Annotated in this window: 48 protein-coding genes, 1 tRNA gene and 1 rRNA gene (1 of these 50 running past the window's edge); 21 read left to right on the top strand and 29 right to left on the bottom strand. The window is 64.7% G+C overall.

Annotation, left to right across the window (positions count from 1 at the left end):
• From F464_RS0115700 to tssJ, 5 genes are all read right to left on the bottom strand, one after another.
• Positions 1 to 1,216: the 5' portion of a hypothetical protein gene (locus F464_RS0115700; protein WP_020614789.1), read on the bottom strand. Its footprint begins 452 nt before the window's first position; 1,216 of the gene's 1,668 nt are visible here — the first part of the coding sequence; its start codon is at positions 1,214 to 1,216; its stop codon lies beyond the left edge, outside the window.
• A 71-nt stretch (positions 1,217 to 1,287) separates the two neighbouring features.
• Positions 1,288 to 4,071, bottom strand: a complete 2,784-nt coding sequence (locus F464_RS28785; protein ID WP_040395318.1) for a type VI secretion system Vgr family protein — start codon at positions 4,069 to 4,071, stop codon at positions 1,288 to 1,290.
• A 5-nt stretch (positions 4,072 to 4,076) separates the two neighbouring features.
• Entirely contained in the window at positions 4,077 to 4,847 is a 771-nt protein-coding gene (icmH, locus tag F464_RS0115690) for a type IVB secretion system protein IcmH/DotU (protein WP_026296048.1), read from the bottom strand.
• On the bottom strand, positions 4,844 to 6,187 hold the full coding sequence (gene tssK, locus F464_RS0115685) for a type VI secretion system baseplate subunit TssK (RefSeq protein WP_018990788.1): 1,344 nt from the start codon (positions 6,185 to 6,187) through the stop codon (positions 4,844 to 4,846). The genes icmH and tssK overlap by 4 nt, the downstream gene beginning before the upstream one ends.
• A gap of 20 nt (positions 6,188 to 6,207) precedes the next feature.
• Positions 6,208 to 6,816: a type VI secretion system lipoprotein TssJ gene (gene tssJ, locus F464_RS28780; RefSeq protein ID WP_018990787.1), complete on the bottom strand. Its 609-nt coding sequence runs from the start codon at positions 6,814 to 6,816 to the stop codon at positions 6,208 to 6,210.
• A 151-nt stretch (positions 6,817 to 6,967) separates the two neighbouring features.
• On the opposite strand from tssJ, the gene F464_RS0115675 reads away from it, so the two are divergent.
• Genes F464_RS0115675 through tssH form a run of 8 tightly spaced genes read left to right on the top strand, consistent with a single transcriptional unit; the run spans position 6,968 to position 16,315 of the window.
• Positions 6,968 to 7,618 carry a tetratricopeptide repeat protein gene (locus F464_RS0115675; RefSeq protein WP_051092308.1) on the top strand — a complete coding sequence of 217 codons (651 nt, stop codon included), beginning with the start codon at positions 6,968 to 6,970 and terminating at the stop codon, positions 7,616 to 7,618.
• A 53-nt stretch (positions 7,619 to 7,671) separates the two neighbouring features.
• On the top strand, positions 7,672 to 8,193 hold the full coding sequence (gene tssB / locus F464_RS0115670) for a type VI secretion system contractile sheath small subunit (protein ID WP_018990785.1): 522 nt from the start codon (positions 7,672 to 7,674) through the stop codon (positions 8,191 to 8,193).
• Entirely contained in the window at positions 8,190 to 9,677 is a 1,488-nt protein-coding gene (gene tssC, locus F464_RS0115665) for a type VI secretion system contractile sheath large subunit (RefSeq protein ID WP_018990784.1), read from the top strand. The genes tssB and tssC overlap by 4 nt, the downstream gene beginning before the upstream one ends.
• Before the next feature lie 30 nt (positions 9,678 to 9,707).
• The gene (locus F464_RS0115660) at positions 9,708 to 10,244 is read left to right on the top strand and encodes an Hcp family type VI secretion system effector (RefSeq protein WP_018990783.1); all 537 of its coding nucleotides are present in this window, start codon (positions 9,708 to 9,710) and stop codon (positions 10,242 to 10,244) included.
• Positions 10,245 to 10,295: 51 nt separating this feature from the next.
• Positions 10,296 to 10,775, top strand: a complete 480-nt coding sequence (gene tssE / locus F464_RS0115655) for a type VI secretion system baseplate subunit TssE (RefSeq protein ID WP_018990782.1) — start codon at positions 10,296 to 10,298, stop codon at positions 10,773 to 10,775.
• 1 nt (position 10,776) lies between these two features.
• The gene (gene tssF, locus F464_RS0115650) at positions 10,777 to 12,603 is read left to right on the top strand and encodes a type VI secretion system baseplate subunit TssF (protein WP_018990781.1); all 1,827 of its coding nucleotides are present in this window, start codon (positions 10,777 to 10,779) and stop codon (positions 12,601 to 12,603) included.
• Positions 12,567 to 13,637, top strand: coding sequence for a type VI secretion system baseplate subunit TssG (gene tssG / locus F464_RS0115645; RefSeq protein ID WP_018990780.1), 1,071 nt, complete (start codon positions 12,567 to 12,569; stop codon positions 13,635 to 13,637). The genes tssF and tssG overlap by 37 nt, the downstream gene beginning before the upstream one ends.
• A gap of 32 nt (positions 13,638 to 13,669) precedes the next feature.
• Entirely contained in the window at positions 13,670 to 16,315 is a 2,646-nt protein-coding gene (tssH, locus tag F464_RS0115640; protein ID WP_018990779.1) for a type VI secretion system ATPase TssH, read from the top strand.
• 95 nt (positions 16,316 to 16,410) lie between these two features.
• Here tssH and F464_RS0115635 read toward each other — a convergent pair.
• The 5 genes from F464_RS0115635 to rpsU all read right to left on the bottom strand — a co-directional run bounded on the left by F464_RS0115635 (position 16,411) and on the right by rpsU (position 21,203).
• Positions 16,411 to 16,489, bottom strand: a tRNA-Ile gene (locus F464_RS0115635).
• 54 nt (positions 16,490 to 16,543) lie between these two features.
• Positions 16,544 to 18,538 carry an RNA polymerase sigma factor RpoD gene (gene rpoD / locus F464_RS0115630; RefSeq protein ID WP_018990778.1) on the bottom strand — a complete coding sequence of 665 codons (1,995 nt, stop codon included), beginning with the start codon at positions 18,536 to 18,538 and terminating at the stop codon, positions 16,544 to 16,546.
• 49 nt (positions 18,539 to 18,587) lie between these two features.
• On the bottom strand, positions 18,588 to 20,414 hold the full coding sequence (gene dnaG / locus F464_RS0115625; RefSeq protein WP_018990777.1) for a DNA primase: 1,827 nt from the start codon (positions 20,412 to 20,414) through the stop codon (positions 18,588 to 18,590).
• A 33-nt stretch (positions 20,415 to 20,447) separates the two neighbouring features.
• Positions 20,448 to 20,894 (bottom strand): GatB/YqeY domain-containing protein, encoded by a 447-nt coding sequence (locus F464_RS0115620; RefSeq protein WP_018990776.1) that lies wholly within the window; start codon positions 20,892 to 20,894, stop codon positions 20,448 to 20,450.
• Between the two features lie 96 nt (positions 20,895 to 20,990).
• Positions 20,991 to 21,203, bottom strand: a complete 213-nt coding sequence (rpsU, locus tag F464_RS0115615; RefSeq protein WP_011238288.1) for a 30S ribosomal protein S21 — start codon at positions 21,201 to 21,203, stop codon at positions 20,991 to 20,993.
• A 145-nt stretch (positions 21,204 to 21,348) separates the two neighbouring features.
• Between rpsU and tsaD the strand changes: the two genes are divergently transcribed.
• Positions 21,349 to 22,377, top strand: coding sequence for a tRNA (adenosine(37)-N6)-threonylcarbamoyltransferase complex transferase subunit TsaD (gene tsaD / locus F464_RS0115610; protein WP_026296045.1), 1,029 nt, complete (start codon positions 21,349 to 21,351; stop codon positions 22,375 to 22,377).
• 17 nt (positions 22,378 to 22,394) lie between these two features.
• Here the strand turns inward: tsaD and plsY are convergent, their stop codons facing one another.
• Positions 22,395 to 22,988: a glycerol-3-phosphate 1-O-acyltransferase PlsY gene (gene plsY / locus F464_RS0115605; RefSeq protein ID WP_018990774.1), complete on the bottom strand. Its 594-nt coding sequence runs from the start codon at positions 22,986 to 22,988 to the stop codon at positions 22,395 to 22,397.
• A gap of 41 nt (positions 22,989 to 23,029) precedes the next feature.
• Between plsY and F464_RS0115600 the strand changes: the two genes are divergently transcribed.
• On the top strand, positions 23,030 to 23,407 hold the full coding sequence (locus F464_RS0115600) for a dihydroneopterin aldolase (RefSeq protein WP_018990773.1): 378 nt from the start codon (positions 23,030 to 23,032) through the stop codon (positions 23,405 to 23,407).
• Positions 23,408 to 23,448: 41 nt separating this feature from the next.
• Here F464_RS0115600 and F464_RS0115595 read toward each other — a convergent pair whose 3' ends face one another.
• From F464_RS0115595 to F464_RS0115550, 10 genes are all read right to left on the bottom strand, one after another.
• A complete protein-coding gene (locus tag F464_RS0115595) occupies positions 23,449 to 23,814 on the bottom strand; it encodes an H-NS histone family protein (protein WP_018990772.1) in 366 nt (121 codons plus the stop codon).
• Positions 23,815 to 23,988: 174 nt separating this feature from the next.
• Positions 23,989 to 24,477 (bottom strand): Cys-tRNA(Pro) deacylase, encoded by a 489-nt coding sequence (gene ybaK, locus F464_RS0115590; protein ID WP_018990771.1) that lies wholly within the window; start codon positions 24,475 to 24,477, stop codon positions 23,989 to 23,991.
• A 52-nt stretch (positions 24,478 to 24,529) separates the two neighbouring features.
• Complete coding sequence (xerD, locus tag F464_RS0115585; RefSeq protein WP_018990770.1) at positions 24,530 to 25,444, bottom strand: site-specific tyrosine recombinase XerD; 915 nt, start codon at positions 25,442 to 25,444, stop codon at positions 24,530 to 24,532.
• Positions 25,441 to 25,938 (bottom strand): methylated-DNA--[protein]-cysteine S-methyltransferase, encoded by a 498-nt coding sequence (locus tag F464_RS0115580; RefSeq protein ID WP_018990769.1) that lies wholly within the window; start codon positions 25,936 to 25,938, stop codon positions 25,441 to 25,443. Before F464_RS0115580 ends, xerD begins: the two co-directional genes overlap by 4 nt.
• A 58-nt stretch (positions 25,939 to 25,996) precedes the next feature.
• On the bottom strand, positions 25,997 to 26,590 hold the full coding sequence (locus tag F464_RS0115575; protein ID WP_018990768.1) for a chalcone isomerase family protein: 594 nt from the start codon (positions 26,588 to 26,590) through the stop codon (positions 25,997 to 25,999).
• 125 nt (positions 26,591 to 26,715) lie between these two features.
• The gene (locus F464_RS0115570) at positions 26,716 to 27,993 is read right to left on the bottom strand and encodes a glutamate-5-semialdehyde dehydrogenase (RefSeq protein WP_018990767.1); all 1,278 of its coding nucleotides are present in this window, start codon (positions 27,991 to 27,993) and stop codon (positions 26,716 to 26,718) included.
• An 86-nt stretch (positions 27,994 to 28,079) separates the two neighbouring features.
• Positions 28,080 to 29,087, bottom strand: a complete 1,008-nt coding sequence (gene holA, locus F464_RS0115565) for a DNA polymerase III subunit delta (RefSeq protein WP_018990766.1) — start codon at positions 29,085 to 29,087, stop codon at positions 28,080 to 28,082.
• Positions 29,084 to 29,590, bottom strand: coding sequence for an LPS-assembly lipoprotein LptE (locus tag F464_RS0115560; RefSeq protein ID WP_018990765.1), 507 nt, complete (start codon positions 29,588 to 29,590; stop codon positions 29,084 to 29,086). The genes holA and F464_RS0115560 overlap by 4 nt, the downstream gene beginning before the upstream one ends.
• Positions 29,591 to 29,602: 12 nt before the next feature.
• Positions 29,603 to 32,224 carry a leucine--tRNA ligase gene (gene leuS, locus F464_RS0115555; RefSeq protein WP_018990764.1) on the bottom strand — a complete coding sequence of 874 codons (2,622 nt, stop codon included), beginning with the start codon at positions 32,222 to 32,224 and terminating at the stop codon, positions 29,603 to 29,605.
• 200 nt (positions 32,225 to 32,424) lie between these two features.
• Positions 32,425 to 32,751 (bottom strand): hypothetical protein, encoded by a 327-nt coding sequence (locus F464_RS0115550; protein WP_026296042.1) that lies wholly within the window; start codon positions 32,749 to 32,751, stop codon positions 32,425 to 32,427.
• A 348-nt stretch (positions 32,752 to 33,099) separates the two neighbouring features.
• On the opposite strand from F464_RS0115550, the gene F464_RS0115545 reads away from it, so the two are divergent.
• Positions 33,100 to 35,319: a UvrD-helicase domain-containing protein gene (locus F464_RS0115545; RefSeq protein WP_018990762.1), complete on the top strand. Its 2,220-nt coding sequence runs from the start codon at positions 33,100 to 33,102 to the stop codon at positions 35,317 to 35,319.
• Between the two features lie 45 nt (positions 35,320 to 35,364).
• On the opposite strand, the gene F464_RS0115540 is transcribed toward F464_RS0115545, so the two are convergent.
• The gene (locus F464_RS0115540) at positions 35,365 to 36,144 is read right to left on the bottom strand and encodes a ParA family protein (protein WP_018990761.1); all 780 of its coding nucleotides are present in this window, start codon (positions 36,142 to 36,144) and stop codon (positions 35,365 to 35,367) included.
• Between the two features lie 385 nt (positions 36,145 to 36,529).
• Here F464_RS0115540 and F464_RS0115535 point away from each other — a divergent pair, with 385 nt between their 5' ends.
• From F464_RS0115535 to dnaE, 5 genes are all read left to right on the top strand, one after another.
• On the top strand, positions 36,530 to 38,833 hold the full coding sequence (locus tag F464_RS0115535) for an NADP-dependent malic enzyme (RefSeq protein WP_018990760.1): 2,304 nt from the start codon (positions 36,530 to 36,532) through the stop codon (positions 38,831 to 38,833).
• Between the two features lie 17 nt (positions 38,834 to 38,850).
• A complete protein-coding gene (locus F464_RS0115530; RefSeq protein WP_332309976.1) occupies positions 38,851 to 39,102 on the top strand; it encodes a DUF2905 domain-containing protein in 252 nt (83 codons plus the stop codon).
• A 45-nt stretch (positions 39,103 to 39,147) separates the two neighbouring features.
• Positions 39,148 to 40,122, top strand: a complete 975-nt coding sequence (locus tag F464_RS0115525) for a quinone oxidoreductase family protein (RefSeq protein ID WP_018990758.1) — start codon at positions 39,148 to 39,150, stop codon at positions 40,120 to 40,122.
• A 14-nt stretch (positions 40,123 to 40,136) separates the two neighbouring features.
• A complete protein-coding gene (locus tag F464_RS0115520; RefSeq protein WP_051092307.1) occupies positions 40,137 to 40,520 on the top strand; it encodes a hypothetical protein in 384 nt (127 codons plus the stop codon).
• A gap of 84 nt (positions 40,521 to 40,604) precedes the next feature.
• On the top strand, positions 40,605 to 44,099 hold the full coding sequence (gene dnaE, locus F464_RS0115515) for a DNA polymerase III subunit alpha (RefSeq protein WP_018990756.1): 3,495 nt from the start codon (positions 40,605 to 40,607) through the stop codon (positions 44,097 to 44,099).
• A 66-nt stretch (positions 44,100 to 44,165) separates the two neighbouring features.
• Here dnaE and F464_RS0115510 read toward each other — a convergent pair whose 3' ends face one another.
• The 5 genes from F464_RS0115510 to F464_RS0115490 all read right to left on the bottom strand — a co-directional run bounded on the left by F464_RS0115510 (position 44,166) and on the right by F464_RS0115490 (position 49,827).
• The gene (locus F464_RS0115510) at positions 44,166 to 44,765 is read right to left on the bottom strand and encodes a peroxiredoxin (RefSeq protein WP_018990755.1); all 600 of its coding nucleotides are present in this window, start codon (positions 44,763 to 44,765) and stop codon (positions 44,166 to 44,168) included.
• 154 nt (positions 44,766 to 44,919) lie between these two features.
• Positions 44,920 to 45,189, bottom strand: a complete 270-nt coding sequence (locus F464_RS0115505) for an acylphosphatase (RefSeq protein WP_332309975.1) — start codon at positions 45,187 to 45,189, stop codon at positions 44,920 to 44,922.
• Between the two features lie 13 nt (positions 45,190 to 45,202).
• Entirely contained in the window at positions 45,203 to 46,894 is a 1,692-nt protein-coding gene (locus tag F464_RS0115500) for a SulP family inorganic anion transporter (protein WP_026296040.1), read from the bottom strand.
• Positions 46,895 to 47,025: 131 nt separating this feature from the next.
• On the bottom strand, positions 47,026 to 49,176 hold the full coding sequence (gene metG, locus F464_RS0115495; RefSeq protein WP_018990752.1) for a methionine--tRNA ligase: 2,151 nt from the start codon (positions 49,174 to 49,176) through the stop codon (positions 47,026 to 47,028).
• A 78-nt stretch (positions 49,177 to 49,254) separates the two neighbouring features.
• Entirely contained in the window at positions 49,255 to 49,827 is a 573-nt protein-coding gene (locus F464_RS0115490; protein ID WP_026296039.1) for an OmpA family protein, read from the bottom strand.
• 167 nt (positions 49,828 to 49,994) lie between these two features.
• Here F464_RS0115490 and apbC point away from each other — a divergent pair, with 167 nt between their 5' ends.
• The 3 genes from apbC to F464_RS0115475 all read left to right on the top strand — a co-directional run bounded on the left by apbC (position 49,995) and on the right by F464_RS0115475 (position 54,157).
• Positions 49,995 to 51,086 carry an iron-sulfur cluster carrier protein ApbC gene (apbC, locus tag F464_RS0115485; protein WP_018990750.1) on the top strand — a complete coding sequence of 364 codons (1,092 nt, stop codon included), beginning with the start codon at positions 49,995 to 49,997 and terminating at the stop codon, positions 51,084 to 51,086.
• 110 nt (positions 51,087 to 51,196) lie between these two features.
• A complete protein-coding gene (gene dcd, locus F464_RS0115480; RefSeq protein ID WP_018990749.1) occupies positions 51,197 to 51,763 on the top strand; it encodes a dCTP deaminase in 567 nt (188 codons plus the stop codon).
• Between the two features lie 141 nt (positions 51,764 to 51,904).
• On the top strand, positions 51,905 to 54,157 hold the full coding sequence (locus F464_RS0115475; RefSeq protein ID WP_018990748.1) for an arginine/lysine/ornithine decarboxylase: 2,253 nt from the start codon (positions 51,905 to 51,907) through the stop codon (positions 54,155 to 54,157).
• Between the two features lie 51 nt (positions 54,158 to 54,208).
• On the opposite strand, the gene F464_RS0115470 is transcribed toward F464_RS0115475, so the two are convergent.
• Both F464_RS0115470 and F464_RS0115465 read right to left on the bottom strand, forming a co-directional pair.
• A complete protein-coding gene (locus F464_RS0115470) occupies positions 54,209 to 54,709 on the bottom strand; it encodes a dihydrofolate reductase (RefSeq protein ID WP_018990747.1) in 501 nt (166 codons plus the stop codon).
• On the bottom strand, positions 54,706 to 55,500 hold the full coding sequence (locus tag F464_RS0115465; protein ID WP_018990746.1) for a thymidylate synthase: 795 nt from the start codon (positions 55,498 to 55,500) through the stop codon (positions 54,706 to 54,708). Before F464_RS0115465 ends, F464_RS0115470 begins: the two co-directional genes overlap by 4 nt.
• Positions 55,501 to 55,732: 232 nt before the next feature.
• Here F464_RS0115465 and F464_RS29980 point away from each other — a divergent pair, with 232 nt between their 5' ends.
• On the top strand, positions 55,733 to 57,115 hold the full coding sequence (locus tag F464_RS29980) for a hypothetical protein (protein WP_157353811.1): 1,383 nt from the start codon (positions 55,733 to 55,735) through the stop codon (positions 57,113 to 57,115).
• A gap of 452 nt (positions 57,116 to 57,567) precedes the next feature.
• Positions 57,568 to 57,671: ribosomal RNA gene (locus F464_RS0115450) — 16S ribosomal RNA — on the top strand; the annotation flags it as partial.

Genomic DNA, 57,671 nt, shown 5'->3' with positions numbered 1-57,671 from the left:
GGCCGTCCTCGGGAAGCTCACGGGTCCAGAACGCCCCCCAGTCCGAATATGGTTCCGCGTCGTGGGCGACGACCCGAACAATTTTGTCGCCGGGGCGAAGGTCGGCCTTGCGTAACTCAGAGAAAGTATCGTAGCTACTTGTTGGACGCCCTCTGAAATCAGGGGCCGTCAGATCTGGGTAACCCTCTTCGGTAGCTCGGTGGTGTTTGCGCCAATCCTTGGCCTTTAGCTGAGGGTTTTCAAGGATGGTCTCCCCCTCATGAAACGGCTTCGCGCCAACCGGAATCCCTTTGTTATTTACGTACTTGAATTCTTGACGGTGCTTGGGAACGTGGAATCGGACGATCCTACGCTCCGCCAGACGACGAGTATTGCCTGGTTCAGGCGTCGCACTGCGACCGCTTCCAGGGTGGAGATTTTCCGGGATTGCGCGTTTGACCTTCGGTGCCGTCTGGCCGCTGATGATTACATGGTTCGTTTGTGTAGCGGTTCGGAGATCGCCGGCCAGAAGCGCTGAGAGGCGATTATCCATCTCCATGAGAGCCTGCGGGATCATCCTGCGGCCCGTGGCGCGTAATTCTTCGAGCTGTTTGATGAGAATGGGGCAATAGGCAATCGCTTGCATCATGCGAGTGCGGCCAGGCAGCCAATGCGGAAGGGAGTCGGGAGGCAGCTTGCTCAATCGGGTTTGGAACCCCCGTACCAGATTCGCGAGTCTGTCGATCTGCCCGTTCAGGCCATCGACGAGTGCCTGTCGGTAGCGGCTGAACTTGATCTCGCCGAGCGCCTTGGCGGCATTGCCGTAGCCGTGACCTTGCAGAAATTCGAGGATGGCCCGCAGGCCGACACCGCCTTTCTTCACCAGCATGAGAGCCACGGCGCGCAGGAAGCCGCCCAGCTCCGCTCCGACCAAGGCGCCGACGCCCGCCACGACTGCACCGAGGACCGTGATGATCAGGGGCAGCAGCATCGCAGTGAGCAGAATCCACTCGTCGACGTTTTCGCGCTTCTCGGGATACTTTGCCAAGCGCACGATGACAGCGATCAGGTCGCGCAAGGTGATGATGCTGCCAACGCCCGGCACAAGCCCGGCCAGCGCATCGCTGACCACCTGGCTGGTCGATCGGTCGTCTTCCCATTCCCCGAGGACGACACCGCGCAGCCACTCCCAAGCGTCGCCCAGGCCGTCCCAGGTGCGGTCGAGGATTTCTTCCATGATTTGTATTCGCGTTGTTGTATTTTGGTTTCACTGCCAGGGGGAAAGGGGGGGCATCCCTCGCGTGGCGATCAGCCTCTCATCCAGACATCGACATCCTCGTCAGGCTGCGCCGGCAGCTTGAAGTCCGCGTAAGGACGGATGTCGCTGCCCACGCTGATCTCGATGCCGCCCGGCTTGACGTTCTTGAGGTGCAGGTACCCCTGATCGTCGAGGCGGCCGCGGCGTGTGCTGCCGTCGGCCAAGCGGGCGATGAATTCGGCCCCCTTTACCGGCTCTCCGTCGTGATAGGCGTAGCGGAATTCGGCGCTTTCCGGGGGAATGGACTCCAAGCCGGAGGGCAGGTGAGTGGATGCAACGACACAGTTCGCCGGCCCCTCGAACGCATGCCCCGCCCCCTTCACCGAAAACGTTCCCGGACAGGCGAAGGTGATGTCGGCGCCCTCGAGCGTGACCGAACTCTGGCCGGCTTGCAGCACGATGCGGTCCTTCGCGAGGACATGGATCTCGTCATTCGAGCTGGTGACCGTTACAGACTGGTCTGCGAGGATTTCCATCGCGTCGGTGTGCGCCTGGATCGTCTGGCTTCCGGCCGCGGCAATGCTCTTGATGCCGCCGGCGTGGCTGAACCAGCTCGCGCCTTCGCCGACCGTGGCACTGAAGGTATGGGCGGCTGACGCATGAAGATCCTTCCGGGTCGTGGCGTGCAGATGCCCGCCGGCAAACAGCAGGGCGCTTGCCGGAGTGGCAAGGCCGATGTCGTCCGGCCCCTCGGTGACGATGAACGGCCGCGAGAAACGTTCGGCGGGGGCGTCCGGTTCGCGGCTGCCGGGGCGCGCCTTGGCGATGTCCTGGCCTCCGACCTTGCCGGTGTAGTGTCCCTTGTGTGCCGCGTCGATGGCGTCGATGAAGGCGCTCAGGTCCTTGTTGCAGGCCAGCGCGCGCGCCGATTGCGCCACTGCGGCGTCGGATAGGACCTGTGCGGTGCGTTCGGCGTCTCGCAGCTGGCTGACTGCCTCGGCGACGTCCATCTGGGTCGAGACCCCATTCGGGCGGACGGTCGATGAGATCAGCATGCCCTCGCCGGCGCGCAGGGCCAGCCACGCGTCGCAGCGCAACTCGAGGCCGGCGCCGCGCCAGGGACCACGCACGGGGGTGTGAGGCCCCTGTTCGACCAGATGGCCGAGCGACAGCTGCGATGTCATGTGACTACTGGCGAGCCGGGTACGTAGCTGCCCGGGAGTGTCGTCGGCGAGCCACTGATTGACGTCTCGTCCCCCGCCTGCGTGGGTGTCGCTGTTCCAGCCCGAGATGACGCCGGGGTGGTTGGCGGCGCTCGCCTCGCCTGCGCTGAAAGGAGGCAGGTCGGTGCCGCCATAGAGCTGCCCGACGACGAGCGGGCGATTGATGTCGCCGTCGACGAAATCGACCAGCACTTCGGTGCCGGTCCGCGGCAGGAAGTGACTCCCCCAGTCGGGGCCGGACAGCCATTCGGCCACGCGCACCCAGGTGCCGCTGCGTTCATCGCCGGGCGCGTGCTCGTCCGCAGCCTGCCCTGCCGTTGCAAGGCCGCCCGGGTTGGGATGTTCGCCACGCTGCCAATGGAACTGGATCCTGATGCGATGATCGCGATCCGTGGTCAGCGCGGCGCCGGCCTCCCCGACCACGAGGGCAGTTTCCGGATGGGCGGCCGGCTTGGTGCGCGGCATCGGCAGCACGGGGGCAGTCGCCGGTTGCAGGACGAATTCGTTGCGGTAGCTGCCGCGCTCTATGCCTTTGGCCGGCAGGAGCGCGGCAGCGCCGCTGCCGAGGTTGTTCGCCGCTCGGTGCTCGACGCTGATGACAGCAAAATTTGCGTTTTCGCCCCCGAACTGCGCGTGACCTTCCAGCACGAAATGCGTGCCGGCAGCCAGGCCGCGCACGCTGCCGTGCCCGCGCAGGCGCCGGTAGCGGGCTTCATGCCGGGCAAGGGCGATATCGGCGTGCTCCGCTGCCGCATTTTCGCCGTCGAAGCGGCACGCGCCGCTGCCGTCATGGTCCTCGAGTGGGGGTTGGTCGCCCCGATTGCTGCTGCTGCGGGCATGTGCGGCCGATGCGACCAGCGCGCGGTAGTCCCATGAGCTGCGGCTGACGGCGTTGACGCCGACGCGATGCGCGTCGGCCAGGGACTGGATGCTGTCGTCGGATTCGGTCGCGTCCGCGCGATGGAAGCGGATGCGCTCCTGAAGTGCCGGAGCGGGTGCCGCATGGTGGTCGAAGAGGACCAGACAGTGCCGTGCGCGTTCGGCTGCGGAGTCGCTCTCCGGTGTCTGTTCATGATCGAAGCGGAAGGAGACACCTTCTTCCGCGAGCAACCGCAGGAGAAAGTCGAGATCGCTCTCTCGGTGCTGGATGCAGAGGTTGCGCCGGCGTAGCGTCCGGGTGACGTCGAAACGCCAGTTCGCATGCATCCGGTAGCCCGCGAACAAGGCGTCGCATACGCTGCGCAGGTCGAGATCCTGGTACACGCGGTTGCGTCGTCCCTGGGCGAGCAGCGCGAGCCAGGGTTCGAGCGTGAGACGGTAGCGCGCGAACCCGCCGTCGCTGCCGAGCGGCGCCGAGTGGGTACAGTAGCCGTGCCATGTCCGCAGGCTTCCGTCGGCGAGGCGCAAGCGCAAAGCGAACTGCGTGCCGAGCAGGTCGGGCAGGGGGAGGTAGGCATTCGTCGCGATGCAGTCGACGTCGAAGCGGAACAGTTCATTGACGGCTTCGCGCCCCGACATGCACTCGACGAGCAGCGGCGCCGGGACCACCGAGCGGATCTCGACCAGCCGCGACTGCTGGGACAGCAATGCCTCTAAGACGGAGCCTTGCATCGCGTTCAGGGCAGGGTGATGGTGATGTGAGGACGCTTCGCCGCAAGCTTGATGACGTCGCGATATCCGGCGAGGCTTGCCTGCGTTTCGCGTGTCAGGTGGGTGCGGATACCCGTGTACGCGACCAGCGCGCTGAGTGCCACCACCGCGACCGTGACCCATGCGGGCAGGCTGCGCCGCAGTTCGTGCGCGATGCTGTCGGGGCGGGCGCCGTGGGGTGCGAAATTCGCCTTGCGGCCCTTGATGTGGGCGATCTGCTCCCCGAGGCGGGCCGTCAGGTAGGCCAGCTTCTCCGGGCCTTCGAGCAGGTACTTGCCGCGAAAGCCAAGGAGCAGGCACATGTGAAACACCTCCAGTGCCTGTATGCGCCGCGCGCCGGTGTCGCGGGCGGCCCCGAGCTTGTCGAAAAAGTATTCCCCGGCGAGCTGGTCGCCGAACAGGCTCAGTTGCAGCGGACGCCGCTCCCAGTCGTCGCGGATCGAAATGCGCGAGGACAGGATCGCCTCGTCCACGGTGGCGCAAAAGGCGTATTTGGCGTCGAAGATGTCCTCGGGAGCGAAGTCCTGCCGCTTTGCCTGCCGTTCGAAGTCCCCGAGGAAGCCAGTGACGCTCTCGGAAAACGCGCGCGCATCGCGGGGCGTCTTGTTGTTCTTGAGCAGGAACACCATGTAGAACCCCTCGTACAGCAGGTCCGACAGAGTGGTCCGGGCAGAGGGGGACGTGTGCGCCTGGGTGGCAGGGGCAGTTTCGGCGAATATTGACGGATTGGCGTTCATGAAATGACGGCGATGAGCTCGAGCTTGAGTTCGGGATAACCGGCGGGCGTGTAGATCGTGATGCTGCGCGCCTTGAGCATGCGTTCGTACAAGGGGCCGCGGGGATCCAGGCTGAAGTAGCAGGCGCCGGGGCGCACGGGTATTGCGGGCGGAACCTGGGCGCAGTGCGTGAGCGAGACGCCGCCCATCGCCGACAGCACGAGCTTCTCGACGTCGTCGGGCGCGCCGGCCTTGAAGCGGGCGGGTACCGACTCGATGACCTCCGACAGCGGCAGTGTTGCCGATACACCGAGGAAAAACCGGGTGTCATGCGTGATCTTGTCCGAATCGATCCGGCCAAGGTGGAACGAGGGTTTCTGCTCGTCCAGGCTGACCGCGAAATAACGGGTCGAGATCACGGTTTCGAGCAGGTTCCGCAGTATCCCGTCGATCTGCCCGAAGCACGATGAAGGCCGCCCGTGCTCGTAGGCGGGCAGGTCGGCGAGGGTGTGCGTCTTCGAGAACGTCATCAGCCCGCCCGCAAGGCGCAGTAATTCCTGATACAGGCGCTCGGGATGGAGCGCAGGATTCCTGTGGATGTGCGCGAGGGCGGCGAAGGCGCTGCTCGCCGTATGCAGCAGCCAGAAGGATGCGATGTCGCCGGAGCGGAACTCGATCACGTTCTTCGACGGTTCGCGGTGGAAGCCATACAGGGCATCAACCTTCGCCTGGAGTGAATCGAGCAGGCGCCGCAACATCAGGTGCAGGGCGGGGGCACCGTCCACACGCAGGCTCGGTGCAATGAAGCCGGGATCAATCTCGTAGCCGTTGGTACTGGTCCGGCGGATGCGTACGAGCGGAAGCGTCAGGTATTGATCGGGAGCCTGCGTCCCGGAGATCAGGCGGGCCTGCTTGCGCAGCACACCGACTTCGGCCTGCACCGCGTCGGTGAACAGGTCCGACACCTGGCAGCTGTCGAGCACGTAACGGCAGCCGCCGGCGTTGCCGTCGCCCGGGTCGTAGTTGTTGCCGAAGTCGCGCAGGTGGTGGAGCGCCAGGTGCAGATCGACGTGGCCGGCGCCCCAGTCGAGCTGATCGAGCGCGAGCGGCGGCGGGAGACGGTCCTCCCCCGGGGCGAGATAGATCTCGCCATCGGGCAACACCACGTCGAGGCGGTCGATGCGCAATGAGCCGCTCGCGAGCGCATCACGATCGAGCTCCAGTGCGCGCACGCCCCATGCGAAGGGTTCGGCGGTGAGCATGGCCCTGCGGATGCCGGTTTCGTGGCGCGCATCCTGCTGCTGGAAATGCTGCGGGCGAAGAAAGAGTCCTTCGCCCCAAAGGATCTTGTGGGGTGTCACGGTGTTCTGCGCTTCCTCGGTCAGGTACAGCGGACGCCCGACAGCGAGCGGGCGGAGGCTGTTGTTGCGGGTGGGGCCAGTTCGCCCGTCCCGGTGGTCATCGCGCAGGTATGGAAAGCGATTGCGATGCCTTCCTTTTGCGACGCCTCGCGGTCGAAGGCCAGCTTCCAGCGGTTTGCGGCAGGTCGATGGAACTGTGCTGCGACGCCAATCACCTTCACCTGGTCAGGCACCTGTTCCTCGAACCGGTAGGTCTTGCCGGGCAGGAGCGTCAGCTCACGCACCGTCACCAGATCATCCTGCAGCGCATTGCGTTCCGATTCGGGCGCGCTGGCCTGTGCGTAGGTGAGACGGGCAAAGGCCGTGTTGCTGCGCAGTTGGTAGATGCGCACGACGAGCGCAAGCGCTTCGCCGTTTTGGGTGGCATTCGTTGCGACACCTGCCGAAAGGGTCATTGCGACCGGGTGTGTTGATTCGGCGGTAGGCCGTTCGTCGGCCTTCTTCAGTCCGGCCGCTTCCAGCGCCACCCCCGCCACGGTTCCGGCGATTTGCAGTGCCGAAACGGTCGAGCAGCCGGCCGCCGTGGAAATCAGGATCGCGGCCAGTGCGACAAGTTGGGTGTTAGGCAAGAGCCGCTCCGATCCGATGAGATAATTCTTTCTGGACGCATATAGCATAAAAAAGAATGCCAAAGGATTGCGTTTTGTATCGATGCAAATGTACTATGCCGAGCTTCGCGGCGCAATGGCGCTATGACATGTAACTGTTTCGGGGTTTGGAATGACGATCGGAAAACCAGGGAAAGTGGCTGCACTGGCGATGGTTCTGCTTGTTACGGGCTGCGCATCGACGCCGGGGAGCATGTCGCAGGACGACTATTCGCAGTACCTGAAGGCGACGACCCTGCAGGTCGATCAGCTGCTTGCCGAGAGCAAGCGGGATGAGGCGGTGAACCTGCTGTCGAAGGCGGCCGAACTCGGTCCGGCGTCGAAGGAGCCGTGGGTGCGCATCGCACGGATCCAGTTCGACGGCGGGAAGTACGGCGAAGCGATTGTGGCGGCTGGCGAGGTGCTGCAGCGCGACCCCGCGGACCGTGTCGCGAAGAGCGTGCGGGCCGTGAGCGGACTCCGCGTCGCGACGGAGTCCCTGGCCGATCTGCGGAACGACGCGGAAATGACGGGGTCCGCGCGCGGCGACGCCGTTGCGCTGGCCAGGGTGATGCGCGAGTCCCTCGGCGAGTCGGTGCTCATTCCCCCGCCCACGCCCGAAGAGCTCGAGGCGCGCCGGCTGGAGGAAGAGCGCGAGAAGGCGCAGAAGCAGAAGGCCAGGCCGAAGGCCCGTGTGAAGAAATCGATGCCTGCCGCGAGCGAGGGGCGGCCGCCCGCAGCGACTGCCGCGAGCGGTTCGGGGCCGTTCGGCGCGCTGAAGTAAGCGGCGCCGACGGAGGCGGCGCAGGGTGCGCCGGTGAATGCCAGGAGGCTATTGTGTCCAGGAAGGAAAGTATTCAGAAGCGTCTGCAGAAGGTCCGGCCGCCACGCGTGCAGCTTACCTACGACGTGGAGAAGGGCGACGCGGTCGAACAGAAGGAGCTGCCGTTTGTGGCGGGCGTGCTGGGGGACTTCGCCGGGCAAAGCGAGGCCGGCGAGTCGAAGTTGCGCGACCGGAAATTCGTCGGGATCGACGTCGACAACTTCGACGACGTGATGGACGCCATCGCGCCGCGGGCGGCATTCCGGGTCGCGAACCGTTTGTCCGACGAGGGCGGCGAGCTGGCCGTCGATCTCACGTTCCGCAGTTTCGAGGACTTTCGCCCCGAGTCGGTGGCACGTCAGGTGGAGCCCCTGCGCAAGCTGCTGGAGGCGCGCGCCAGGCTCGCGGAGCTTCGCAACAAGCTCGCGGGCAACGAGAGGCTGGACGACCTCCTGAGCGACGTCCTCGGTAACACCGAGAAGTTGCGCTCCATCGGTGCGAGCGCACCCGCCGGCGATTCGGGGGATGAGCAATGAGCGCCATGCCGCAAGCGTCCGCCGATCCGGTGGTCGTCGGGGCCGAAATTCCGCTGCTGGATCGCATCATCGAGGAGAGTCGTGTCGCGCGCTCGGAATCGGAGCGCACCCATGCGCGGGACATCATCGGAGAGCTGGCCAGGCAGGTCCTGGACGGCGAGGTCGTCGTGTCCGAGAACCTCTCCGCCTCGCTCGATGCGCGGCTCGCCGATCTCGACCGGCTCATCTCGGCGCAGCTGAGCGAGGTGATGCACGCCGCGCAGTTCCAGGCGCTGGAGAGCGCCTGGACCGGCCTGCATTATCTTTGCCATCAGACCTCGACCGGTACCCAGCTGAAGATCAAGATGATGAACGCCACCAAGCGCGATCTCGTCAAGGACTTCAAGGCCGCGATCGAGTTCGATCAGAGTGCGCTCTTCCGGAAAGTGTACGAAGAGGAGTTCGGTACTTTCGGCGGTTCGCCCTTCGGCGTCCTGCTTGGTCAGTACGACATGACGCGCCAGCCGGAAGACCTTTACCTGCTCGAACAGATGTCGCACGTTGCCGCGGCAGCACATGCACCGTTCATCACCGCTGCGTCGCCCGAACTCTTCGGTCTCGAATCCTACGTCGAGCTGAGCAGGCCGCGGGACTTGTCCAAGGTGTTCGATACCGTCGAATACGCGAAGTGGAAATCCTATCGCGACTCGGAGGACGCGCGTTACGTCGGTCTCACGCTGCCGCGTTTCCTCGGGCGCCTGCCTTACAACCCGATCGACGGAACGGCCACAGAGGGGTTCAATTTCGTCGAGGACGTCGACGGTGCGGACCACTCGAAGTACCTGTGGTGCAACGCGGCCTTCGCTTTCGGGGCTCGTCTCACGAACGCATTCGAGAATCACGGGTGGTGTGCGGCAATCCGCGGCGTGGAGGGCGGCGGGCTGGTCGAGGACCTTCCCGCGCATACCTTCCGCACTGGTGAAGGCGAGGTAGCGCTGAAGTGTCCGACCGAGGTGGCGATCACCGACCGGCGCGAGAAGGAACTCAGCGACCTCGGCTTCATCCCGCTCGTCCATTGCAAGAATACCGACTACGCGGCCTTCTTCGGTGCGCAGTCAACGCAGAAGGCGCGGCGTTACGACACCGATGCGGCCAATGCCAACGCATCGCTCTCGGCGCAGCTGCAGTACATCTTCGCCGTATGCCGCATCGCGCATTACATGAAGGCAATGATGCGCGACAAGATCGGCAGCTTCGCCAGCGCCGCCAATGTCGAGATGTACCTGCAACGGTGGATCGATCAGTACGTCACCGCCGACGACACGGCCTCGCAGGAGACCAAGGCGCAGTTTCCCTTGCGCGAGGCCTCCATCGAGGTGGACGAGGTTCCCGGGCGCCCAGGTGTCTATCGCGCTGTCTCGTTCATCCGACCCCATTTCCAGCTCGACGAGCTTTCGGTTTCGCTGCGGCTTGTTGCAGAGCTGCCGCAGTCCGGCAAGGCCTGATTGTTCGACTAACTCAAGGATCTGAAGGCAATGAAGGATATCTACATCGAATTCAAGGGCAGCGACCTGAAGGGCGACTCGCGCGACACCAAACACAAGGACCAGGTCGAGGTGTACTCGTGGGCGCATAACATCCGCCAGCCGAAATCGGCCACGGCCTCGAGTGCCGGCGGGCACACCGCCGAGCGCTGCGAACACGGCGAGATGATCTTCGTGAAGGACATCGACGGGGCCAGCCCCAAGCTTTACCAAGCCTGCTCCTCGGGACTCATCATCAACGACGCCATCGTGTATTTCTACCGTGCGTTCGGGGGCAAGAACACCACCGGCAATCCGAGCGGCGCACAGAATCGGCACCAATATCTCAAGATCGAGCTCAAGAACGTCCTGATTTCATCGGTATCGCCGACCGTGTCGAGCGAAGGCATTCCGACCGAAACCTTCGCCCTGAAGTATTCGGCGGTGAAGTGGACCTACGACGAGCTCAATATCGACGGCAACAAGTCGGGCAAGGTCAACATCCAGGGGGCCTGGAACCTTGCGAAGAACGCTCCGAGCCTGAGCTGATCCATCGGAACGTGCGGGCGGTCTCCGCTTTGCCCGGGCTGCATCGTCACCATGAAAGGTTTCGAACCGACCTTCTTCGATAAGCTGTTCGACGACGGCCCGGCCGGCCCGGCCCGGCCCGTGCTTTCGCTCGAGCAACTGAAGGACTCGGTTGCCCGGGATCTCGAAGCACTCCTCAATGCCCGCACTACGGTGGATGAATCGCTTGCCCTGTACCATCCCGAAGCGGCACGATCGCCGCTCACGTACGGGTTGATGGATTTCGCGGCGATGAGCCTCAACAATCCGAACGACCGCGCGGCGATCTGCCGCTCGATCGAGACTGCCATTGCCCGTCACGAGCCGCGGCTGCGCAATGTCGAAGTCCGGCTCGAACTGGATCGACGCTCGATCAATGCGCTGTACTTCTCGATCAAGGCCCTGCTCGTTGTCCGTCCCGCGCGCGAGCCCGTGAACTTCGACGCCTTGTTGCAGCCGACAACCCTGCTTTATTCGGTCAATCGGCAGGCCCCGCACAGCGGGCAGAATTGAGATGGAAGATCTCCTTCCCTATTACGAGCGCGAGCTGGCATTCCTGCGCGGTCATTCGCGCGAGTTCGCCGAACGCTACCCGAAGGTTGCCGCGCGGCTGCTGCTGAACGGCGAGGGGTGCGACGATCCGCACGTCGAGCGGATGATCGAATCCTTCGCGCTGCTTTCGGCCCGCATCTCGAAGAAACTCGAAGACTCGTACCCGCTATTTACCGAGGCGTTGCTGCAGGTCCTGTATCCGCACTATCTATGCCCTTTTCCGGGATGTTCGATTGCGTATTTCGGCAGCGAGGGCGGGGAGTCGCAACTTTCGCGTCCGGCCGTGATCGAGCGGGGAACGGAGCTGCGGTCGCGGCCCGTGCATGGCGTCTCCTGCCGTTTCCGCACCGCATGGCGGGTCGAGCTGCTGGCGCTGCGTATCGAGGAATTCCACTTTCAGCCGGTTGCGAGCATTCCCGCGGCCGTGCGCGCGCCGCTCGGCGTGTCGGGCATGCTGTCGTTGCGGTTGACCGCTCAGGGCACCGGGGGGGCTGGCGGTGTCGAACGGGTGCGCCTGTACATCGATGCGGAGCCGTCTGTCGCCGCCGTCCTGCGCGATGCGCTGTTCCTGCGCGTGTTGCGGACGTGGGTGGAAACCGGAGACGGTGCCTGGCATCCCGTCGAGGGCGCGGTGATCGGGGAGGTCGGTCTGGCGGCCGATGAAGCCCTGATCGATTTTCCCGACAACGCCCATGACGCCTACCGTCACCTGACCGAGTACTTCGCCTTTCCGGAAAAGTACAACTTCTTCGATCTGCTTCTTGCCCGGTTGCCGCCTTCCGCGCGCGGCGGAGGCCAGGTCCGCTTCCATTTCGCGCTTAAGGACGTGCGGCCGGACGGCGAGACGGCGCGGCTGCTTGCCGGGCTGAGCGGCGATTCGCTCAAGCTTGGCTGCGTGCCGGTCGTCAACCTGTTCCAGCGGCCCGGCGATCCGATCCGTCTCACGGGGCGCACATCGACCTACCCCGTGGTCGCCGACGGACGACAGGCGCACGCCTACGAGGTCTACTCTATCGACGCGGTCCGCTGCGTGAGCCGCAGGCCGGATGGCGAGTCGCACACCGAATATCGTCCGTTCTTTTCCCTGCGCCACGGCGAAACGCCCGACCGGGACGGTCATTACTGGCATGCACAACGCGACGCACGCGTGGCCGAGCGCAGTCCCGGTTACGAGACCGCGCTCACGATCGTGGATGCCGGCTTCGATCCGCTCCAGCCCGGTACCGACATCCTGAGCGTGTCGCTGACGTGTACCAACCGCGATCTTCCGGCGCGGCTCGCGATCGGCCTCGAGGGGGGCGATCTTCACTCCGAAGGGGGCGCTGCGCGTGCGATCCGCCTGTTGCGCGTGCCGACGACGTCGTGCCGCTTCAGTCATGAACGTGACGGCCTGTGGCGCCTGATCTCGCATCTGTCCCTCAATCACCTTTCCCTTACCGGGAATGGTCTCGGTGCATTCAAGGAAATGCTCGGTCTTTACGACGTGCGCCGGACGGCCGTGTCGCGGCGCCAGATCGACGGGATCCGCGGCATCGAGCAGCAGGAGAAGACCTGCTGGATGGCGGGGCGTCCCTTCGCAAGCTTCGTCCGGGGCGTCGAGGTGCGCCTGACGGTCGATGAAGACAGTTTCGTCGGCGCAGGTCTCGATGTGTTTGCGCGGGTTATCGACCGTTTTCTCGGTCTTTACGTGCAACTGAACAGTTTCGTGCAACTCGTGCTCGTTTCGGTCAAGACAGGGGAGGTGCTCGTTCGATGCGAGCCGCGCTCGGGCGATTCGATCCTGGCCTGATCGAGCAGCTCGTCGAGGCGCCGTACCGGTTTGAATTCTTTCAGGCCGTACGTCTGCTCGACGGCCTGTTCCGCGACGAAGGCAGCGGGCGCCGGCGCGGCGCCGAAGCCCTGTCGGCGCGCATCCGTTTCCGCAACACGCTGCACCATGGCTTCGCCCCCGCCGAGATCGAGGCCCTGGAGGCGTGGCGGCACGATGACGAGGGCGGCGATGGAGCGCACGGCTTGCGCAAGGTCGAGATCACGCCGTATGCGATCGGGCTCCTGGGGGTGCATGGCGCCTTGCCCGCCCACTACACCGAGCGCATCTCGGAACGTGAGCGCATCCACCGCGACCGCGCCGCGCGTGCCCTGCTCGACATCTTTACCAACCGGGCGGTTGCGCAGTTCTACCTGGCGTGGAAGAAGTACCGCCTGCCGTTGCAGTACGAAAGCGATCGCCGCAACCGCTTCCTGCCGCTGGTGTTGTCCGTGGCAGGGCTGGGATTCGATGCCCTGCGGGAGCGGATGCGGGACGGTCCGGGCCGCATCGAGGACGAAGCGGTTGCCCGCGTGGCGACGCTACTGTCGCAGCGACCGCTGTCGGCACAGGCGCTCGAACGCATCCTCGCCGGCCATTTCCGCGCAGCTGTGCGTGTCGAGCAGTTCGTCGGCGCGTGGTATGCGCTCCCGGACGATCAGCGCACCACGCTAGGCGGACGCAACGCGATGCTGGGTCGCACCGCGTTGTCGGGCGAACGGGTCTGGCAGCGCAATCTGAGGGTAAGGATCCACGTCGGTCCGCTTGCCGCGGCCGATTATCACGCATTCCTTCCGGGCGGCGAGTCGGCGGCCGCCCTTGCGAAACTGTTGCTGCTGGCGACCGGGCATCAGTTCGAGTACGAAATCCGGCCTTGCCTGCGTGCCGTCGACGTCAGGCCTGCCGCTCTCGGGGCCGACCCGCCGCCGCGCCTCGGACGCGATGCCTTCCTCGCCTCCCGTCTATCCACCCGCGACCGGAACGATGCCGTGTACTCGCCCGGCGCCATTCATTGAGCGGCTATTCCTTTCCTCGTCTCCGCACTGCCATGAGTACATCCCTCAAGACACTGATCTGCAAGCTCAACACGATTTCTCGCGGTGCGGTCGAACGTGCCGCCAACCTCTGCATGGCGCGCGGCCATTACGAGGTCGATCTCGAACATGTGTTCCTCGCGCTGTGCGAACAGCCGGCGAGCGACTTCGCGACCGTCCTGGCGCGGAGCGGGATCGGGATCCCCGATGTCCAGCGCGATCTGGAGCGCGAAGTCGGTCGGTTTCGCAGCGGCAATGATCGGACCCCCGTGTTTTCCCCGCGCCTGCAACTCCTGCTGGAGCAGGCCTGGCTGATCGCATCGCTCGATGCGCGCATGCCACGCATCCGCTCCGGCCATCTCCTGCTGGGGATGTTGAGCGAACCCGGGCTGTCGCAGCTCGCCCAGCGTGCTTCGGCGCTGTTCGGTCGTGTCCGTACGGACGAGCTGAAACACAATTTCGACGAGGTCACTGCGGACTCCGCGGAGTCGCGCGAAGTCGGCGGACCGGGTGTTGACCCCGACTTCGGCACGGGAAATGGCAGCGAATCGCCTGCCACCCTCGGTCAGCGTGCAAATCCGGCGCTGGAGCGCTATACGACCAACCTCACCCGCAGCGCGCGCGAAGGCAGGCTCGATCCGGTGATCGGGCGAGATACCGAGATTCGGCAGGTCATCGACATCCTCATGCGGCGCCGCCAGAACAATCCGATCCTGACGGGTGAGGCCGGTGTCGGCAAGACGGCCGTCGTCGAAGGCTTGGCGCAACGGATTGCCGACGGTGACGTTCCCGGGGCGCTGCAGGGCGTCGAGCTGCATACGCTCGACATGGGGCTGCTGCAGGCCGGTGCGAGCGTAAAGGGTGAGTTCGAAAATCGGCTGCGGAGCGTCATCGACGAAGTACGGTCGAGTCCGGTGCCGATCGTGCTGTTCATCGACGAGGCCCACACGATCATCGGTGCCGGCGGGCAGGCCGGGCAGAACGATGCAGCGAACCTCCTCAAGCCCGCCCTTGCGCGTGGAGAGTTGCGTACCGTTGCGGCGACGACCTGGGCCGAGTTCAAGAAGTACTTCGAAAAGGATGCCGCGCTCGCGCGCCGCTTCCAGGTCGTGAAGGTCGAGGAGCCTTCCGAAGACGTGGCGTCGGCGATGCTGCGGGGCATCGTGCCCCTGATGGAGCGCCACTTCGGCGTGCGCGTGCTCGACGAGGCGGTAACCGAGGCCGTGCGCCTGTCGCACCGTTACGTCAGCGGTCGGCAGCTTCCGGACAAGGCGATCAGCGTGCTCGACACCGCCTGCGCCCGGGTGGCGCTGGCGCACAGCGCGGTGCCGGGCCGTATCGATGACGCCCAGAAGCAGCTCGCGCGCCTGCATGCCGAGGCTGGCGCGCTGGAGCGCGAAGTGCAGGATGGCGCCGTGCATACGAAGCGCCTCAACGAGATCGGACAGCAGATTGCTTCCGTGCATGCGGAACTGCAGGGTCTGCGCGCGCGTCACGAGCGCGAAAAATCGCTGGTCGCGCAGATTGGGGCATTGCGCGGGCGTCATCGTGGCGAGTCTGAGGCGGACGCTCCGGAGCGCTCCCTGCAGTCCCTTTCCGACGAGCTGTGTTCCCTGCAGGGCGAGGATCCGATGGTGCCGCTCCAGGTCGACGGAAACGTCGTGGCGGCGATCATCGCCGCGTGGACCGGCATTCCCCTCGGCAGGATGGTTAAGGACGAAATCGCGACGGTGCTTCAGCTCAAGCCTCTGCTGGAGGAGCGGGTGATCGGCCAGCCCCACGCGCTGGAGGCGATCGCGCAGCGTGTTCGCACCGCGCGTGCGAACCTGGAGGACCCCGACAAGCCCAAGGGCGTATTCCTGTTCGTCGGCCCTTCGGGGGTCGGAAAGACCGAGACGGCCTGCGCGCTGGCGGACATCCTGTATGGCGGCGAGCGCAAGCTCGTGACGCTGAACATGAGCGAATACCAGGAGGCGCACTCGGTTTCCGGACTGAAGGGCTCCCCCCCGGGCTATGTGGGCTATGGCGAAGGCGGCGTATTGACCGAGGCGGTGCGCCGGAACCCCTATTGCGTGGTGTTGCTGGACGAGGTCGAGAAGGCCCATCCGGACGTTCTGGAGTTGTTCTTCCAGGTGTTCGACAAGGGCGTGCTCGATGATGCGGAGGGCAGGGAGGTCGATTTCCGCAACACGCTCATCATCCTCACCAGTAACGTCGGATCGAGCCAGATCATGAATGCCTGCCTGAACAGGACGAGGAAGGACATGCCCTCTGCGGCCGATCTCGGCGACTCCCTGCGCCCGGTGCTGTACCAGAACTTCAAGCCGGCCTTTCTGGGCCGCATGAAGGTGATTCCCTATTACCCAATTTCCGACGAGATGCTGGCCGAGATCATCCGGCTGAAGTTGCGCCGCATCGGCGAGCGCGTAGCGGCCAACCACCAGGCGAGTTTCGAATGGGACGACAAGATCGTCGGTGCGGTACTGCAGCGTTGCACCGAGACCGATTCGGGTGCGCGCAACGTCGATCACATCCTCAACGGTAGTCTGCTGCCCGACATCGCGCAGACCGCGCTCGTCCGCATGGCGGAAGGGGCTGCGATCAACGCGATCAAGGTGAGCGCCGACAAGCGCGGCGCCTTCCGCTATACGGTCAGCTAAGCAGTTGTCGGATGCGCGGCGCCGCTCGCGCGATGATTGCGTGGCGCCCGGGAAAGACAAAGGGGTTACACCGTTTCGATGTAACCCCTTCTTTTTGGTGGGCCCCCTGGGAGTCGAACCCAGCACCAACGGATTATGAGTCCGCTGCTCTAACCAGGCATGAGCTAGAGGCCCTTGGACTGATTGCTGTCCCGGTGCTTGCGCGCCCGCTGGCGCGGGCGCGGGGGATCAGGCGTCGCTGTCGAGGAAGCTGCGCAGACGCTCCGAGCGGCTCGGATGGCGCAGCTTGCGCAGTGCCTTGGCTTCGATCTGGCGGATGCGTTCGCGGGTGACGTCGAACTGCTTGCCGACTTCCTCGAGGGTGTGGTCGGTGTTCATCTCGATGCCGAAACGCATGCGCAGCACCTTCGCTTCGCGTGCGGTCAGGGAGTCGAGCACTTCGCCGGTGGCGTCGCGCAGGCTGGAGTACATCGCCGCGTCGGCCGGGGCCAGCGTCGCCTGGTCCTCGATGAAGTCGCCCAGATGCGAGTCGTCGTCGTCACCGATCGGCGTTTCCATGGAGATCGGCTCCTTGGAGATCTTCATGATCTTGCGGATCTTCTCCTCGGGCATCTCCATCTTCTCGGCGAGCGTTGCGGGATCCGGTTCCTGACCGGTTTCCTGCAGGATCTGCCGGCTGATGCGGTTCATCTTGTTGATCGTCTCGATCATGTGAACCGGGATGCGGATCGTGCGTGCCTGGTCGGCGATCGAGCGGGTGATGGCCTGGCGGATCCACCACGTCGCGTAGGTCGAGAACTTGTAGCCGCGACGGTATTCGAACTTGTCCACCGCCTTCATCAGGCCGATGTTGCCTTCCTGGATCAGGTCGAGGAACTGGAGGCCGCGGTTGGTGTATTTCTTCGCGATGGAAATCACGAGACGCAGGTTGGCCTCGGTCATCTCACGCTTGGCGCGGCGCATCTTGGCCTCGCCGGTGGACATCTGGCGGTTGATGTCCTTGAGTTCCTTGAGCGGGATACCGATGCGGGTCTGCAGATCGATGAGCTTCTGCTGCTCCTCGAGCACTGCCGGATGCACGCGCATCAGGCCCTCGGAGTAGTTCTTGCCGACGGCGATCTCGTCCTTGAGCCAGTCGAGGTCCACTTCCTTGCCCGGGAAGACCTTGATGAAGTGCTGGCGCGGCATGCCCGCGCGGTCCACGCACAGCTGCAGGATCTGGCGCTCGTGGCCGCGCACCTGCTCGACCATGTGGCGCACCGAGTCGCACAGGCGTTCGATCGACTTGGCGGTGAAGCGGATGTTGAGGAGCTCGTCCGAAATCTGCTGCTGCAGGGATAGGTAATCTGCGTCCTGCGAGCCGCGGTCGGCGAGGGATACCATCTTGCGCGCGTTCAGTTCGCGGATGATCGCGAAGCGTGCGAGGGCTTCGTTCTTGAGCTGCAGGAGCGTCGCTGCGTTGGCAGCGGCTTCCTTTTCCTCGGAGCTCTCGTCGTCGTCGTCGTCGCCGACGTCCGCACTCTCCTCTTCCTCGGCTTCCTCATCGCTGTCTTCCGCTTCCGACATGGCCGCTTGTTCTTCGGCGGAGGCAGCGTTGGGGTCGATCAGGCCATCGACGAGCTCGTCGATGCGCATTTCGTCCCTCGCAACCTTGTCGGTGAGCTCCAGCATTTCGACGATGGTGGTCGGGCAGGCGGAGATTGCCTGGACCATGTGGCGCAGGCCGTCTTCGATACGCTTGGCGATTTCGATTTCGCCTTCGCGGGTGAGCAGCTCCACAGTGCCCATTTCGCGCATGTACATGCGCACGGGATCGGTCGTGCGCCCGAACTCGGAGTCGACCGACGACAGCGCCTGTTCCGCTTCTTCCTCGGCGACGTCCTCGTCCACCGTGCTCGGGACTGCGTCGGACATCAACAGGTCTTCGGCGGCCGGGGCCGCGTCGAACACCCGGATGCCCATGTTGTTGAAGGTCGCGATGATGCCTTCGATCTGCTCGGCGTCGGCGACATCGTCGGGAAGGTGGTCGCTGATCTCGGCGTAGGTGAGATAGCCGCGCTCCTTGCCGAGCGTGATCAGGGTCTTGAGGCGGGTCCTGCGGATTTCGGCGTCGAGGGGCCCGAGTGCCGGACCTTCGGCGATCAGAACGGCCTTGTCCTTGGCCTTGGAGGCTCGTCCTTTAGGGCTTTCCTTGCGCGAATCCTTGGTTTTTTCGCGGGCCATGGCACTCCTTGAATCGGGCGAAAGATGAATTGGGTAACCTGCAATTATACTAAACGTCCAGCTGTTTGCGGGCGTTGACAAAGCTCATTTTTTCGAGAAGCAGTTCTGCGAGTCGATGCCTGTCTATCGGGGAAAGTCCCGATTCGCGCTCCTGCGCCGTGAGGGCGGCGATCTCGCGCGTGATCGCATTGGCGTGGAGCTTGTTCAGGGTGTCCTCGAAGAGGATCTCGACAACGTTTTCGTCGAATTCTGCGTCGACCAGTTCCGCAGCCACGCGCGCCAGCGTTTCGGCGTGGGGCGTATCGCGGAACTGTTCGACCAGCGCACCCAGTCCGGCGTTCATTGCCAGGTCGCCGGTACTCGACAGGTCGATGATCGCGACCAGGGCACGGCCTTCGGCGGTGTGGACGGGAATGAGATCGACCGGCAGTCTTGCCGCCCATGCGGGATGCTGCAGGACCAGGCGCAGGAGGGTGTTTGCTCCGGAGGGTGGCCGCCGGTGCTGGCGGTTCGGGGGTGGAGCGGCGAAATCCGGGGCGCTGCGGTGACGCCAGCCGTCGAATCCGCCCTCGCGCGATTGGCGCGAGGTGCTCTGGGGTTTGAGACCGAAAGCCGTTTCCACTTCACTCTGGCTGAACCCGGAAGCATCCGCGATCGTCTTGATGATCTGCAGGCGCAGCATCGGCGCGGCGATGCGGGTGACGAGGGGTTTCGCGTCATGCACGAGTTTGGCACGGCCTTCGGCGGTGTCGAGCGGGCATTCGGCACGCAGTTCGTTGAGCAGGAAGGTCGTCAGTGGGGTGGCGTCGTTCGCAGCCTCGTTGAACGCAGCGGCTCCGTGCGCGCGGACGAAGGAGTCCGGGTCGTGCTGTTCGGGCAGGAACAGGAAAGCGAGGGCGACGTCGTCGCGCAGCGCCTCGAGCGCGGACTCCAGGGCGCGCCGTGCCGCCTTGCGCCCCGCATTGTCGCCATCGAAGCAGAAGACGATCCGCTGCGACTGGCGCAGCAGGGTGTTGATGTGATGCGGCGTGGTCGCGGTTCCGAGGGTCGCGACGGCATTGGCGACGCCGAATTGCGCAAGCGCGACGACGTCCATGTAGCCCTCGACGACGATCGAGTAGCCGGCGTCGCGGATCGCTTTCTGGGCCTGCGGCAGGCCGTACAGCTCGCGTCCCTTCTCGAACAGCGGGGTTTCGGGGGAGTTGAGGTATTTCGGTTCGCCTGTGTCGAGGACTCGTCCGCCGAACGCGATGATGCGCCCTCGACGGTCCTGGATCGGGAATATGATGCGGTTGCGGAAGCGGTCGTAACGACGTCCGGCGTCGTTCTCGATCACGAGGCCGGCGTCGAGCAGGGCCTTGGCGTCGTAGTTCGGAAAGGTGCCGCGCAGGGCTTGCCAGTCGTCGGGCGCGAAGCCGATGCCGAAGCGCGCGGCGATCTCGCCCGACACTCCGCGCCGCTTGAGGTAGTCGATCGCTGCAGGGGCCGTCTTGAGTTGTTCGCGGTAGAAGCGGGCGGCAGCGGTCATGGCTTCGACCAGTCCGTCATGTGCTGGCTGCGCCTCCGGGCGGAATCCGGGACGGGTTTCCTGCGGAACCTGAAGTCCTGCGTAGGATGCGAGCTCCTTGACTGCTTCCACGAACGACAGCCCGCTGTATTCCATCAGGAAGCCGACGGCGCTGCCGTGCACGCCGCAACCGAAGCAGTGGTAGAACTGCTTGCTCGGGCTGACGGAGAACGATGCGGACTTTTCCCCGTGGAAGGGGCAGCAGGCGAAGTAGTTCGCGCCACTCTTCTTGAGGGTGAGGTGGCGTTCGATGACGTCGACGATGTCGACGCGCGCGAGCAGGTCCTGGATGAACGACTGCGGGATCATGGTTGCCGCCGCCCGCGTTCGGGCGGTAGGCGCTCAGGCCGAGAGCCTGGAGCGCACCCGGCGCGAGGCTTCCGCCATGTCCGCACGTCCGGCAAGGCGCGCCTTGAGTTGCGGCATCACGCGGCCGAGGTCGGCAATGCTCGTGGCTCCGGCATCGGCAATGGCTGCCGTGATCTCGGCATCGAGTTCGGCGTCCGACAGCTGGACGGGCAGGTAGGCCGACAGTACCTCGATCTCGAAGCGCTCGTTGGCGGCCAGATCGGGGCGGTTTGCTGCGTCGTACTGGCTCGCGGAGTCGCGGCGCTGTTTGACGAGCTTCTCGACCGTGGTCTGGATGTCGGCGTCGTCGAGTTCGATCCGTTCGTCGATTTCACGCTGCTTGGTTGCGGCGATGAGCAGGCGCACGGCGGAGAGGCGAGCGCTATCCTTGGCGCGCAGGGCGGCCTTCATGTCGTCCTGGATGCGTTGCTTGAGGGACATGGGCGATGTTCCGAATGGAAATGCAAAAAGCACGCCGGGCGCAAGTCGAATGACTTGCGCCCGGCGTGGGTGACCGGCTGCTGGATCCGGAAGGGATCAGTACAGCTTCGGCGGCAGGGTCTGGCTGCGCAGGCGCTTGTGGTTGCGCTTGACGGCGGCGGCCGACTTGCGCTTACGCTCCGCGGTGGGCTTTTCGTAGAACTCGCGGGCGCGCAGCTCAGTCAGCAAACCGGTTTTTTCGATGGTGCGCTTGAAGCGGCGAATGGCGACTTCAAACGGCTCGTTCTCCTTGACGCGGATACCCGGCATTGCGAACTTCCTTGTGTGTCTGGTAGGCGGAAAGCGCGGATTATATCCGTTCGATCCCGGCAAGCCAAGTACAAACTTAGCTTTCCGATTGTCGGCCCGTTAGAATGGCGCCCTGTCCCGTCTGTGAGGCTGTTGGCTGCAAATCATGAGAGTTCTGGGAATCGAAAGCTCCTGCGATGAAACGGGGGTGGCGGTGTTCGACGTCGAGGCTGGATTGCTCGGGCATTGCCTGCATTCGCAGATCGATCTGCACGCGACATATGGCGGCGTCGTTCCGGAGCTGGCTTCGCGCGACCACATCCGCCGCCTTCCGGTGCTCGTGCGGCAGGTGCTTGCCGAGTCCGGCTGCAGTCTCGCCCAGATCGATGCGATCGCCTACACGGCCGGGCCGGGGCTTGCGGGGGCGCTGCTGGTTGGTGCGAGCTATGCGGAGGCGCTCGGGATGTCGCTGGGGGTGCCGGTGCTGCCCGTGCATCATCTCGAGGGGCATCTGCTGTCGCCGCTGCTGTCAGTGGATCCGCCGGAGTTTCCGTTTGTTGCACTGCTGGTTTCGGGCGGGCATACCCAGCTCATGCAGGTGACCGGCGTGGGCGAATATGTGCTACTGGGCGAGTCGCTCGACGATGCGGCGGGCGAAGCGTTCGACAAGACGGCCAAGCTGATCGGTCTGGGATATCCGGGCGGTCCGCAGTTGGCGGGGCTTGCGGAACGCGGGCGCCCGGGACGGTTTCGTCTTCCGCGGCCGATGCTCAGGTCGGGGGATCTCGATTTCAGCTTCAGCGGTCTGAAAACTGCGGTGCTGAATGTTGTCTCCGGCCCTGAGTGGACACCCGAGGATGCTGCGGACCTGGCAGCCGACTTTCAGGATGCGGTGGTCGACGTGCTGTGCGCGAAGGCGCTCAAGGCGCTGGAGCTCGCTGGTCTGTCGCGACTGGTGGTGGCCGGCGGTGTCGGTGCCAACCGGCAGCTGCGCCAGCGCCTCGATGTGGCGACGCGGCGCAAGGGTTGGCGGGTGTATTACCCGGAGCCCGAGCTGTGCACCGACAACGGAGCGATGATCGCATTTGCGGGCGCGCGCCGGTTGGCGGCCGGCGAGGTGCCCGGCACGGCTTGTGCGGTCAGGGTTCATCCGCGCTGGCCGCTTGCGGCGCTGCGCGCGCCCGGGGCGGCCTGACGCGAATCGGCGAAATGTCAGGCCTTGCGGCCGCCGATGCGGCCTTCGGTGCCGTTGAGCAGTTTGCGGATGTTGGCGCTGTGTCGCCAGATCAGGATTGCGGCGATGAGCCCGAGAATGCCGACCACCGGGGTCGCGCCGAGCAGGACGTAGCCGGCGACGGGTGTGGCCAGTGCGGCGCAGAGTGCGGCGGCAGACGAGTAGCGCGTCGTGAATGCGATAACGAGCCAGGTTGCCAGTGCGGACAGTGCGACCCATCCGTTGATCCCTAGCAGTACGCCGAGCGCCGTTGCCACGCCCTTGCCGCCGTTGAAGCGCAGGAACACGCTGAAGACGTGTCCGAGGAAGGCTGCGAGGCCGGCGAGCGCGGTGTCGGTGGCGTCGAAGCCGAGGCGGGCTGCGCCCCAGACGGCGAGCCATCCCTTGGCGCAGTCGCCCAGCAGGGTCAGCAGGGCTGCGGATTTGTTGCCGCTGCGAAGGACGTTGGTTGCGCCCGGGTTGCCCGAGCCGTACTTGCGCGGGTCGGCAATGCCGAACAGGCGGCTCGAAACGATGGCGAAGGGAATGGAGCCGAGCAGGTAGGCGGCCAGCAATAAAGGCAGCAGGGTCATTTTTTCACCTAGAATTGCCGCGATTCTAATCGGGAAACGACATGGATTTCATTTTCATCGAGGAATTGAGGGTTCAGGCGTGGGTCGGTATCTATTCGCGCGAAAAGGCCGCGCCGCAGACCCTGGAGCTCAACCTCACGTTCGGGGTTCCCGATTCGGCGGCAGAGCAGGACGACATCGCCGACACGATCGACTATGCGGAAGTGATCGAGCGAATCCGCAAGGAACTCGGCGAGCGCCACTTCAACCTGATAGAAACCCTCGGGGAATTCGTCGTGAAACTCCTGTTCGACGAATTCGGCGCCCCCTGGGTGAAGATCCGCATCGCCAAGATGGGGGTCATGAAAGGGGTGCGGCGAGTCGGGGTGTATATCCAGCGTGGCCGGGAGGGGATTCCCCTTCCCCCGGCCACGAGCTGAATAGAAAGCCTTGAGCGGGGCACCGGGTGCCCCGAGTCGGCTTATTTGGCCGCCACGGCCTCGAGTTCGGCGAGCGGCTTGTTCTGGGCAAGCCAGTCGATCACCCACTGCGGTTTGCGGCCCCGGCCGCTCCAGCCGATTCCGGGATTCGCAGGGTTGCGGTATTTCACTGCGACGGGGGCGGTCTTCTTGGCCACCACTTTGGCCTTGCGCTTGGTCGGCGCATTCTTCTCTTCCGCGACGGCGTTGGGCAGCAGGTCGCTCAGCGACAGGCCCTCTTCGGCCGCCATTTTCTGCATCTTCTTCAGGAGGTCGCGGCGGGCGGAATCGCTGCGTCGACGGATCTCCGTTTCGACCTTGGATTGCAGGCGGCGCAATTCGGTCAGCGACATCTTGGCCAGTTCCATGTTTTCTCCGGTTTCAATTGTTATTGATCTGATCTCTGATCTGGACAATCTTCCCCGTCCGCGTTGCGGGCTACGGAGCGTCAGGATGATTGGCTGAACATATTCTGCCAGCTATTCCGGAGAATTAGAATCGGAAAATGGATTGAAATCGTAATCGGATTCGCGTGAACGCGTTCAAATGGATGCGCTGACCAGCTCGGGTTGCAATACGCGCATTATTTCATGGGGGCTGACTCCGACCAGAAAACCGCGCCGGCCTCCGTTGATATAGACGAGCGGGAGGTCGAGGATCGTTCTTTCCATGTATATCGGCATGCGTTTGCGCAGGCCGAAGGGCGAGGTGCCGCCGACGAGGTAGCCGGAGTGGCGGTTGGCGGTTTCCGGGGGGCACGGTTCGACGCGTTTCCTGCCCGTCTGGCGCGCGAGTTCCTTGGTGGATACCTTGCGGTCGCCATGCATCAGCACGATCAGCGGAGCGGCGCTTTCGTCTTCCATGACCAATGTTTTGACTACCGAGTGTTCGGCGACATTGAGTTCGCGCGAGGACACTTTCGTTCCTCCGTGTGCCTCGTAATCATAGAGATGTGTGGAGAAGGCGACGGAGTGCTGCTTGAGGAAACGCGTGGCCGGCGTTTCGGGTGCGTGCGCGTCCTGTTTGCTCATGATGGTGCTCCGGATTGCGTATCGACTTTAAAGGCGTATTTGAAGGAGAGATTCATCCACGCGGGTGATGGCGTGCATGCAGTGCTTTCAGGCGTTCGCGAGCGACATGCGTGTAGACCTGGGTGGTCGATATGTCGGCGTGGCCCAGGAGCATCTGCACGACGCGCAAATCGGCACCGTGGTTGAGCAGGTGGGTTGCAAAGGCGTGGCGTAGCGTGTGGGGCGAGATGCTTTCGGCGGGTATGCCCGAAATCATTGCGTACTGTTTAATGATGCGCCAGAACATCTGGCGCGTCATTCCGCTTCCGCGGCGGCTGACAAAGACATCGTCGCTGGTCTTTCCGGCAAGCAGTGCAGGGCGTGCATGCCGGAGATAGCTGGCGAGCCAGTCGATCGCCTCTTCGCCGAGCGGAACCAGCCGTTCCTTGCTGCCTTTTCCCATTACCCTGACGACACCGTCGGAAAGACTCGCAGAAAATATCTTGAGTCCGACGAGTTCCGAAACTCGCAATCCTGTGGCATACAGCACTTCCAGCATACTGCGATCGCGCAGGCCGATGGGGTTGTCGACGTCGGGGGCTGCGAGCAGGGAATCGACCTGAGTTTCGGTGAGGGTTTTGGGAAAGCGCTCGGTACGCATCGGCGGATCGAGCAGCGTTGTGGGATCGGTGGCAATGCGTCCCTGCACGAGCAGGTGGCGGTAGTAGCGGCGCCAGGCGGCGAGCAGCCGTCGCTGGCTGGCTGGCCGGGATCTGCGGCTGAATTCGGCGAGGTACGCGGCGAGATCCGGCGCGCCGGCTTGCGGGAGCAGTGCACCACGCTCCTGGAGCCAGAACGCGAAGAGGGCGAGGTCGCTGCGATAGCCGGCGAGGGTGTTGCGCGACAGGCCATGCTCGAGCCACATCGCGTCGTTGAAGTTGTCGAGTTCGGCGTGGTTGACGGCGTCCAGGTGGCTTGCGACGCTCACCGGCCGGCCTCGAACTGCAGCAGCCAGCGTTTGGTGTCGAGCAGGTAGCCGCCGGTCGAATTGGCAAAGCCGCCGAGGCTCCCGCCGGCCGCCACTACGCGGTGGCAGGGGACGACGATGGGAAAGGGGTTGGCTCCGCAGGCTTGACCGACTGCGCGTGCGGCGCTGTTCATCCCGCCGGCGATTTCACCGTAGGTGCGATGTGTGCCGCGCGGGATGGCGGAGATGGCCGTCCACACCCGCCGCTGGAACGGCGTGCCGCGTTCGGCGAGCGGGAGATCGAAGGGGCGATCCGGGTCGTCGATCCAGGCGAGCAGCTGCGTTGCAGCGCGCTCGGCAAGGGGGGTGTCGGGGGCGATGGCGCGGGTTCCCGGCGGGAGGAAGACCAGTTCCAGGATGCAGCGTCGGTCGGCGCGCACTCCCAGTCCGCCGAAGGGCAGCGTGAGGATGGCCGAGAAGGTCGCTCCTGCGGAGGCGGGTCGGTCGGAACTCATCGTGTGGATTGTGCTGTGGCGCACTTGCAGGTGAATGTCTTCGGGGTGGCCTGCCGCGTTACGACGCCTTGCCGAGCAGGTTCTGCTTGAGCTCGGCGTCTGCGGGAACGTCGCCGATCCAGATGCGCAGCAGCGCGGGGAAGAAGCGCTCGTCGGAGATGTCCTCGCCGCGCCGTTTCCCGGCTACGGTCAGGCGCGTGGCGCCGTTCCACGATTCGATCAGGACTTCGGTATTCGTTGGCGCATCCTTGATCTCGAGCATGGCCTTGCGGAACGCGCCGATCGCGGGTTCGAGTGCCGCGAGCGCTTCAGGGCTGTGATTCTTCTTCAGCCCCTCGACAAGCGCTTCGACGAACTGCTCGGCGCTCAGGTCGCGCAGCGTGACGATGCGGATGCGCTTGCTGCCGGGCTGGTTCTGCAGGCCGCCCGGATCATGGGCGCGTTGTGCGACGTACACGCCCATCGCATAGACCTTGAACAGCAGGCGCGTGCGCACGCCCGCGCCGTTGAGGACAAGTGGTTGGCCGGCGACGCTGGCGGTGTCGTCGAAGGTCACGCCGGCGACGTTCGTCGCAGCGCCGGCAAGCGAGACATGTGACGCTGCGGTCGCGAGTGCGAGTGCGAGGGCGGCAAGCAGTGGGCGATAGTTCATTGCATGGTCTCCTCGAGTCTCCTGGCCCGTTTCTCCCGCGGCGCGAAAACGCCCGTACGGGGACGGGCGTTCGGGGGTATTGCGGGGCCGGGTGGGGCCGGGTGGGGGCGTGCGTCGAGCCGTTGTCAGCGGCGCGTTTCCCCGTTGCCGAACACGATCCATTTCTGGCTCGTGAGGCCGTCAAGACCGACCGGTCCGCGAGCGTGGATCTTGTCGGTGGAAATACCTATTTCGGCGCCCAGTCCGTATTCGAAGCCGTCGGCAAACCGTGTCGAGGCATTGACCATCACCGACGACGAATCGACCTCGCGCAGGAAACGCATCGCGCGGGTGTAGTTCTCGGTGATGATCGCCTCGGTATGCCCCGAGCTGAAGGTGTTGATGTGCGTGATCGCCTCGTCGATGTTCGAGACAACCCTGATCGCGATGATCGGCGCCAGGTATTCCTCGCTCCAGTCCTGTTCCGTGGCAGCGACCAGGCGGGCACCCGGAATGGCTGCGTCGCGCAGGATCGCGAGCGATTCGCTGCAGCCGCGCATTTCGACTTTCCGGGCGGCGAGCATGCGTGCGATCTCCGGCAGGAAGCGGGCGGCCACGGCGCGGTCGATGAGCAGCGATTCGGCAGTATTGCAGGTGCCGTAGCGCTGCGTCTTGGCGTTTTCGACGATGGGCACGACCTTGGCCGGGTCGGCCTCGGTTTCGATGTAGACGTGACAGTTGCCGTCGAGATGCTTGATCACCGGCACGCGCGCTTCGCGCGAGATCCGCTCGATCAGCCCCTTGCCGCCGCGCGGTACGATGACGTCGACGAATTCGGGCATCGTGATGAGGTGGCCTACGGCGGCGCGATCGGTGGTGTCGACGACCTGCACGGCCGCTTCGGGCAGGCCCGCGGCAGCGAGGCCGGCGCGCACGCAGGCGGCGATCGCCTGGTTGCAGTGCAGGGCTTCCTTGCCGCCGCGCAGGATCGCCGCGTTGCCGGACTTCAGGCACAGGGCTGCCGCATCGGCGGTGACGTTGGGACGTGCTTCGTAGATGATGCCGATGACCCCCAGGGGAACGCGCATCTTGCCGACCTGGATGCCGGAGGGGCGGCGTTTGACGTCCGTGATCTCGCCGACCGGGTCGGGCAGCCCAGCGACCTGCTCCAGACCCTGTGCCATCGCCTCGATGCCCTTGGCGTCGAGGGTGAGGCGGTCGATCATCGCCGGCTCGAGTCCGGCTGCGCGGGCTTCATCGAGGTCGCGTGCATTGGCGGCGAGGAGCTCCTCGCGGCGCTCGCGGATCGAGGCGGCCATCGCGAGCAGCGCCGCGTTCTTGTCGGCGGTCGATGCGCAAGCGATCTGGCGCGAGGCGGCGCGGGCCTGGCGGCCCAGCGTCTGCATGTATTCCTGGATATCCATCGAAATTCCGGTGTTGCCGTGCAAAAGAATATTAAAGCACCGAACGGTGCCGTGCGGCCAGTGCCGGAAGGGGCTTGCCCGAGGCGCTAGTGGCGGACGAGCCGGAGCGCGAGCTGGAGGAACTCGTCCCACACGTCGCCAGGGGCGAGGCCCTTGATGATGCGGTCGATGCGCGCGGCGTGCAGCAGCGCGGCGCGCAGCGTCGCCGGCTTGAGGCGCGGCAGGGCGCGCTGGATCGCTTGGCGTCGCCGTTCGTCGAAGACGCGCTCGGCCTTGAGCAGGGCCGGCAACTGCTGTCCGGACGCGACGCCGGAGCTCAGGTTTGCGAGCGTGCGTATTTCGTTCGCGAGGGCCCAAAGGACCAGCGGCGGCGCCGATCCCTCGCCCTGCAGGCCTTCGAGCAGGCGCGTGCAGCGCACGGGATCGCCTTCGAGGAGCGCCTGGCGGAGTTTGTCGATGTCGTAGCGCGCGACGTTGAGCACCGCGTCCTGCACGTTTTCGAGCGTCAGCCGTCCTTCCCCGTGCAGCAGGTCCAGCTTGAGGATTTCCTGGTGTGCGGCCAGGAGGTTGCCTTCGACATGGTCGGCGATGAAGGCGAGCGCCTCGGCCGGTGCCGACTGATTCTGGCGCGCGAGACGGCCGGCGATCCACTCCGGCAGTCGCTCGCGTTCGGGCGCGTTGAGTTCGACCGCGATGCCGGCATCGCACAGGGCCGTAAACCAAGAGGTCTTGCGTGTAGCCCAGTCCAGTTCAGGCAGAGTGATCAGGGTGGCGATGCCGTCGCAGGGCTTGCGCGCATGCCGTTGCAGTGCATCCCCGCCCTCGCGGCCGGGCTTTCCGTTGGGGATGCGCAGGTCGATGAGCTTGGAGCCGCCGAAGAGCGAGAAATTGCCGGCTGCCCCGCTCAGGCTTTCCCAGCGGAATCCTTGACCGACGACCAGCGTTTCCCTCTCCTCGAAGCCTTGGCGGCGCGCCGCCGCGCGGACCAGGTCGGCCGCTTCAAGCACGAGCAGCGGTTCGTTGCCGTGCAGCAGGTAAAGCGGGGCGAGCGGCTTTTCGAGGAGGGCGGGCAGCTGGTCCGGACGCAGGATCACGGCTTGACGGCTGCGAGTCGTCGCATGAGCTGGTCGACGAGGTCGCCCCGCATATCGCGGTAGAGCAGGGCTTCTTCCTGTTCCTTTGCGAGCACCTGAGAATCGTCGTAGGTGTATTCGCGCTTGGCTGAAATTGTGGTGGGCCGGATGCGCTCGGTGCCCGCCCGGTCGACCAGCCGGAATGTGAGGACGTGGCGCAGTTCATACTCGCGCACCTTGCCCGCCCCCGTCAGGGTCAGGATCTCGCGCTCGGGCTGGTTGCGCAGGATCTCGAGCTTCGCCTCGGCCTGGCTCGGGTCGTCGACCACCTCCGTCGTGCCGCTGGTGCGGATGCGCCGGCGCAGCGCGGCGCCGAACTCGTTCTGGGCGCCGACGTTGACGTGGAGGGTTGAGAACGCGAGCGGACGCGGTCCGCGCAACTGGAATCCGCAGCCGGCCAGCGGCGCTACGGCGAGGGCACCCAGGGCTTGCAGCAGGCTGCGACGGGAGCGGGAAGGGGTCATCCGCTGGAGTCCTCAGACCACGATGTTGACGAGACGGCCCGGCACGACCACGACCTTGCGCGGCGGCTTGCCTTCCATGAATTTCTGCGCCGCCTCGGAAGCCAGGGCGATCGCTTCGATCTGCGACGAGCTGGCACCCGCTGCGACCTTGATGTTGCCGCGCAGCTTGCCGTTGACCTGCAGCACGAGGTCGAGCTCGTCCTGCTTGAGCGCGGCGTCCGACGGCGTCGGCCAGTTCGCGTCGAGGATGTCGCCGGCGAAGCCGCAGTCCCGCCACAGTGCGTGGGCGACGTGCGGCGTGATCGGGGCGAGCAGACGCAGCAGGATGGTGAGGCCTTCCTCGGCGACCTCGGCATGGGCCGCCGCATTGTCGCGTGGCGCCTTCTCCAGCGCGTTGAGCGTCTTCATCGCAGCCGACACCACGGTGTTGAACTGATGCTTGCCGAAGTCGTAGTTCGCCTGCTTCAGGCAGGTATGGATCTCGCGGCGCACCGCGCCCAGTGCCTCGGGCAGTTGGGCGTTCGCGAGCGTGCGTGTCGCCGGGAGCTGGGGGCGGATTTCGTTGGCGAAGCCGTGGCCGAAGGCCCACACGCGGCGCAGGAAGCGATAGGCGCCTTCGACGCCCGAATCGGACCATTCGAGCTGCTGATCCGGCGGTGCGGCGAAGATGATGAACAGGCGCGCGGTGTCGGCACCGTACTGATCGACCAGCGCTTGCGGATCGACGCCGTTGTTCTTCGACTTCGACATCTTCTCGGTGCCGCCGATGACGACCGGCTGGCCGTCGGCGACGAGCTTCGCCGCGGTGATGCGACCCTTGTCGTCACGCTCGATCTCGACGTCGGCAGGGTTGATCCACTGCTTCTTGCCGCCCTCGGCCTCGCGATAGTAGGTCTCGGCGACGACCATGCCCTGCGTCAGCAGGTTGGTGAAGGGTTCGGAGACATTGACGAGGCCTTCGTCGCGCATCGCGCGGGTGAAGAAGCGCGAATAGAGCAGGTGCAGGATCGCATGCTCGATGCCGCCGATGTACTGGTCGACCGGCGCCCAGTAGTTCACGCGGCCATCGACCATCGCCTTGTCGTTGTCGGAAGAGGCATAGCGCAGGAAGTACCATGAGGACTCGACGAAGGTGTCCATCGTGTCGGTCTCGCGACGGGCCTGCTTGCCGCATTTCGGGCAGCTGCACTGGTAGAACCCGGGCATCTTCGCGAGCGGCGAGCCGCGCCCGGTGATCTCGACGTTCTCCGGCAGGACCACGGGCAATTGCTCGTCCGGTACGGGCACGTCGCCGCAGTCGTCGCAGTGGATCATCGGGATCGGGCAGCCCCAGTAGCGCTGGCGCGAGATGCCCCAGTCGCGCAGGCGGTACTGCGTGCGCTTGGCACCCAGTCCCTTTTCCGCAAGGTCGGCGGAGATCGCATCGACGGCATCCTGGAAGTGCAGGCCGTCGTACTTGCCGGAATTGACCAGCCGGCCCTGCTCGCTGTAGGCGTCCTGCCACGGTGCCGCGGTGTTGTCGTATGCGTCGCGCGTGGAGCTCACGACCATCCGGATAGGCAGGTGGTACTTCGTCGCGAACGCGAAGTCGCGCTCGTCGTGCGCCGGGACGGCCATCACCGCGCCTTCGCCGTAGCCCATCAGGACGTAGTTCGCGACCCACACGTCCATGAACTCGCCCGAGATCGGATGGACGACGCGCAGGCCGGTCGGCATGCCCTTCTTTTCCATCGTCGCGAGGTCGGCCTCGGCGACGCCGCCGTGGCGGCACTCGTCGATGAATGCGGCGAGTTCCGGGTTGTTCGCCGCAGCCTGCAGGGCGAGCGGGTGCTCGGCCGCGACGGCGACGTAGGTTGCGCCCATCAGCGTGTCGGCGCGGGTCGTGAACACCTTCAGCACGCCGGACTTGCCGATCGTCGACAGGTCGTAGGGGAAGTGCACTTCGACGCCTTCGGAGCGGCCGATCCAGTTCTTCTGCATCAGCTTGACCTGCTCGGGCCAGCCCGGCAGGGCGTCGAGCGCGTCGAGAAGCTCGTCCGCGTAGGCGGTGATCTTCATGTAGTACATGGGGATTTCGCGCTTCTCGACCACCGCGCCGCTGCGCCAGCCCTTGCCGTCGATGACCTGCTCGTTGGCGAGCACGGTCTCGTCAACCGGATCCCAGTTCACCGTGCCGAGCTTCTTGTAGATCAGGCCTTTCTGGTACAGGCGGGTGAACAGCCACTGTTCCCAGCGGTAGTAGTCCGGCTTGCAGGTGGCGAGCTCGCGCGACCAGTCGATCGCGAAACCGAGGCGCTTCAACTGCGTCTTCATGTAGTCGATGTTCGCGTAGGTCCACTTCGCCGGCGGCACGTTGTTCTGGATCGCGGCGTTCTCGGCCGGCATGCCGAAGGCGTCCCAGCCCATCGGCTGCAGGACGTTGTAGCCGCGCATACGGTGGTAGCGCGCGAGCACGTCGCCGATCGTGTAGTTGCGCACGTGGCCCATGTGCAGCTTGCCCGACGGGTAGGGGAACATGCTCAGGCAGTAGTACTTGGGCTTGCCCGCGTCTTCGGTGACGCGGAAGGCCTGGGCGGATTCCCAGTGCTGCTGGGCGGCGGATTCAACCGTAGCGGGGGTGTATTTGTCCTGCATGTGCGGGCGGCAGTGGAGACGTGGAAAACACGCGAGTATATCGCGAAGCCGTTGAGCCTCGTGCGGCGTCTCTGCTTGCCACGTCCGGGCGGGCTGCGCGCGGACAAAAAAAAGCATCCGGAGGGAGCCGGATGCTTAATCTCCTTTGAAGGAGAGGGAGGAAGACGGTGTCGCGGCGCGGGCCGCGGCGGATCGGGCGGTCAGGCGGCCTTGCGTGGGGCGCCCGCCTGACGCTGCCAGTTGGCGGAGAAGACGGAGACCATGTCTTCCATCGCCGTCAGCGGCAGACGCCAGATGCGGTTCTGGCTGCGCACGATAGGCGTCACGCGCGGGGCGCAGAAGGTGGCGCGCTCGCTTTCGAGCAGGCGCTGGAAGGCGCTCATCGCTTCGCCCCAGTACTCCGAATTGCCCACCCACCCCGTTGCCGCCGTCGCCTCGCGCACGGCCTGGTGCCAGAGCACCGTGGCCCGCTCGATGGTTACGCCGGCCTTGCGGGCATACCAGGGCAGTAGTTTCGGGGTTTTCATGGTCGGGTTCTCCTCGTGGCCATCGTCGGCCGGTTCTTGCGTCGCGCGGATCGGCCTCTTGAGCCGGCCGTGTAGGGCGCGGTTAATGCGATGCAGCATTAAAATTGGTTGCAATTTTCTTCGTTTCGGCGGCGCGATTCCTTGATTTTTCTCAACGAATTGCTGCTCTGCACAATTCAAAAGTACGCCGATCGTTATACGTTTTCAACTGCATGTTGCATTGCCGCAACGGTTTCATTGTTCAACGAAACGAGGTTTGGTTCCATCCTGATCCCCGGGGGAGCGACGATCCGGGAAGAAACAAGGTGCCGCTCCCGGTTAGAATCGCGGCCTGACCAGGAAGCCCGCATGTCCGATCTGCTTGCCAATCTCAATCCCGAACAACTCCAGGCCGTTACCCTTCCGCCGCAGCACGCGCTGATTCTCGCCGGCGCCGGCTCGGGCAAGACCCGCGTCCTCACGACGCGCATCGCGTGGCTGGTGCAGACCGGCCAGGTCGACCCGCAGGGCGTCCTTGCGGTGACCTTCACCAACAAGGCGGCGAAGGAGCTGCTGGCGCGCCTGTCGGGGATGCTGCCGCTGTCCTTCGGCCATTCCGCACGCGGAATGTGGATCGGGACCTTTCACGGGCTGTGCAACCGCCTGCTGCGGGCACACCACCGCGACGCCGGTTTGCCGCAGCTGTTCCAGATCCTCGACTCCGGCGACCAGCTCGCCGCGATCAAGCGTCTGCTGAAGGCGCTCAACGTCGATGACGAGAAGTTTCCGCCGCGCGAACTGCAACATTTCATCAATGCCCAGAAGGAAGCCGGTCTGCGTCCGCATGCCGTCGAGGCTTGGGACGATTACACCCGACGCAGGGTCGAGCTTTTCGCGGAGTATGAGGCGCAGTGCCAGCGCGAGTCTGTTGTGGATTTTGCGGAGTTGCTGCTGCGCACGTACGAGTTGCTCGAGCGCAACGAGCCGATCCGCCGTCACTACCAGCGTCGTTTCCACCACATCCTGGTCGATGAGTTCCAGGACACGAACCGCCTGCAGTACCGCTGGTTGAAGCTGCTCGCCGACGACGGGCGCGAAGGCGGGGCCAGCCTGTTCTGCGTGGGCGACGACGACCAGTCGATCTACCGCTTTCGCGGCGCGGAGGTCGGCAACATGCGCGACTTCGAGCGCGAGTTCCATGTCGCCAACGTGATCCGGCTGGAACAGAACTACCGTTCGCACGGCAACATCCTCGACGCGGCGAACGCGATCATCCGCCACAACACCGCGCGGCTGGGCAAGAACCTGTGGACCGAACGCGGTGCCGGCGAACCGATCCGTGTGTTCGAGGCCTATGCGGACATGGACGAGGCGCGCTGGATCGTCGAGGAAATCCAGTCGCTGGTGCGCGACGGCATGAGCCGGTCGGACATCGCGCTGCTCTATCGTTCGAATGCGCAATCGCGCGTGCTCGAACATCAGTTGTTTTCGGCCGGCATCGCCTATCGCGTGTATGGCGGTCTGCGCTTCTTCGAGCGTCAGGAGATCAAGCATGCGCTGGCCTATCTGCGCCTGATCGCCAATCCGGACGACGACACGGCATTCAGTCGTGTCGTGAATTTTCCGACGCGAGGCATCGGTGCGCGCTCGATTGAGGCGCTGCAGGACGCCGCGCGAACCTGGAACGCGAGCCTGTATTCGACGGTGCCGCACCTTTCGGGCAAGCCGGGAACGGTGCTGGCGCAGTTCGTGCGCCTCGTCGAGGACCTGCGCCGCGACACGGCCCGCCTGCCGCTTCCCGAACTCGTGGACCACGTGCTGGACGCGAGCGGCCTGCGTGATTTCTACCGCAGCGAAAAGGAAGGGCAGGAGCGGCTCGAGAACCTCGACGAACTCATCAATGCAGCGGCTAACTTCCTCGGCGAATCGGGCGCGGAGGCCGAGGCGCTTGCGCAGCCGCATGCGCTGCTCGCCGATTTCCTCGCTCACGCCTCGCTGGAGGCGGGCGAACATCAGGCCGACGCCGGCAGCGATGCCGTGCAGTTGATGACCGTGCATTCGTCGAAGGGGCTGGAGTTCGACGTGGTGTTCCTCTCCGGGCTCGAGGAAGGCCTGTTCCCGCACGAGAACAGTGCGCTCGAGAACGAGGGCCTGGAGGAGGAGCGGCGCCTGATGTATGTCGCCGTGACGCGGGCGCGCGAGCGGCTGTATATAAGCTTTGCGCAGAGCCGCATGCTGCACGGCCAGACGCGCTACAACCTGCGCTCGCGTTTCCTCGAGGAAATTCCGGAAGGGCTGGTGAAGTGGCTGTCGCCGCCCAGTCCGCGCAGCATGGGCGCCCGCAGCGGTGTTGGCATGCGCGTCGAGCCGGCGCGCTCGGGATCCGCGTCCCGACCCCTGCAGGCCGCGGCGCGAAACCAGGATCTGGGCGGCCTGCGGGTCGGCCAGCTCGTGAGCCACGCGAAGTTCGGCCAGGGCGTGATCGTCGCGGCCGAGGGAAGCGGCGCGGACGCGCGCGTGCAGATCAACTTCGGCTCGGCCGGGATCAAGTGGCTGATGCTGGCGGTGGCGAAGCTCAGCCCCGCTTGACGTGCGGCGCCCCGCGCTGACGCGGGGTACCGGATCGCGCGGCGGTCAGGCGCCGTAGGTGCGTGCGAGTCGGTCGTGCAGCGCGACGTATTCCTGCGCGAGCTTGTGCTTCGGATCGAGATGGATCATCGGGCGCGACTGTTCGTGCGACTCCTTGATCTTCACCGACGCCGAGAGGTAGGGGGCTAGCACGGGCAGCCCTTCGTCGATGAGCTCCTGCACGACCTTCTGCGGCAGGCCGGCGCGGGCCTGGAACTGGTTCACGACGATGCCTTCGATCGACAGGTCGCGGTTGTGGTCGGCCTGGATCTCCTGCACGTTCTCCATCAGGGAATAGAGCGCGCGCCGCGAGAATTCGTCGCAGTCGAAGGGTATCAGGCAGCTGTCTGCCGCAATCAGTGCGGAGCGGGTGTAAAAATTCAGCGCGGGCGGAGTGTCGATGTAGATGACGTCGTAGTCATCGGCGAGTTCGGTGAGCGCATCGCGCAGCTTGTAGATCTTGTAGCGCGATTCGAGCTTGCCCTGGAGGTCTTCGAGGCCCGGATGCGACGGCATCACGTCGAGGTTGGGGAAGGGGCTCGCGACGATGAATTCCTCGATCTTCTTCGGGTTGAGCTTGAAGTTGAGCGTCTGGTCGAAGAAGTCCGCGAGCGTGGTCTCGAGGTTTTCTCCCGAAATGCCCAGCAGGTACTGGGTCGAGTTGCCCTGCGGGTCGAGGTCCACGACCAGCGTGCGCTTGCCCTGGTGGGCGCTGATCGCCGCGAGGTTGCACGTAATCGTCGATTTGCCGACACCGCCCTTCTGATTGAACACCACGCGTCGCATCTTGGATTCCCTTATCGAGTCGGGTGAGATTGTGCCAAAAAATGTCGGTCGGGATACGGTTTCCGGGGACATGCCAGGATGTTTGTTGGCGTTTCGTTACTCATCGGGTTTACCCGTACTGGGCTACTGCCCAAGGTCATGGACCTGCGCTACACTTGCACCTCGCCGAGCGTGGTGCCGGTGCGGCGTTGATGCCGCACCCGCGCGAGAGCTCCGCTGTCCGATCCGTGCGCTTGTTCCCGGCTCCGGGAGCTGCGAACGGAATATGCCGGACAGCTGCGGATGATCGCAATTGGCGAGACGCCCGAACGGGTGTCGGTTTATCGCCGCGCTGGGAATAACACCACAGGAACAGCACATCTCACCGACCCGGAGAGGGAGAACAATGGATCAGGATTTCATCGCAGCGGCACTCGAATATCATCGTGCGCCGACGCGCGGCAAGATTTCGGTCGTCCCGACCAAGAGCCTCACGAACCAGCGCGATCTGGCGCTGGCCTACTCGCCCGGCGTCGCCGCGGCGTGCGACGCGATCGTCGAGGACCCGGCGAACGCGCGCGAATACACCTCGCGCGGCAACCTCGTGGCGGTCGTCACCAACGGCACCGCGGTGCTGGGCCTGGGCAACATCGGCCCGCTGGCGTCCAAGCCGGTCATGGAAGGCAAAGGTTGCCTGTTCAAGAAGTTTGCCGGCATCGACGTGTTCGACATCGAGCTCGCCGAGAATGACCCCGACAAGCTGATCGACATCATCGCGTCGCTCGAGCCCACCCTGGGCGGCATCAACCTCGAGGACATCAAGGCGCCCGAATGCTTCTACATCGAGAAGAAGCTGCGCGAGCGCATGAAGATCCCGGTCTTCCACGACGACCAGCACGGTACGGCGATCATTTCCACGGCCGGCCTCATCAACGGCCTGAAGGTCATCGGCAAGGACATCGCGAAGGTCAAGCTGGTGTGTTCCGGCGCCGGTGCCGCGGCGATCGCGTGCCTGGACCTGATGGTCGCGCTCGGTCTCAAGCGCGAAAACGTATACGTCTGCGACTCCAAGGGCGTGATCTACGTCGGTCGTGAAGAGAACATGGAGGCCAACAAGGCCCGTTACGCACAAACGACCGATTCGCGCACGCTGGCCGACGTGATGGTGGGTGCCGACGTGTTCCTGGGGCTGTCTACGGCGGGTGTGCTGAAGCCCGAAATGGTCGCTTCGATGGCCGCCCAGCCGCTGATCTTCGCGCTCGCCAACCCGAACCCGGAGATCCTGCCCGAAGATGCGAAGAAGGCGCGCCCCGACTGCATCATCGCGACGGGCCGCTCGGATTACCCGAACCAGGTCAACAACGTCCTGTGCTTCCCGTTCATCTTCCGCGGCGCACTCGACGTCGGCGCGACGACGATCAACGAGGAAATGAAGCTCGCCTGCGTGCGCGCGATCGCCGAACTCGCCCAGGCGGAGCAGAGCGATATCGTGGCATCCGCCTACGGCGGTGCCGACTTGCGCTTCGGCCCCGAGTACATCATTCCGAAGCCGTTCGATCCGCGCCTGATCGTCAAGATCGCGCCGGCCGTCGCGAAAGCCGCGATGGACTCGGGTGTCGCGACAAAGCCGATGGACGACCTGAGCGCCTATGCGGCGAGCCTGTCGGACTTCGTGTACCAGTCCGGTATCGTCATGAAGCCGGTGTTCGGCGCTGCGAAGCGCGTGCCGGCAGAATTCAAGCGCGTGCTGTACGCTGAGGGCGAGGACGAGCGCGTCCTGCACGCTGCCCGCGTCGTCATCGAGGAGAACATCGCCCGTCCGATCCTCATCGGCCGCCCGAGCGTCATCGAGATGCGCATCCAGAAGATCGGCCTGAACCTCGTTCCGGGCCGCGACTTCGACATCATCAATCCGGAATCGGATCCGCGCTACAAGGAGCTGTGGCAGGAGTACCACCGCATGCTGTGCCGCGACGGCGTGACGCCGGAGCTGGCGAAGGCCAAGATGCGCCGCGACACGACCCTCATCGGCTGCATGGTCCTGCGTCGTGGCGATGCGGATGCGCTCGTGTGCGGCACCTTCGGCACCTATGATTACCACTTCAAGCAGGTCGAGGACGTGATCGGGCTGAAGCCGGGTGCGAAGCTCTTCGCGTCGATGAGCCTGCTGCTGCTGCCCAAGCGCACGATCGCGATCACCGACCCGTACGTGAACGAGAATCCGAACGCCGAAGAGGTTGCCGAGATCGCGCGCATGGCTGCCGAGGAGCTGCGCCGCTTCGGCATCGAGCCGCGTGTCGCGCTGGTATCGCATTCCAACTTCGGCAGCTCAAACTCGGCGTCCGCGCGCAAGATGCGCGAGGCGGCCGGGATCCTGCGCCAGATCGCCCCGGGGCTGGAATGTGACGGCGAAATGCACGGCGATTCGGCACTGTCGCCCGAGATCCGCGGTCGCGTGAATCCGGAGTCGACGCTGGTCGGCGAGGCCAACCTGGTTGTGATGCCGAACATCGACGCTGCGAACATCTCCTTCAACATGATGAAGATGGCCAACAGCGACGGTGTTTCGATCGGACCGATGCTGCTGGGCGCGCGCCTGCCGGTGCACATCCTGACGCCGTCGGCGACGGTGCGTCGCCTGGTGAACATCACCGCCGTGTCGGTGGTCGACGCCTACGAGCAGCGCATGCAGTCGGGCGCTGCGGTGTAAGCGCACGGGACGGCACAGTGGGGATCCGGATCCCCACTGTGCCTGCTTGCCTGGGAGGCCGGGGATCGATCAGGCAAGGACTGCTGATCATCCCCGGCCTTCCCGTTTTCGCCGCCGGGCAGTTCCGGCCCTGGTTCGCCGGGACTCCGTCCGGCCGTCTGCCGGGCGACATCCATACCCATCGTGCCGGTTTCGATTTCTTCCCGATCACGACGGGGCTGCTCATCGTGCTTGTTCCGTGTCTGCTTATCTGGCTGTTCCGCCGTTAACAGGGTTTACAATCCCTGCAACATTTCCGGAAAAAGGACTTTGACATGGCTCACGCGATTCGCTTTCATCAGACGGGTGGTCCCGAAGTGCTCCGGTGGGAAACTGTCGATGTCGGCGCGCCTGCCGCAGGCGAGGTGAGCGTCCGTCATCACGCCGTCGGCCTGAACTATATCGACACCTATCATCGTAGCGGCCTGTATCCGGTGCCCCTGCCGTCCGGCCTGGGCCTGGAAGGCGCGGGCGTGGTCGAGGCGGTGGGCGAAGGCGTCACCGACTTCGTGCCGGGGGATCGGGTGGCCTACGCGGGCGGCCCGCTTGGAGCCTATGCCGAGGTGCGCAACCTGCCCGCGCACCGCATGGTGAAGTTGCCGGCAACGCTTTCCTTCGAGCAAGGCGCGGCGGTGATGCTGCAGGGGCTCACGGCGCAATACCTGCTGCGTCGCACCTATCGCGTCCAGCCGGGCGATACGGTCCTGATCCACGCCGCGGCGGGCGGCGTAGGCCTGATCGCGTGCCAGTGGGCGAAGGCGCTCGGTGCGACCGTGATCGGCACGGTCGGATCCGACGCCAAGGCCGAGCTGGCCCGCGCCCACGGCTGCGATCATCCGATCGTATATACACGCGAGAATTTCACCGAGCGGGTCCGCGAGATCACCGGCGGTGCAGGCGTGCCTGTCGTCTATGACTCGATCGGCAAGGACACCTTCATGGATTCGCTGCGCTGCCTGCGTCCGCTCGGCATGATGGTGCTGTTCGGCGCAGCGTCCGGGCCGGTTCCGCCCTTCGATATCAACCTGCTGAACACGATGGGGTCGCTTTACCTCACGCGTCCCGGCATCGTTGCCTATACCGCAAAGCGCGAGGATCTCGTGACGATGGCGAACGAGCTCTTCGAAGTGGTCGAATCGGGCAAGGTGAGGATCGAGATCAATCAACGTTACGCCCTGATGGATGCCGCGCAGGCGCACCGCGACCTCGAGGCGCGCCGCACCACCGGTTCCACGATCCTGTTGCCCTGAGGGGTGGGCGCGACATGACGCGGAAATCCGATTGGGCATGTGTCGCGATGGCGATCCTGCTGGCGCTGCCGCTGGCGCCCTCGGTTGCGGCGCAGCCGCCGGGGCCGTCCTCGGCGATGGACCCTGCGCGCACGGCATCGCTGTCGGCGGCAACTCGCCGCATCGAGGATCACTTCGTTGCCGAGGTCGCACGCATCACCGGTACGACGCCGGCCCGCGTGCGCCGGGCGATGCCCGACGAGCGGCGCATCACGTCGTCTGCATCGCGCCTGATCTCGGCGCTGGAGCTTGACCTGGGCGCGCCGCTCACGCCCGAGCAGCGGGCCGAAATCCTCGAAGCGGACCAGTCGCGCAAGCTCTCGCTGATGAAGGCGCGCGAGGCGGCAGGCGGGCGCTGACTCGTTGTGGCCGCCTGTCGGACCGAAGGCGGTCGCGGCCGAATAGGGGCTCGGGGGAGGTGGGTGATCGGGTAAAATTCGCCGATGACTGCCTCTCACGAACCCCGCTTCATCCATCTTCGCCTGCACTCCGAGTACTCGATCTCCGACGGTATCGTCCAGATCGATCAGGCGATCGCCCGCGCGGCGGCCGACGGCATGCCGGCGCTGGGGATTTCGGACCTCGCCAACCTGTTCGGCATGGTCAAGTTCTACAAGGGCGCACGCGGGACGGGCATGAAGCCCATCATCGGCGTCGACGCCTGGATCACCAACGACGTCGATCGCGACAAGCCCTTCCGCGCGCTGCTGATCTGCAAGAACCGCAAGGGCTACGGGCAGATGTGCGAGCTGCTCACCCGCGCCTATCTCGACAACAAGTACCGCGGGCGTGCCGAGATGCGCCGCGACTGGTTCGCCGACGGCGCCGCGTCCGACCTGCTGTGCCTGTCCGGCGCGCGCGAGGGGGAAGTGGGGCAGGCGCTGGCGAACGGCAATGTCGAACAAGCCGATCGGCTGGCCGCCGAATGGGCCGCATTGTTTCCCGACGCCTACTACATCGAGCTGCAGCGCGCAGGCCATGCGGGAGCGGAAGGCTACGTGCGCCAGGCGGTGCAGCTGGCCGGCCGGCTGGGGTTGCCCGTGGTCGCGACCCATCCCGTGCAGTTCCTCAAGCGCGAGGACTTCAAGGCCCACGAGGCGCGCGTGTGCATTGCGCAAGGCTATGTGCTGGCCGACAAGCGCCGCCCGCGCGACTACACCGAGGAGCAGTACCTCAAGAGCCAGGACGAGATGTGCGAGCTCTTCGCCGACATCCCGGAGGCGCTTGAGAATGCGGTCGAGATCGCGCGCCGCTGCTCGATGACCGTGCAGCTGGGCAAGAACTTCCTGCCGCAGTTCCCGACGCCCGAAGGCATGACGCTCGACGATTTCCTCGTCGCCGAGGCGAAGGCCGGCCTCGAAGTGCGCCTCAAGGAGCTGTATCCGGACGACGCGGAGCGCGAGCGCCAGCGCCCGACCTACGAGGCGCGGCTCAAGTTCGAGACCGACACCATCGTCCAGATGGGCTTCCCCGGCTACTTCCTGATCGTTGCGGATTTCATCAACTGGGGCAAGCAGAACGGCGTGCCGGTCGGCCCCGGCCGCGGCTCGGGCGCTGGCTCGCTGGTCGCGTATTCCCTGCGCATCACCGACCTCGATCCGCTCGCCTACGCGCTGCTGTTCGAGCGCTTCCTGAACCCCGAGCGGGTGTCGATGCCCGACTTCGACATCGACTTCTGCCAGGACAACCGCTACCGCGTCATCGAGTACGTGCGCGAGCGCTACGGCAAGGACGCGGTCAGCCAGATCGTGACCTTCGGCACGATGGCCTCGAAGGCCGTGGTGCGCGACGTCGGTCGCGTGCTCGACCTGCCCTACGGCTTGTGCGACCGCCTCTCCAAGCTGATCCCGATCGAAGGCGCGAAGCCCGTCTCGCTGGCGAAGGCCTACGAGATGGAGCCGCAGGTCGGCGAGATGATGAAGGACGGCAACGACGGCGAGTCGGTGCAGGAGCTGTGGAGCCTCGCCGAGCCGCTCGAGGGCCTCTCCCGCAATGTCGGCATGCATGCGGGCGGCGTGCTGATCGCGCCGGGCAAGCTCACCGACTTCTGCCCGCTCTACATCGCCGACGGCGACGACGCGACGCCGGTATCACAGTTCGACAAGGATGACGTCGAGGCGGTCGGCCTCGTGAAGTTCGACTTCCTCGGCCTGCGCAACCTCACGATCATCGAGCTCGCCGTCGAGTACGTCGAGCGCCTCACCGGCGAGAAGCCCAACCTCGCCGCTCTGCCCTTCACCGACCCGGCCGCGTACCAGATCCTGAAGGATGCGAACACCACCGCGATCTTCCAGGTGGAATCGGAGGGGATGAAGAAGCTCCTCAAGAAGCTCGCGCCAGACCGCTTCGAGGACATCATCGCGGTGCTGGCACTCTACCGCCCGGGCCCGCTCGGCTCGGGCATGGTGGATGACTTCATCCTGCGCAAGAAGGGCCAGCAGGAGATCGACTACTTCCATCCGGATCTCAAGCCTTGTCTCGAGCCGACCTACGGCGTGATCGTGTATCAGGAACAGGTGATGCAGATCTCGCAGATCATCGGCGGCTACACGCTGGGCGGCGCCGACATGCTGCGCCGCGCGATGGGCAAGAAGAAGCCGGAGGAGATGGCCAAGCACCGCGAGACGATTGCCGCCGGTGCGAAGCAGAAGGGTTACGATCCGGCGCTGGCCGAGCAGCTCTTCGACCTGATGACGAAGTTCGCGGAGTACGGCTTCAACAAGTCGCACACCGCCGCCTACGCCGTCGTCACCTACCACACGGCGTGGCTCAAGGCGCACCACTGCGCGGCATTCATGGCCGCGACGATGTCCGCGGACCTGGACAACACCGACACGATCAAGATCTTCTTCGAGGACACGATCGCGAACCGGATCACGGTCCTGCCGCCCGACGTGAACCAGTCGGATTTCCGTTTCGTTCCGACCGACCGCAAGACGATCCGTTATGGCCTCGGCGCAGTGAAAGGCGTCGGCGAACCGGCCGTGCGTTCAATCCTCGAAGCGCGTAAGAACGGCGGAGCGTTCAAGGATCTGTTCGATTTCTGTGGGCGCGTCGATCGGCGCATGGTTAACCGCCGCGTGATCGAGGCGCTGATCCGTTCGGGCGCATTCGATACCATCGAGCCCAGCGGTACCGCAGACCGGGCCCGCTTGCTCGCGACCGTGAGTCTCGCGATGGAGGCTGCCGAACAGGCTGCCGCGAACGCGATGCAGGGCGGCCTGTTCGATCTCGTGCCGGAGGCCGCCGGTGCTGCCCCGCAATACGTGAACGTGCGCCCATGGACCGAGCGCGAGCGCCTGAAGGAAGAGAAGCTCGCGATCGGCTTCTTCCTTTCGGGCCATCCGTTCAACAGTTTCCGCGAGGAAGTGCGGCGCTTCATCCGCCGCCCGCTGTCGCAGCTCGAACCGTCGCGCGACCTTGCGATGCTGGCGGGCGTGGTGATGGACGTGCGCACGAAGATGACCAACCGCGGCAAGATGGCTTTTGTCGTGCTCGACGACGGCTCGCAGGTGCGCGAGGTCTCGGTCTTCTCCGAGGTCTTCGACTCGAACAGGACCAAGATCGTCACCGACGAAGTGCTGGTGGTCGAAGGAAAGGTCAGCAACGACGACTTCACGGGCGGGCTGCGTATCGTCGCCGACAAACTGCTGTCGCTCGGCGAAGCCCGTTCGCGCTTTGCCAGGGCGCTGCAGATATGCGTGAATGGCGAAGTGAAGAGTGCGGGCGGAGCCGCTGCGGCGGCGGACAAGCTCGAAACGCTGCTCTCGCCATTCCGCGACGGGGTCTGCCCGGTCTCGCTGCGCTATCGCAACGACCAGGCCGAGGCGGAGCTGCCGCTCGGTGCGGCCTGGCGCGTGCGTCTCGACGACGCGCTGCTCGACAGCCTGCGCGAGTGGCTGCCGTCCGAGTCGGTCGAGATCCTGTATCCGAACTGACGCAAGATGAAAAAAAGGCCGCGGCCCGTGAGGGCGCGGCCTTTCGGCTGATCCGGCAGGAGCCGATCAGAGTTCCTTGGCGTGCTCCGCCAGGTATTCGGCGACGCCCGAGGTGCTGGCCTTCATGCCGGCCTTGCCCTTGTTCCAGCCGGCCGGGCAGACTTCGCCGTGCTCTTCTGTGAACTGCAGCGCATCGACCATGCGGATCATCTCGTCGATGTTGCGGCCCAGCGGCAGGTCATTGACGACCTGGTGGCGCACGACGCCGTTCTTGTCGATCAGGAAGGAGCCGCGGAAGGCAACGCCACCTTCGGCTTCCACGTCATAGGCGCGGCAGATCTCGTGCTTCACGTCGGCGACCAGCGTGTACTGGACTTGGCCGATACCGCCGTTGTTGACCGGGGTGTTCTTCCACGCGAGGTGGGTGAACTGGCTGTCGATCGACACGCCCAGCACTTCGACGCCGCGCTTCTTGAACTCGTCGAGGCGGTGATCGAAGGCGATCAGCTCCGACGGGCACACGAAGGTGAAGTCCAGCGGGTAGAAGAATACGACAGCATATTTGCCCTTCGTGACTTCCGAGAACGTGATATTCGTGATTTCGTTGTTGCCGAGAACCGCGCTGGCGGTGAAATCCGGGGCCTTCTTGCCGACGAGGACTGCCATGTTAGTCGTCTCCTGAGTGGGTTGAATGACCGGAGGATTATGTTGCCACGATCTGGAAAGTTCCAATTGCCTTTTGCATGGCTGCTCGATAGAAAATTTCTATCGAGTGCATGGAAGCTCATGCCAGCCTCCGCGACCCCGGACCGGTGCGCGGTCAGAGCGTCGGCAGGGTCACGAATTCCGCGTGCTCCGGCGCCGCGCCGGAGCTGATCTCGACGTGATCGACGCGGGCCAGGGCCGGTCCGCGCCGAGCCCAGGCAACAAAGCTTTCGACCGCGGCGCAAGGTCCCGCGACCAGCGCCTCGACGCAGCCATTGCTGCGGTTGCGTACCCAGCCGCACAGGCCCAGACGTTCGGCCTCCATCCGGGCGTTCGCGCGAAAGGCTACACCCTGAACCTGCCCCTGAATCATCAGGTGACGCACGACATGATCCGTTTCATGCATAGGACACCTCCGCGTCCCGGCCCCCGCAGCGCTGCGCGCGCAGCAGGGCGTCGGTGATGTTGCCGGCGAGATGCTCGCGTCCGATCGTCTCGCCGAATCCCGATCGTTGGACGATCGAGGCGGGCTGTGCGTTCAGGTCGCACAGGATCAGTTGCGCGCCGCGCTTTTCCAACGCACGGTGCAGCGCCTGCAGCATGTCGAGGCCGGTGGTGTCGATGTTGATGACCTTCTCCATGTCGAGGATCAGCGCGTCGGGATGCCCGTCCTGCATCAGCATCAGGTTCTCCAGCTTGTTCGCCGCGCCGAAGAACAGGCTGCCGAATACGCGATAGGCGAGGATGCGCGGCGTGCCGTCGGGGCGCGACAGGGCCTCGACGCCGTAGTACTCCTCCAGCGCAATGCGCTCGACACGCGTGAGATCCGACATGCGGTAGATGAAGAACAGACTCGCGAGAACCATGCCGAGCTCGACCGCCAGCGTCAGGTCGAACACTACCGTTACGAAGAAGGTTCCCAGCAGGATGATGCGGTACTGCCGCGAGTACCGCGTGAGCTCTTTCCATGCGAAAGCGTGCCATTCGCCCATGTTCACCGACACGATGACCACGATGGCGGACAGCGTCGCCAGCGGAATGTGGCTCGCGAGCGGGGCAAGCGCCAGTACCACGGCCAGCAGGACGAGCGCGTGGATGATGCCGGCGACCGGAGTGTGCCCGCCTGAGCGGATATTCGTCGCTGTGCGGGCGATTGCGCCCGTGGCCGCGAAGCCGCCGAAGAGAGGGGCGGCCACGTTGGCGATGCCCTGCGCCATCAGCTCCTGGTTCGGATCGTGCCGGTCGTCGATCTGGTTGTCCGCGACGCGGGCCGACAGCAGCGACTCGATCGCACCGAGCAGGGCGATCGTCAGTGCCGGCGCGATGAGTTTGCCGAGCGTGCCCAGCGACAGCGCGGGCAGGCCGAAAGGGGGCACCTGCTGCGGGATGCCGCCGAAGCGGCTGCCGATGGTATCGACAGGAAGCTGGACGAACGCATTGATCGCGGTGGCGATCAGGAGCACCGCGAGCGGTCCCGGCAGCCGCCGCATCCATGCCACACGCGTCGCAGCGCGGTTCCAGGTCAATAGCACCGCGAGCGAGGCGACCGACACGGCGACCGTCGGAAGATGGATCGTGTGGGCGGCGCCGAGCAGCGCCTCCATCTTGCCGAAGAACTCGCCGGGCATCTTCTCGATCGACAGCCCGAGGAAATCCTTGATCTGTGAGATGAAGATCACGATCGCGATGCCATTGGTGAAACCGATCACGACCGATACCGGGATGAAGCGGATCATGTTGCCGAGGCGGAATGCGCCCATGGCGAACAGCATGACGCCCGACATCATCGTGGCGATCAGCAGGTTCTGCACGCCGTAGTCGGCGACGATGGCGTAGATGATCGGGATGAAGGCCCCGGTCGGGCCGCCGATCTGGACCTTGGAGCCGCCGAGCATCGCTATCAGGAAGCCGGCCACGATGGCGGTCCAGATGCCGGCCGTGGGGCTCATCCCGCTGGCGATCGCGAATGCCATCGCCAGCGGGAGGGCGAGCACCCCCACGGTGATGCCTGCGGAAAAATCCTGGGTGAAATGACCCCGCCCGTAGCCGGACAGGGTGTCAAACAGTTTGGGGCGAAAACTGATCACGATGCCTCCTCGATTCCTCTGCGTGCTGTTGCGTACCCGTGGTGTTGGTCCAGTACCAGCATCCGGGCGCCGTGCGTTGCCGCACGATCCAGCGTTTCGAGGGAGTGAGGGGCATCGGGCTGCGACCCTGTTGCTTACTTGATGCGCATCCCCGCAGTGGCGCCGGCATCCGGCGAAAGGATGTAGAGCCCGCCGGTCTTGCCGTCCGCATCGGACGCGGCGAGCACCATCCCCTCGCTCATGCCGAACTTCATCTTGCGTGGCGCGAGGTTGGCGACCATCACCGTCATACGCCCGACCAGCGATGCCGGATCGTAGGCTGACTTGATGCCCGCGAACACCTGCCGCGGCTTGTCCTCGCCGATGTCGAGCTGCAGGCGGATCAGCTTGTCGGCGCCTTCCACATGCTCGGCGGAGACGATCTTCGCGATGCGCAGGTCGACCTTCATGAAATCGTCGATCGAGATGTGCGGAGAGGCCGTTTCAGCCGTCTGCGCCGCATGCTGCTGCTTCTCCGCGTGGCGCTGCTGCGACGACGCGGTCTTCGCATCGGGCGCTGCCGCGGCGGTGGCCGGGGCGAGCGAGTCGCGGTTGGCTTCGAGCAGAGCGTCGATCTGCTTGCGCTCGACGCGGGTCATCAGGTGGGCGTAAACGTTGACCACGTGGCCGACCGGCAGGGCCTGCCATTCGTTCCGCCACCCCAGCGGGGCGATCCCCAGGAAGCTCTCGACCTTGGCCGCAAGCGCCGGCAGCACCGGCTTCAGGTACAGGGTGAGGTCGCGGAACAGCGTCAGTGCGGTGCTGCACACGACGTGCAGATCATCCTCGCGGCCGTCCTGCTTCGCCAGTTCCCACGGCTTCTGGTCATTCACGTACTGATTCGCGAGATCTGCGAGATGCATGATTTCGCGCAGTGCGCGGCCGTAGTCGCGCTCCTCGTAGGCCTGCGCGATGCTCCCGGCCTCGTAGGCCGCCTTGAACGCAGCCGTCGCCGCGACATCGGCTGCCGCGAGCTTGCCTTCAAAGCGCTTCGTGATGAAACCCGCGCAGCGGCTGGCGATGTTCACGTACTTGCCGACGAGGTCCGAATTGACCTTCGCGATCATGTCGTCGAGGTTCAGGTCGACGTCTTCCATCGTCCCGTTCGACTTCGTTGCGAAGTAATAGCGCAGCCATTCCGGGTTCAGGCCCTGCGTCACGTAGGAGCGTGCGGTGATGAAGGTGCCGCGGCTCTTGCTCATCTTCGCGCCGTCCACGGTCAGGAAGCCGTTCACGCACAGTTGCGAGGGCGTGCGCAGGCCAGCGAACTGCAGCATGGCCGGCCAGAACAGGGCATGGAAGTAGAGGATGTCCTTGCCGATGAAGTGCACCATCTCGGTTCCCGCCGCTTCCGCATGCGTGGCATCGACGAAGTCATCGACGACGATGTCGCCACGCTTGTCCGCAAGGTTGCGGAAGCTCGCCAGATAGCCGATCGGCGCATCCAGCCAGACGTAGAAATACTTGCCCGGCGCGCCCGGGATCTCGAAGCCGAAGTAGGGCGCGTCACGCGAGATGTCCCAGTCGGACAGCGTGTTCTCGCCCTCCTGACCATCTTCGCCGAGCCATTCCTTCATCTTGTTCGCGGCTTCCGCCTGCAGGCGGCGGGTGCCGGCGGTGTTGGTCCCGCGCGTCCATTCGCGCAGGAAGGCGACCGCGCGCGGATCCGACAGACGGAAAAAGTAATGTTCCGAAGTCTTGAGCACCGGCTTCGCGCCGGACACTGCCGAGTACGGATTCTTCAGTTCCGTCGGCGCATACGCCGCGCCGCACACTTCGCAGTTGTCGCCGTACTGGTCCCCCGCGCCGCACTTCGGGCATTCGCCCTTGATGAAGCGGTCCGGCAGGAACATTTCCTTCACCGGGTCGTAGAACTGTTCGATCGAGCGCGTGTCGATCAGCTTCGCCGCCGTGAGCCGCTTGTACACCTCCTCAGCGTACGCGCGGTTCTCGGGGCTGTGCGTGCTGTGGTAGTTGTCGAATGCGACACCGAAGTCGGTGAAGTCGCGCAGGTGTTCGCCATGTACGCGCCCGATCAGCGATTCGGGAGTGATCCCCTCCTTCTCCGCGCGCAACATGATCGGCGTGCCGTGCGTGTCGTCCGCGCACACATAATGCACCGTGCTTCCCCGCATGCGCTGATAGCGCACCCAGATATCGCCCTGGATGTATCCGACCAGATGGCCGAGGTGGATGTCGCCGTTGGCGTAGGGCAGGGCGTTCGTGACGAGGATCTTGCGGGACATGTGCGGATTCAGGAATCGAAAACGGGAGTGTAACAAACGCGCCACGCCATACTGCTCGGTCCGGGCGCAACCAGGGTGCTATCGGGTAAAGGGGCGGACGATCATTTCTACGCGGCGGTTCTTGGCGCGTCCGGCTTCGGTGCCGTTGTCGGCGAACGGCTCGGTCTCGCCGCGGCCGTCGGCCTGCAGGCGTGTCAGGGCGATACCGCGCACGCGCATGTATTCGACGACCGCCTCGGCGCGACGGATCGAGAGCTGCATGTTGTGCAGTTCGCTGCCGACGCCGTCGGTGTGGCCGATGACCAGGATCTCGGTCCCCGGCGTCTCGTTCAGCACGGTCGAGATGCGGTCGAGCGTCGCCTTGAGGTTTGGCCGAGGTTCGACGCCATCGCGGGCGAAGGCCTCGGCGCCCGGAATCAACAGCTGCAGGTTGCCGTCGTTGCGCGTGATCACGGAGAGATCGTTGGCGCCGCTCAAGGCACGCGTAATCCGCGCCCGTTCCGCGCTCCAGTCAACCTTCGGCAGATTGCCGCCCGGCACTCGTGTGGGTTGGGGGGCGGACGCGGCTTCCTGTCGCGGCTCGGACGGCGTGGCACACGCGGAAAGCAGCGCGATCAACGCGGAAAGCGCCAATGCCTGGAAACGGGTCATGCTCGTGATGTCCTGAATGATGGCAGTCGTGCGAGGCGCGGATTTTACCGCGTCGCGCTCGGGGTAATGACCCTTTTGCGCCCGAGGGTGAGCGTCGGCGCCGCCTTCGGTATGATGCAGTTCTTGTCGCCCCGCATGCGGGCCCCTGATCCCCGAGGAAGCCAGTCATGAGTCTCACCCCCGAGTCCGTTACCGAAGTGCTCAAAACCGTTGTCGATCCGAATACCGGCAAGGACCTTGTGTCGTCCCGGTGCATCCGTGGCCTTCAGGTGGCCGGCGGAAGCGTGAGTTTTGAGATCGAGCTGGGCTACCCCGCCAAGACGCAGTTCGCGTTGATCCGCGACCTGGTCGTCGGCGCAGTGCGCACCCTGCCGGGCGTCGAGCTGGTTGACGTCAAGGTCAGCAGCAAGATCGTCGCCCATGCCGTGCAGCAGGGTGTGAAGCTCCTGCCGGGCGTCAAGAACATCATCGCGGTGGCCTCCGGCAAGGGAGGCGTCGGCAAGAGCACTACTGCCGCAAACCTCGCGCTCGCGCTGGTGGCGGAAGGGGCGCGCGTCGGCATTCTCGATGCCGACATCTATGGTCCGTCGCAGCCCCAGATGCTGGGCATCGGCGAGCACAAGCCGCACTCGCTCGACGGCAAGACCATGGAGCCGCTCGAGGCGCACGGCCTGCAGGCGATGTCCATCGGATTCCTCGTCGACGTCGAGACGCCGATGGTCTGGCGCGGCCCCATGGCCACCCAGGCGCTCAACCAGTTGCTCAAGGAAACGAACTGGACCGATCTCGACTACCTGATCGTCGACATGCCGCCGGGTACCGGCGACATCCAGCTCACGCTGTCGCAGAGCGTGCCGCTCACCGGCGCCGTCATCGTCACCACGCCGCAGGACATCGCCCTGCTCGATGCGCGCAAGGGCCTCAAAATGTTCGAGAAGGTCGGCGTTCCGATCGTCGGCGTCGTCGAGAACATGAGCATCCACATCTGTTCGAAGTGCGGCCACGAGGAGCCGATCTTCGGCACCGGCGGCGGCGAAAAGCTCTGTGCGGACTACAACATCGCCTTCCTCGGCGCCCTTCCGCTCGACCTGCAGATCCGTCAGGAGGCCGACAGTGGCACGCCCACCGTCGTCGCCGACCCGGACGGGCGCATCGCCGGCATCTACCGTGAAATCGCGCGGAAAGTGGCCGTGCATGTGGCCGAGAAAGCCAAGGACATGACCCACAAATTCCCCAATATCGTCGTCAAGAACACCTGACGCGCGGGCGCCGTCGGAATTGCTTTTTATCCGGCGGCGCTTGCCCTAAACTACGCGGATTTTTCGCGTCCGGCCGGTGCCGGACCGGTCGCCGAGGAAGACGCGCCCCCATGTCCATCAAGTCCGACAAGTGGATCCGCCGCATGGCGGAACAGCACGGGATGATCGAGCCGTTCGCACCCGAGCTGGTGCGCCACAACGATGGCGGCAAGATCGTCTCATACGGCACGTCGAGCTACGGCTACGACGTCCGTTGTGCGAACGAATTCAAGATCTTCACCAACATCAACTCGACGATCGTCGATCCGAAGGATTTCGACGCCCGCAACTTCGTCGACTTCGTCGGCGACGTCTGCATCATCCCGCCGAACTCCTTCGCGCTCGCACGGACCGTGGAATACTTCCGCATCCCGCGCAGCGTCCTGACCGTGTGCCTGGGCAAGTCGACCTATGCGCGCTGCGGCATCATCGTGAACGTCACCCCGCTCGAGCCCGAATGGGAAGGTCATGTGACGCTCGAATTCTCGAACACGACCCCGCTGCCCGCAAAAATCTACGCTAACGAAGGCATCGCGCAGATGCTGTTCTTCGAGTCGGACGAAGTGTGCGAAACGTCCTACCGGGACCGTGGCGGCAAGTACCTCGGCCAGACCGGCGTGACGCTGCCGAAGATCTGATCCGACCATCCGGTCCGTCTCGCACGGAGCGATCATCGACAGGGGCCGTCTGACGGCCCTTTGCTTTCCGGTAACACGGGAGCAAACCACTCACGGGTATGATTCCCGTATGCCGCAGGGCAGCACGCTGGAGAAACTGGAATGCGCTTTCATTTTCCGATCATCATCATCGACGAGGACTTCCGCTCCGAGAATGCGAGCGGGCTCGGCATTCGTGCCCTCGCGGAGGCGATCCAGGACGAAGGCATGGAAGTGCTGGGGGTCACCAGCTACGGCGACCTGACGTCCTTCGCGCAGCAGCAAAGCAAGGGGTCGGGCTTCATCCTCTCGATCGACGACGAGGAGTTCTCTTCGCCGGAAGCGGCCAACAAGGCGATCGCCGACCTGCGTGCCTTCGTCGAGGAAATCCGTTTCCGCAACGCCGACATCCCCATCTTCCTGTACGGCGAAACCCGCACCAGCCGGCACATCCCGAACGACGTGCTGCGTGAGATGCACGGCTTCATCCACATGTTCGAGGACACGCCGGAATTCATCGCCCGCTACGTCGTGCGCGAGGCCAAGAACTACCTTGAGAGCCTGCCGCCGCCGTTCTTCCGCGCCCTCACGCACTATGCCGCCGACGGCTCCTATTCCTGGCACTGCCCCGGTCACTCCGGCGGCGTCGCCTTCCTCAAGAGCCCGGTCGGCCACATGTTCCACCAGTTCTTCGGCGAGAACATGCTGCGCGCCGACGTCTGCAACGCGGTCGAGGAACTCGGCCAACTGCTCGACCACACCGGCCCCGTCGCCGCGTCCGAGCGCAACGCCGCGCGCATCTTCAACTGCGACCATCTCTACTTCGTCACCAACGGCACCTCCACCTCGAACAAGATGGTGTGGCACACCACCGTTGCGCCCGGCGACATCGTCGTCGTGGACCGCAACTGCCACAAGTCCATCCTTCACTCCATCATCATGACCGGAGCGGTGCCGGTGTTCCTCACGCCGACGCGCAACCACTACGGCATCATCGGTCCCATCCCGATCGACGAGTTCCGGATGGAAACCATCCAGCGCAAGATCGAGGCCAACCCGTTCGCCCGCGAGGCCGCGAGCAAGAATCCGCGCATCCTCACGATCACGCAGTCGACCTACGACGGCGTGGTCTACAACGTCGAGACCATCAAGGAGATGCTCGACGGCCAGATCGAGACACTGCATTTCGACGAAGCCTGGCTGCCGCATGCCGCGTTCCACGACTTCTACGGCGACTACCACGCCATCGGCGCCGACCGTCCGCGCTGCGAGACGTCAATGATCTTCTCCACCCAATCCACGCACAAACTGCTGGCCGGGCTCTCGCAGGCCTCCCAGATCCTCGTGCAGGATTCCCAGACGCGCAAGCTCGATCGCGACATCTTCAACGAAGCCTACCTCATGCACACCTCGACCTCGCCGCAATACGCGATCATCGCCTCGTGCGACGTCGCTGCGGCGATGATGGAGCCTCCGGGCGGTCCCGCGCTCGTCGAGGAATCGCTGTCCGAGGCGGTCGAATTCCGCCGTGCGATGCGCAAGGTCGACGCCGAGTTCGGTGACGAGGACTGGTGGTTCCAGGTGTGGGGGCCCGAATACCTTCCCGAGGAAGGCATCGGCGAGCGCGAGGACTGGATGCTCAACGCGGGCGAGCGCTGGCACGGCTTCGGCAACCTCGCGCCCGGCTTCAACATGCTCGATCCGATCAAGGCCACGATCATTACCCCGGGCCTCGACGTCGACGGCGACTTCGACGGCTCCGGCATCCCCGCCGGCATCCTCACGCGCTACCTCGCCGAGCACGGCATCATCGTCGAAAAGACCGGCCTGTACTCCTTCTTCATCATGTTCACCATCGGCATCACCAAGGGCCGCTGGAACACGCTGGTGACGGAATTGCAGCAGTTCAAGGACGACTACGACCGCAATCAGCCGTTGTGGCGCGTCATGCCCGACTTCATCGCCAAGCACCCGCGCTACGAAAAGGTCGGCCTGAAGGATCTCTGCGCGCAGATCCATTCCTTCTACAAGGCCCACGACGTCGCACGCCTGACCACCGAGATGTACCTCTCGGACATGGTGCCCGCGATGAAACCCGCCGACGCCTTCGCCAAGATGGCCCACCGCGAAATCGAGCGCGTCGCGATCGACGAACTCGAAGGGCGGGTCACCGCGATGCTCGTCACGCCGTATCCGCCGGGTATCCCGCTCCTGATCCCGGGCGAGCGCTTCAACGCGACCATCGTGCGCTACCTGAAATTCGCGCGCGACTTCAACGCCGCCTTCCCGGGCTTTGAGACCGACATCCACGGTTTCGTGCGCGAGCAGTCGAACGGCCGCGTCGACTACTTTGTCGACTGCGTCAAGCAGGACTGAGCAGTTCGGGACCGGGCGGCTGCGGCGCAAAGCCGCAGCACCCGGTCCGGGTCAGGATTTGCGTCGGTATTCGACGAAGTCGAACGGAAATTCGTTGTTCGCGTCCGGGGCGTGGGACTCGCGGCGGGTTTCGGTGAAGAGCGAACGGTCGAAGTCGGGGAAGAAGGCATCGCCGTCGACCTCCGCTCCGACCTCGGTGAGCACCAGGCCGTCCGCGCGTTCGAGCAGCTGCCGGTAAATTTCAGCTCCCCCGATCACGAAAACCTTCCCACCTCCGGCGGCGGCAAGGGCGGCGTCGAGGCTCGCAAAAACCTCCGCCCCGCTGGCGGCATACGATCCGTCCCGCGTTACGACCAGGTTGCGCCGTCCGGGAAGCGGCCGGCCCAGCGATTCCCAGGTCTTGCGTCCCATCAGGACCGGATGCCCGGTGGTCGTCGCCTTGAAGTGCGCGAGATCCGCCCTCAGGCGCCACGGCAGCGCATTGTCCCGACCGATCACCCCGTTGAGGGCGACCGCGGCGATCAGCACAACTTCCGGCCGCGTCGCGTTCATACCGCCACTTCCGCCTTGATGTGGGGGTGCGGGTCGTATCCTTCGAGCGCGAAATCCTCGAAGCGGAACGCGAAAATATCCTTAACGTCCGGGTTTACGTTCATCTTCGGCAGCGGGCGCGTCTCACGCGACAACTGAAGTTTGGCTTGCTCGATGTGGTTCAGGTAAAGATGGCAGTCGCCCCCGGTCCACACGAAGTCCCCCGGCTGGAGATCGCATACCTGCGCCACCATCTGCAGCAGCAGTGCATACGAAGCGATATTGAACGGCACGCCGAGGAAGATATCGGCGCTGCGCTGATACAGCTGGCAGGACAGGCGTCCGCCGGCGACATAGAACTGGAACAATGCGTGACATGGCGGAAGCGCCATGCCCTCGACCTCGCCCGGATTCCACGCCGAGACGATATGGCGCCGTGAGTCCGGGTTGCGCCGCAGACCGTCGATCAGTTGTGCGAGCTGGTCCACCGTTCGCCCGTCCGCCGTCTCCCAGCGCCGCCACTGCTTTCCATACACCGGCCCCAAATCGCCGTCCGCGTCAGCCCATTCGTCCCAGATCGACACGCCGTTCTCCTTGAGGTAGCGGATGTTCGTGTCGCCTTGCAGGAACCACAGCAGCTCATGGATGATCGAGCGCATGTGCAGCTTCTTCGTCGTCAGCAGGGGGAAGCCCTCGTCGAGATTGAAGCGCATCTGCCAGCCGAACACGGACAATGTGCCGGTGCCGGTGCGGTCCGCCTTCCGGTGGCCGTGTTCGAGAACGTGCCGCATCAGGTCCAGATACTGTTTCATGTATGAGTCCGTCGCCGAGAGAGCGCGATTCTACATCGTCGGTGGAGCGTACAAGTCGTCACGAATTACTGGCGCAGGCATGTGTTAGCCTTGTTACAAAACAGCCGGGTAGAGGGGCGGTCGGTCAGCTTATGGAGATTGCGTGGTGATCCGGGGAGCCAGCGTGCCACAGGAACCGACCGTCGCCCCGACGCAGGCAGGTCCAGCCAACGCACGTGCCGGGGCGGATTACGTGAAGGTTTCCGAACTGCTGCGCGAAATCAGGGCGGTCCAATGCGAGCTGGCGGATCTGTCCCGGCAGGACGCGACCGATCTCGAGAATCAGCACCGAGTCATCGCAAGCCTAGATGAAGTCGTTCATGGGTTTGTTGCACGCGTTCGCGAAACTCTCGCAACGCTCGGAGACTCGCGGGACTGTCGCCCCCTGCTGCATGCCGTGCGCGACATGTCCGGATCCCTGCTCGATCAGCTCGAACGCTGTCTGAGTACATATGGCGGTGGCCGGGACGGCATACTGGGGCGCAATGTCATTGCAGACCTCCGTCTGCGTCTCGTCCGCGCGGGTGCCGAACGGGCGATCTGGGAGCGGTGCAGCGGGGGGCCCCCGCATGCGCATCTATGGCGATGGCTGGGAACGGCCTTCATGCATGCAGCAGGCGATCGCAGCTCCCTGGATGCACGCCCGGTGCCGGCGGTAATGGCTTCGGAAGAGTCCGTCGAATTTCACTACATCAGAGCGCTCGCAGCGTGCACTGCATCGCTCGATCTCCTTCCGCCGCAGTTGCTGGCTGCGGTGGACCGGCTGTTGCGCCTGTCCGTGCCGGTCGTGCGATTCGAGCCCGAGGTCTTCGAGGGGGCGACCCATTTTGTCGATCCGCAAGGCGGAGGCGTGCCGCGCAGACTCCTCGGCGTTTCAGAAACTGTTGCAGGAGCCTGGTTCTTCGCGCCGGGTGTCGCCCCTGAAATGTTCCGCGAGGGGAGGGTCCGAGCCACTGCGGACGCCCAACTCCCGCCTTCCCCGGCTGACGTCGAAGTTTCATCGCTTCACCTCCGGGCCCTGGATCATCTCCTGCAGCACTGGTCGGCAACTCCCCCCGTCAGGCGCCACAGGCGCCATACCATCACGGGAACGCTCGCAGCGGTCGCCGGTATCGATGAACTCCGGCGAGTATTCGCGGGCGAGCACGATGTGCGCCGCGAAGAATGGAAACTTCGCGACCTCAGCCGTGGCGGACTGGGCGCGGTCGCCGCGAACGGGGCGGTTAGCGTCGGTCAACTCGTCGGGATTCACTCCGTCGATGGGCAAGGGTGGCAACTGGCGCTGGTGAGGCGAGCCTGGACCGTGGGCGAGGGGGCGACGCACGTGGGGTTGGAGGTATTGTCGCGCAAGCCCGCACTTGTCCACGTCGATGACGGACGTCGGCCCGCCGAGGTGCTGCTGTGCGACCCCCTGTTACGCGGCGAGGCCGTGCGGATCATCGTGCCCTTGCGTGTGCTCGGAACCCCAACCGTTCCCCTCTTTGTCACGGGCAACGGCAGCGTGCAGAAGCTCAAGCCGCTCGATGCGTCGTACTCCGGTGAGGGCTTCGAACTTCGCGTTTATCAGGTCCTCTAGAGCGTGGTTTCTTTGTCTGCACACGGGTGACGCCAGCCTGCAGGCGTCGATGTGCGTGAGCGCGTCGCGCGGGCGTCTTTCATGCGGCGCACGATCCGCCGAATTTCGCGGGAAAGAAATTTGGTTGAAACCCTTGACGGTTCAAAAGAGCTCTATATAATTCGCGCCTCTTCAGCGCTGCAGCGGATTCGTTGGTGGCGGTGGGGGCAGGAAAGAGATGGGTAGTGCGGCGGCGGATTTAAAAAAGTTTGCTGCGGTGCTTGACGAAAGCGGTAAGGTTTGTCAGAATCTCTTTCTCGCTGCAACGGCAGCGGTTCTTTAAAAAATTGGACAACCGATAAGTGTGGGTGCTTGGTTGGCGCGACCGGAACTGCTTCGGCGGTTTTAATGTTGCAAAGATTGAGTGCTCATATGTAAGTCAGTAATGATTTCTTTGAGTGCTTTGTTGGATTGAACTTAAGAGTTTGATCCTGGCTCAGATTGAACGCTGGCGGCATGCTTTACACATGCAAGTCGAACGGCAGCGGGGGCTTCGGCCTGCCGGCGAGTGGCGAAC

Origin of the sequence: Aromatoleum toluclasticum ATCC 700605 (genome assembly GCF_000378245.1) — a bacterium.
Taxonomy (GTDB): Bacteria; Pseudomonadota; Gammaproteobacteria; order Burkholderiales; family Rhodocyclaceae; genus Aromatoleum; species Aromatoleum toluclasticum.
Note: the sequence above shows the minus strand (reverse complement) of the source record. Positions and strands in the feature narration are given on the sequence as shown.

Coding starts and splice junctions, on each gene's coding strand:
- F464_RS28785 (WP_040395318.1), bottom strand. CDS start 4,071: ATGCAAGGCTCCGTCTTAGAGGCATTGCTGTCCCAGCAGTCGCGGCTG.
- icmH (WP_026296048.1), bottom strand. CDS start 4,847: ATGAACGCCAATCCGTCAATATTCGCCGAAACTGCCCCTGCCACCCAG.
- F464_RS0115675 (WP_051092308.1), top strand. CDS start 6,968: ATGACGATCGGAAAACCAGGGAAAGTGGCTGCACTGGCGATGGTTCTG.
- tssC (WP_018990784.1), top strand. CDS start 8,190: ATGAGCGCCATGCCGCAAGCGTCCGCCGATCCGGTGGTCGTCGGGGCC.
- F464_RS0115660 (WP_018990783.1), top strand. CDS start 9,708: ATGAAGGATATCTACATCGAATTCAAGGGCAGCGACCTGAAGGGCGAC.
- tssE (WP_018990782.1), top strand. CDS start 10,296: ATGAAAGGTTTCGAACCGACCTTCTTCGATAAGCTGTTCGACGACGGC.
- tssF (WP_018990781.1), top strand. CDS start 10,777: ATGGAAGATCTCCTTCCCTATTACGAGCGCGAGCTGGCATTCCTGCGC.
- tssG (WP_018990780.1), top strand. CDS start 12,567: ATGCGAGCCGCGCTCGGGCGATTCGATCCTGGCCTGATCGAGCAGCTC.
- tssH (WP_018990779.1), top strand. CDS start 13,670: ATGAGTACATCCCTCAAGACACTGATCTGCAAGCTCAACACGATTTCT.
- rpoD (WP_018990778.1), bottom strand. CDS start 18,538: ATGGCCCGCGAAAAAACCAAGGATTCGCGCAAGGAAAGCCCTAAAGGA.
- dnaG (WP_018990777.1), bottom strand. CDS start 20,414: ATGATCCCGCAGTCGTTCATCCAGGACCTGCTCGCGCGCGTCGACATC.
- F464_RS0115620 (WP_018990776.1), bottom strand. CDS start 20,894: ATGTCCCTCAAGCAACGCATCCAGGACGACATGAAGGCCGCCCTGCGC.
- rpsU (WP_011238288.1), bottom strand. CDS start 21,203: ATGCCGGGTATCCGCGTCAAGGAGAACGAGCCGTTTGAAGTCGCCATT.
- tsaD (WP_026296045.1), top strand. CDS start 21,349: ATGAGAGTTCTGGGAATCGAAAGCTCCTGCGATGAAACGGGGGTGGCG.
- plsY (WP_018990774.1), bottom strand. CDS start 22,988: ATGACCCTGCTGCCTTTATTGCTGGCCGCCTACCTGCTCGGCTCCATT.
- F464_RS0115600 (WP_018990773.1), top strand. CDS start 23,030: ATGGATTTCATTTTCATCGAGGAATTGAGGGTTCAGGCGTGGGTCGGT.
- F464_RS0115595 (WP_018990772.1), bottom strand. CDS start 23,814: ATGGAACTGGCCAAGATGTCGCTGACCGAATTGCGCCGCCTGCAATCC.
- ybaK (WP_018990771.1), bottom strand. CDS start 24,477: ATGAGCAAACAGGACGCGCACGCACCCGAAACGCCGGCCACGCGTTTC.
- F464_RS0115580 (WP_018990769.1), bottom strand. CDS start 25,938: ATGAGTTCCGACCGACCCGCCTCCGCAGGAGCGACCTTCTCGGCCATC.
- F464_RS0115575 (WP_018990768.1), bottom strand. CDS start 26,590: ATGAACTATCGCCCACTGCTTGCCGCCCTCGCACTCGCACTCGCGACC.
- F464_RS0115570 (WP_018990767.1), bottom strand. CDS start 27,993: ATGGATATCCAGGAATACATGCAGACGCTGGGCCGCCAGGCCCGCGCC.
- F464_RS0115560 (WP_018990765.1), bottom strand. CDS start 29,590: ATGACCCCTTCCCGCTCCCGTCGCAGCCTGCTGCAAGCCCTGGGTGCC.
- leuS (WP_018990764.1), bottom strand. CDS start 32,224: ATGCAGGACAAATACACCCCCGCTACGGTTGAATCCGCCGCCCAGCAG.
- F464_RS0115550 (WP_026296042.1), bottom strand. CDS start 32,751: ATGAAAACCCCGAAACTACTGCCCTGGTATGCCCGCAAGGCCGGCGTA.
- F464_RS0115545 (WP_018990762.1), top strand. CDS start 33,100: ATGTCCGATCTGCTTGCCAATCTCAATCCCGAACAACTCCAGGCCGTT.
- F464_RS0115540 (WP_018990761.1), bottom strand. CDS start 36,144: ATGCGACGCGTGGTGTTCAATCAGAAGGGCGGTGTCGGCAAATCGACG.
- F464_RS0115535 (WP_018990760.1), top strand. CDS start 36,530: ATGGATCAGGATTTCATCGCAGCGGCACTCGAATATCATCGTGCGCCG.
- F464_RS0115525 (WP_018990758.1), top strand. CDS start 39,148: ATGGCTCACGCGATTCGCTTTCATCAGACGGGTGGTCCCGAAGTGCTC.
- F464_RS0115520 (WP_051092307.1), top strand. CDS start 40,137: ATGACGCGGAAATCCGATTGGGCATGTGTCGCGATGGCGATCCTGCTG.
- dnaE (WP_018990756.1), top strand. CDS start 40,605: ATGACTGCCTCTCACGAACCCCGCTTCATCCATCTTCGCCTGCACTCC.
- F464_RS0115510 (WP_018990755.1), bottom strand. CDS start 44,765: ATGGCAGTCCTCGTCGGCAAGAAGGCCCCGGATTTCACCGCCAGCGCG.
- metG (WP_018990752.1), bottom strand. CDS start 49,176: ATGTCCCGCAAGATCCTCGTCACGAACGCCCTGCCCTACGCCAACGGC.
- F464_RS0115490 (WP_026296039.1), bottom strand. CDS start 49,827: ATGACCCGTTTCCAGGCATTGGCGCTTTCCGCGTTGATCGCGCTGCTT.
- apbC (WP_018990750.1), top strand. CDS start 49,995: ATGAGTCTCACCCCCGAGTCCGTTACCGAAGTGCTCAAAACCGTTGTC.
- dcd (WP_018990749.1), top strand. CDS start 51,197: ATGTCCATCAAGTCCGACAAGTGGATCCGCCGCATGGCGGAACAGCAC.
- F464_RS0115475 (WP_018990748.1), top strand. CDS start 51,905: ATGCGCTTTCATTTTCCGATCATCATCATCGACGAGGACTTCCGCTCC.
- F464_RS0115470 (WP_018990747.1), bottom strand. CDS start 54,709: ATGAACGCGACGCGGCCGGAAGTTGTGCTGATCGCCGCGGTCGCCCTC.
- F464_RS0115465 (WP_018990746.1), bottom strand. CDS start 55,500: ATGAAACAGTATCTGGACCTGATGCGGCACGTTCTCGAACACGGCCAC.